This window comes from Gelidibacter gilvus (genome assembly GCF_004115975.1).
GTDB classification, from domain to species: domain Bacteria; phylum Bacteroidota; class Bacteroidia; order Flavobacteriales; family Flavobacteriaceae; genus Gelidibacter; species Gelidibacter gilvus.
Genome location: NZ_SDDZ01000007.1, coordinates 57,672 through 115,342, shown reverse-complemented (window position 1 = coordinate 115,342; position 57,671 = coordinate 57,672). Strand labels below are relative to the sequence as shown.

Annotated in this window: 46 protein-coding genes (2 of these 46 cut by a window edge); 37 read left to right on the top strand and 9 right to left on the bottom strand. The window is 39.0% G+C overall.

Annotated features, from left to right (window positions below; all coding sequences use genetic code 11):
* The 6 genes in view from ESZ48_RS12635 to ESZ48_RS12610 are tightly spaced (at most 32 nt apart) and all read left to right on the top strand, a layout consistent with a single transcriptional unit that may run on beyond the window.
* Positions 1–207, top strand: partial view of a RagB/SusD family nutrient uptake outer membrane protein gene (locus ESZ48_RS12635; RefSeq protein ID WP_129017853.1) — the final stretch only. The gene continues 1,122 nt to the left of window position 1, outside the view; 207 of the gene's 1,329 nt are visible here — the last part of the coding sequence; the start codon falls outside the window, past its left edge; its stop codon occupies positions 205–207.
* Positions 208–239: 32 nt separating this feature from the next.
* Positions 240–1,583, top strand: a complete 1,344-nt coding sequence (locus ESZ48_RS12630) for a PKD domain-containing protein (RefSeq protein WP_129017852.1) — start codon at positions 240–242, stop codon at positions 1,581–1,583.
* A 6-nt stretch (positions 1,584–1,589) separates the two neighbouring features.
* Complete coding sequence (locus ESZ48_RS12625; protein WP_190246258.1) at positions 1,590–2,723, top strand: PKD domain-containing protein; 1,134 nt, start codon at positions 1,590–1,592, stop codon at positions 2,721–2,723.
* Entirely contained in the window at positions 2,723–3,580 is an 858-nt protein-coding gene (locus tag ESZ48_RS12620) for a cyanophycinase (protein ID WP_223266446.1), read from the top strand. Before ESZ48_RS12625 ends, ESZ48_RS12620 begins: the two co-directional genes overlap by 1 nt.
* A 10-nt stretch (positions 3,581–3,590) precedes the next feature.
* Complete coding sequence (locus ESZ48_RS12615) at positions 3,591–4,901, top strand: M20/M25/M40 family metallo-hydrolase (protein ID WP_223266445.1); 1,311 nt, start codon at positions 3,591–3,593, stop codon at positions 4,899–4,901.
* Positions 4,902–4,919: 18 nt separating this feature from the next.
* The gene (locus tag ESZ48_RS12610; RefSeq protein WP_129017851.1) at positions 4,920–6,185 is read left to right on the top strand and encodes a T9SS type A sorting domain-containing protein; all 1,266 of its coding nucleotides are present in this window, start codon (positions 4,920–4,922) and stop codon (positions 6,183–6,185) included.
* A gap of 111 nt (positions 6,186–6,296) precedes the next feature.
* On the opposite strand, the gene ESZ48_RS12605 is transcribed toward ESZ48_RS12610, so the two are convergent.
* Complete coding sequence (locus tag ESZ48_RS12605) at positions 6,297–7,670, bottom strand: MBL fold metallo-hydrolase RNA specificity domain-containing protein (RefSeq protein WP_129017850.1); 1,374 nt, start codon at positions 7,668–7,670, stop codon at positions 6,297–6,299.
* Between the two features lie 4 nt (positions 7,671–7,674).
* Positions 7,675–8,511, bottom strand: a complete 837-nt coding sequence (locus tag ESZ48_RS12600) for an ATP cone domain-containing protein (protein ID WP_129017849.1) — start codon at positions 8,509–8,511, stop codon at positions 7,675–7,677.
* A gap of 305 nt (positions 8,512–8,816) precedes the next feature.
* Between ESZ48_RS12600 and ESZ48_RS12595 the strand changes: the two genes are divergently transcribed.
* The 5 genes from ESZ48_RS12595 (at position 8,817) to ESZ48_RS12575 (ending at position 14,300) form a co-directional block, all read left to right on the top strand.
* Positions 8,817–9,428, top strand: coding sequence for a WG repeat-containing protein (locus tag ESZ48_RS12595; protein WP_190246257.1), 612 nt, complete (start codon positions 8,817–8,819; stop codon positions 9,426–9,428).
* Between the two features lie 62 nt (positions 9,429–9,490).
* Complete coding sequence (locus tag ESZ48_RS12590) at positions 9,491–10,579, top strand: site-2 protease family protein (RefSeq protein WP_129017847.1); 1,089 nt, start codon at positions 9,491–9,493, stop codon at positions 10,577–10,579.
* Between the two features lie 115 nt (positions 10,580–10,694).
* Positions 10,695–11,594: an RsiV family protein gene (locus ESZ48_RS12585; RefSeq protein WP_129017846.1), complete on the top strand. Its 900-nt coding sequence runs from the start codon at positions 10,695–10,697 to the stop codon at positions 11,592–11,594.
* Positions 11,595–11,650: 56 nt separating this feature from the next.
* Entirely contained in the window at positions 11,651–12,418 is a 768-nt protein-coding gene (locus ESZ48_RS12580; protein ID WP_129017845.1) for a patatin-like phospholipase family protein, read from the top strand.
* A 307-nt stretch (positions 12,419–12,725) separates the two neighbouring features.
* Entirely contained in the window at positions 12,726–14,300 is a 1,575-nt protein-coding gene (locus ESZ48_RS12575) for a sulfatase family protein (RefSeq protein WP_223266444.1), read from the top strand.
* 57 nt (positions 14,301–14,357) lie between these two features.
* On the opposite strand, the gene ESZ48_RS12570 is transcribed toward ESZ48_RS12575, so the two are convergent.
* Positions 14,358–14,960 carry a DUF2179 domain-containing protein gene (locus ESZ48_RS12570; protein WP_129017844.1) on the bottom strand — a complete coding sequence of 201 codons (603 nt, stop codon included), beginning with the start codon at positions 14,958–14,960 and terminating at the stop codon, positions 14,358–14,360.
* A gap of 433 nt (positions 14,961–15,393) precedes the next feature.
* Between ESZ48_RS12570 and ESZ48_RS12565 the strand changes: the two genes are divergently transcribed.
* Positions 15,394–16,056: a carbohydrate-binding family 9-like protein gene (locus ESZ48_RS12565; RefSeq protein WP_129017843.1), complete on the top strand. Its 663-nt coding sequence runs from the start codon at positions 15,394–15,396 to the stop codon at positions 16,054–16,056.
* Here ESZ48_RS12565 and ESZ48_RS12560 read toward each other — a convergent pair.
* Positions 16,034–17,074, bottom strand: coding sequence for a LacI family DNA-binding transcriptional regulator (locus ESZ48_RS12560; RefSeq protein ID WP_129017842.1), 1,041 nt, complete (start codon positions 17,072–17,074; stop codon positions 16,034–16,036). The two genes, ESZ48_RS12565 and ESZ48_RS12560, sit on opposite strands and share 23 nt — an antisense overlap.
* A gap of 195 nt (positions 17,075–17,269) precedes the next feature.
* Here ESZ48_RS12560 and ESZ48_RS12555 point away from each other — a divergent pair, with 195 nt between their 5' ends.
* From ESZ48_RS12555 to ESZ48_RS12505, 11 genes are all read left to right on the top strand, one after another.
* Positions 17,270–18,181, top strand: a complete 912-nt coding sequence (locus ESZ48_RS12555) for a nucleotidyltransferase family protein (protein ID WP_129017841.1) — start codon at positions 17,270–17,272, stop codon at positions 18,179–18,181.
* A gap of 1 nt (position 18,182) precedes the next feature.
* Positions 18,183–19,247, top strand: coding sequence for a phosphotransferase enzyme family protein (locus ESZ48_RS12550; RefSeq protein WP_129017840.1), 1,065 nt, complete (start codon positions 18,183–18,185; stop codon positions 19,245–19,247).
* 99 nt (positions 19,248–19,346) lie between these two features.
* Positions 19,347–20,657: a sugar MFS transporter gene (locus tag ESZ48_RS12545; protein ID WP_129017839.1), complete on the top strand. Its 1,311-nt coding sequence runs from the start codon at positions 19,347–19,349 to the stop codon at positions 20,655–20,657.
* Between the two features lie 33 nt (positions 20,658–20,690).
* Positions 20,691–21,689, top strand: coding sequence for a Gfo/Idh/MocA family protein (locus tag ESZ48_RS12540; protein WP_223266443.1), 999 nt, complete (start codon positions 20,691–20,693; stop codon positions 21,687–21,689).
* Between the two features lie 12 nt (positions 21,690–21,701).
* On the top strand, positions 21,702–23,630 hold the full coding sequence (gene nagB, locus ESZ48_RS12535) for a glucosamine-6-phosphate deaminase (protein WP_129017838.1): 1,929 nt from the start codon (positions 21,702–21,704) through the stop codon (positions 23,628–23,630).
* Positions 23,631–23,676: 46 nt separating this feature from the next.
* Entirely contained in the window at positions 23,677–24,264 is a 588-nt protein-coding gene (locus tag ESZ48_RS12530; protein ID WP_129017837.1) for a LacI family DNA-binding transcriptional regulator, read from the top strand.
* Positions 24,265–24,342: 78 nt separating this feature from the next.
* Complete coding sequence (locus ESZ48_RS12525; protein ID WP_129017836.1) at positions 24,343–24,672, top strand: hypothetical protein; 330 nt, start codon at positions 24,343–24,345, stop codon at positions 24,670–24,672.
* A gap of 355 nt (positions 24,673–25,027) precedes the next feature.
* On the top strand, positions 25,028–26,581 hold the full coding sequence (locus ESZ48_RS12520) for a glutamate racemase (protein WP_129017835.1): 1,554 nt from the start codon (positions 25,028–25,030) through the stop codon (positions 26,579–26,581).
* 53 nt (positions 26,582–26,634) lie between these two features.
* Positions 26,635–28,362, top strand: a complete 1,728-nt coding sequence (ggt, locus tag ESZ48_RS12515; protein WP_223266442.1) for a gamma-glutamyltransferase — start codon at positions 26,635–26,637, stop codon at positions 28,360–28,362.
* 54 nt (positions 28,363–28,416) lie between these two features.
* A complete protein-coding gene (locus tag ESZ48_RS12510) occupies positions 28,417–29,169 on the top strand; it encodes an aspartate/glutamate racemase family protein (protein ID WP_129017834.1) in 753 nt (250 codons plus the stop codon).
* Positions 29,170–29,174: 5 nt separating this feature from the next.
* Positions 29,175–30,314: a DmpA family aminopeptidase gene (locus ESZ48_RS12505; protein WP_129017833.1), complete on the top strand. Its 1,140-nt coding sequence runs from the start codon at positions 29,175–29,177 to the stop codon at positions 30,312–30,314.
* A gap of 139 nt (positions 30,315–30,453) precedes the next feature.
* Here ESZ48_RS12505 and ESZ48_RS12500 read toward each other — a convergent pair whose 3' ends face one another.
* Positions 30,454–32,022, bottom strand: coding sequence for a serine hydrolase (locus ESZ48_RS12500; protein ID WP_129017832.1), 1,569 nt, complete (start codon positions 32,020–32,022; stop codon positions 30,454–30,456).
* Positions 32,023–32,249: 227 nt separating this feature from the next.
* Here ESZ48_RS12500 and ESZ48_RS12495 point away from each other — a divergent pair, with 227 nt between their 5' ends.
* The 9 genes from ESZ48_RS12495 to ESZ48_RS12455 all read left to right on the top strand — a co-directional run bounded on the left by ESZ48_RS12495 (position 32,250) and on the right by ESZ48_RS12455 (position 40,911).
* Positions 32,250–33,128: an AraC family transcriptional regulator gene (locus ESZ48_RS12495; RefSeq protein ID WP_129017831.1), complete on the top strand. Its 879-nt coding sequence runs from the start codon at positions 32,250–32,252 to the stop codon at positions 33,126–33,128.
* Between the two features lie 163 nt (positions 33,129–33,291).
* Complete coding sequence (locus tag ESZ48_RS12490; RefSeq protein ID WP_129017830.1) at positions 33,292–34,611, top strand: L-fuconate dehydratase; 1,320 nt, start codon at positions 33,292–33,294, stop codon at positions 34,609–34,611.
* Between the two features lie 2 nt (positions 34,612–34,613).
* Positions 34,614–35,390 carry an SDR family NAD(P)-dependent oxidoreductase gene (locus tag ESZ48_RS12485; RefSeq protein ID WP_190246256.1) on the top strand — a complete coding sequence of 259 codons (777 nt, stop codon included), beginning with the start codon at positions 34,614–34,616 and terminating at the stop codon, positions 35,388–35,390.
* Positions 35,391–35,632: 242 nt separating this feature from the next.
* Positions 35,633–36,484 carry a fumarylacetoacetate hydrolase family protein gene (locus ESZ48_RS12480; protein ID WP_129017828.1) on the top strand — a complete coding sequence of 284 codons (852 nt, stop codon included), beginning with the start codon at positions 35,633–35,635 and terminating at the stop codon, positions 36,482–36,484.
* Positions 36,485–37,315, top strand: coding sequence for an amidohydrolase family protein (locus ESZ48_RS12475; protein WP_129017827.1), 831 nt, complete (start codon positions 36,485–36,487; stop codon positions 37,313–37,315). It begins immediately after the preceding gene.
* A gap of 4 nt (positions 37,316–37,319) precedes the next feature.
* On the top strand, positions 37,320–38,099 hold the full coding sequence (locus ESZ48_RS12470; protein ID WP_129017826.1) for an L-fucose dehydrogenase: 780 nt from the start codon (positions 37,320–37,322) through the stop codon (positions 38,097–38,099).
* Between the two features lie 2 nt (positions 38,100–38,101).
* Positions 38,102–39,430: an L-fucose:H+ symporter permease gene (gene fucP / locus ESZ48_RS12465; protein ID WP_129017925.1), complete on the top strand. Its 1,329-nt coding sequence runs from the start codon at positions 38,102–38,104 to the stop codon at positions 39,428–39,430.
* Positions 39,417–39,758, top strand: a complete 342-nt coding sequence (locus ESZ48_RS12460; RefSeq protein ID WP_129017825.1) for an L-rhamnose mutarotase — start codon at positions 39,417–39,419, stop codon at positions 39,756–39,758. The genes fucP and ESZ48_RS12460 overlap by 14 nt, the downstream gene beginning before the upstream one ends.
* 4 nt (positions 39,759–39,762) lie before the next feature.
* Complete coding sequence (locus tag ESZ48_RS12455; RefSeq protein ID WP_129017824.1) at positions 39,763–40,911, top strand: alpha-hydroxy acid oxidase; 1,149 nt, start codon at positions 39,763–39,765, stop codon at positions 40,909–40,911.
* A 166-nt stretch (positions 40,912–41,077) separates the two neighbouring features.
* Here ESZ48_RS12455 and ESZ48_RS12450 read toward each other — a convergent pair whose 3' ends face one another.
* Both ESZ48_RS12450 and ESZ48_RS12445 read right to left on the bottom strand, forming a co-directional pair.
* A complete protein-coding gene (locus ESZ48_RS12450) occupies positions 41,078–42,022 on the bottom strand; it encodes a 2-hydroxyacid dehydrogenase (RefSeq protein WP_129017823.1) in 945 nt (314 codons plus the stop codon).
* Between the two features lie 125 nt (positions 42,023–42,147).
* Positions 42,148–43,110, bottom strand: coding sequence for an endonuclease/exonuclease/phosphatase family protein (locus ESZ48_RS12445; protein ID WP_129017822.1), 963 nt, complete (start codon positions 43,108–43,110; stop codon positions 42,148–42,150).
* 670 nt (positions 43,111–43,780) lie between these two features.
* Here ESZ48_RS12445 and ESZ48_RS12440 point away from each other — a divergent pair.
* The 4 genes from ESZ48_RS12440 (at position 43,781) to ESZ48_RS12425 (ending at position 54,033) form a co-directional block, all read left to right on the top strand.
* Positions 43,781–47,224, top strand: coding sequence for a SusC/RagA family TonB-linked outer membrane protein (locus tag ESZ48_RS12440; protein WP_223266441.1), 3,444 nt, complete (start codon positions 43,781–43,783; stop codon positions 47,222–47,224).
* A 17-nt stretch (positions 47,225–47,241) separates the two neighbouring features.
* On the top strand, positions 47,242–49,002 hold the full coding sequence (locus tag ESZ48_RS12435) for a RagB/SusD family nutrient uptake outer membrane protein (protein WP_129017821.1): 1,761 nt from the start codon (positions 47,242–47,244) through the stop codon (positions 49,000–49,002).
* Positions 49,003–49,414: 412 nt separating this feature from the next.
* The gene (locus ESZ48_RS12430; RefSeq protein WP_129017820.1) at positions 49,415–51,775 is read left to right on the top strand and encodes a glycoside hydrolase family 95 protein; all 2,361 of its coding nucleotides are present in this window, start codon (positions 49,415–49,417) and stop codon (positions 51,773–51,775) included.
* Between the two features lie 26 nt (positions 51,776–51,801).
* Entirely contained in the window at positions 51,802–54,033 is a 2,232-nt protein-coding gene (locus tag ESZ48_RS12425; protein WP_129017819.1) for an alpha-L-fucosidase, read from the top strand.
* 124 nt (positions 54,034–54,157) lie between these two features.
* Here the strand turns inward: ESZ48_RS12425 and ESZ48_RS12420 are convergent, their stop codons facing one another.
* Complete coding sequence (locus tag ESZ48_RS12420; protein WP_129017818.1) at positions 54,158–55,489, bottom strand: D-serine ammonia-lyase; 1,332 nt, start codon at positions 55,487–55,489, stop codon at positions 54,158–54,160.
* Positions 55,490–55,712: 223 nt separating this feature from the next.
* A complete protein-coding gene (locus ESZ48_RS12415; RefSeq protein WP_129017817.1) occupies positions 55,713–56,585 on the bottom strand; it encodes a helix-turn-helix domain-containing protein in 873 nt (290 codons plus the stop codon).
* A 347-nt stretch (positions 56,586–56,932) separates the two neighbouring features.
* Here ESZ48_RS12415 and ESZ48_RS12410 point away from each other — a divergent pair, with 347 nt between their 5' ends.
* On the top strand, positions 56,933–57,671 hold the 5' portion of the coding sequence (locus ESZ48_RS12410; RefSeq protein ID WP_129017816.1) for a ScyD/ScyE family protein. It continues 341 nt past the right edge of the window; only the first 739 of its 1,080 coding nucleotides appear in the window; its start codon is at positions 56,933–56,935; the stop codon falls past the right edge of the window.

Sequence of the window (57,671 nt, the reverse complement as noted above, 5' to 3'; positions counted from 1 at the left end):
GTAGCTCAATTACAGAGAATCATTGAAAAGGAAAGACGAATAGAATTTGCTTTTGAAGGCCACAGATGGTTTGATCTGGTAAGAACAGGAAGAGCAATTGCTGTTTTGCCAAATGTAAACAATGTTAACCAAACCTTGTTTCCAATTCCATCTGATGAAATCCAAACCAATAAACACCCAGGAATGACACAAAATCCTGGCTACTAAAAACTAATCATCATATTTAAAAAATAGATCTTATGCAAACTAAATTTCTAAATTACATACTAATAAGCGTCTTCTCTTTAGCATTATTTTCATGCCAAAATGATGATGATGCAACGCCACCACAATCACAAGCAGAGTTTACTGCGAGTGCAACAGAAGTCAAAATAGGTGAGGACATTCAATTTACCAACAGCTCACAAAATGCGACGGCATACTTATGGAGCTTTGGAGATGGAACCACCTCCAATCAAGTAGCACCTAAAAAGTCATACCAATCCAGCGATGTGTTTTTGGTGAGTTTGGTATCAACAGGTGCAGGCGGCTCTACTATTTCCAGCATGGAAATCAAGGTTACACCAGCCAGCGGATTTACGGTAGCTGATGAAGACAATTTGAGTGCTAAAATTCCGGTGCAATTCACTAATGCCTCTTTAGGCGCTACAAGTTACAGTTGGTCTTTTGGAGATGCTAATAACTCAACTTCTACTGAAGAAAATCCAACGTTTACGTATGCGGCAGCAGGAACATTTAAAGTAACGCTTACTGCCAATGGCGTAGGAGGTTCCAATACATTTACCAAAGACGTCATTATTGCCATGGCGCCAGAAGCACCGGCAGAATTATATTATTTAGACAATACTGATGACTTTATGAGAAAGTTGACCCTGGACGGTTCCGGGACCATTACTGATGTGTTCGATTTGGTTGGTAAATCTGGGGTTGGAATGGCTTACGATGAGGTCAATGATAAAATTTATTTCTCTGACTTTTATACCACGCCATTTGGGAACATTTGGAAAATGAATCCTGATGGTACTGAAGCAGAAGTTATTGTTGAAAACATTGAAGATCCTTATGCAGTTGCCTTGGATGTTGCTGGTAATAAAGTGTATTGGTCAGATTCAGTAGGTAATATCTCTAGAGCAGATTTAGATGGATCAAATGTCGAAATAGGGATTTTGAACATCCCGGACGTCACTTTGACAGGCTTGGCGCTAGACCTTAAAAACGGAAAATTGTATGCTTATGATCTTGATGTAGAAGATCTTTATATAGCGGATTTGGATGGATCAAATCCTACTAAAATTCTTTCCGGAGTTTATGGCTATTCCGTGGCTGTTGATATGGTCAATGATAAAATCTATTTTGAGGATAAACGATCATTGAAAAGAGCAAATCTTGACGGTTCAAATGTTGAAACCATTGCTGAAAGAGCAACCCGTATTTACGGAATTGAAATAGATAATGAAGCAAATAAATTGTACTGGGGTGGACGTGATACGGGAGAAATCTATCGTTCTGATTTGGATGGATCCAACAAAGAAGTATTGAAATCTGGTTTGGGAAGTGTAAGAGGTATCGCATTAATTAAATAAAAAACTATGAAAAATTCGTTTATTATATTCTTTTTAATGAGTATCGGTATCTGTTTTCAGTCTTGTTCTGATGATGGTTTTCCGGTGCCACCAGCAAGTACGGTGCCTTCATTTACCTATGCCATAAGTAATGATGAGTTTGCCCCGGCAACGGTCACGTTTACCAATACGTCCATAGTGCCAGGAACGGTAGGAAATGCTACTTTCTATTGGAATTTTGGAAATGGGGAGTCATCTTCTGAGGCCAATCCAATCTATGTTTATGATGAGGCTGGCGTGTATGTTGTAAATTTGGTTGTGACCACTTCTGGTTCCTTAGAAATAAAGGAATCTTCACAAACCATTGTGGTCAAAGATCCTAATGCTACCGGAACGCCAATTTATTATACGGATGGCACCAAGGTATATCAGGGACTTATCAATAATCTAGCGCCAATTTTCACACAGATAAATGGCTTAGCAACTGAAACCTCTTACAGTATGGCTATGGATACTTTAAATAATAAATTGTACATAAGTGATTATGCTGCAAATAAAATTTTCAGAGCCGATTTAGATGGTAGTAATTTTGAGGAGTTCAGAACCGGATTGGATAAACCTATTGCGATGGCATTTGATTATCAGGAAAATAAAATTTACTGGAACACAACTTCAGGTGTTCAACGTGCCGATTTGGGCAGTACAGATCTTTCCCAAAAAGAAGATTTCGTAACCGGTCAAGCCAATGATCCTGACGGATTGGCGATTGATTTGGTAAATAGAAAATTGTACTGGATTAATTATGATGGTGGCGTTTGGTCTAAAAATTTAGATGGAACTGGGGAAAAAGAGATTCTTCCGGGCGTTGAAGGCGCTAGTATCATAGTGGTTGGAAATCGAATTTATTATGATGAATATGTTGCTTCTGGAGATATTAGAATCAAGTCGGCCAATTTAGATGGCAATGATGTTTCTACAATTGCTGTGGGCGTTTCACGTGTGGTTTATGGATTGGCTTATGACCCAAATGAAGAAAAAATTTATTGGGGAGACCGGAGAGCCTATACCATGATGAGAGCCAACTTAGATGGTAGTGACGCAGAAATCTATTATCAAACAACAGTTGGTACCAATGGTATCGTCATTGGAAAACGTCAATAATGATGAATTTAAAAGGATTAGTAGCAATTTGTGTATGTATTGGGAGTATGTTCAGCATCACTCCCATAAGTGCACAGGATGCTCCAAGCAAAGGAAAACTCGTGATTATAGGAGGTGGTTCAAGACCATCATCCATGTTGGATCGTATTATTAAAGAATCAGGTATTGATCAATCGGGTTATGGTATTATTCTGCCAATGTCAAGTGCTGAACCAGATTCAGCAATCTATTATTCGGGAAAACAGTTTATCGAGAAAGGTCTTAAAAATATTTATGGACTCGATTTCGTGAAGGGTGAGGTGCTAACAAAATCCAAAGTGGATTCCATCAGAAATGCCAAAATGATTTATATTTCTGGAGGCGACCAAAACCGATTTATGAATATTGTTGCCGGAACGGATATTGAAAAAGCCATTCATCATGCCTATAATAATGGAAATTTAATTGCTGGCACCAGTGCAGGAGCAGCCGTTATGAGTAAGATGATGATTACGGGTGCCGAATTGAAACATCCGGAATATGCATCAACCTTCCGAAATATCGATGCAGATAATATCGAAATTGGAACCGGATTGGGCATGTTGGCCAATGTGATCATCGATCAGCATTTTGTAAAACGCAGTCGTTACAACCGATTGATCAGCGCGGTGATTGAGCATCCTGAGATGCTTGGGATTGGTATTGATGAAGCCACGGCAATTTTGGTCATTGGTACGGATGCTGAAATTATTGGGGATTCTCAGGTCATTGTACTTAAAAATCCGAAGCGCTCAAAAAATGTGCATGGCGATAAATTAGGAGCGCATGATATTCAGCTGAATATCTATTTGCCAGGAGAACATTTTCAATTAAATTAAACCGATTATTTTGAAGAAAACATCACAGAAAACAATCCTGCTTTTAGCCCTGTTCTTGAGCAGTTTGACATTTGCACAAAAAGGGAAAATGGAGAAGAGAATTATTAAAGCCGTTGATCAGCATTCGGAGGCGGCCATTGATCTACTCAAAAAATCGGTCAATATCAATAGTGGAACGATGAATTTTCCAGGGGTGATAAAAGTGGGCGAATTATTTAAGGCAGAATTGGATCAACTCGGATTTCAAACAGAATTGACCAATGGCGAAGCTTATGGACGAGCCGGCCATTTAATCGCTAAAAGGACAGGTAAGAAAGGACCGAAATTCTTATTGATCGGCCATTTGGATACCGTTTTTGAATTGGACAGTCCTTTTCAGGAATACACCATGTTAGACGAGAATATCATGAAAGGTCCTGGTGTTGCCGATATGAAAGGTGGTGATGTCATTATCATATTAGCCATGAAAGCACTTAAAGATGCTGGAGTTTTAGACGATATGTCCATTGAAATAATCATGACTGGTGATGAAGAATTGAGCGGCGAACCGATTGAATTGGCCAAGAAAGATTTGATAGAGGGCGCCAAACGTGCAGATATCGCTTTAGGTTTTGAAAATGGAGACAATAACCCAAAAACCATAGTGGTTGCCCGTAGAGGATCTTCAGATTGGCAATTGAAAGTTACAGGGGTGCCAGCGCATTCATCACAAGTGTTTACTAAGGATATTGGCGTTGGTGCTATTTATGAAACCTCACGGATTCTGAATGAATTTTATTTACAGTTATCCAAAGAAAAGGATTTGACCTTTAATCCGGGGTTTATCATTGGTGGCACCGATTTGAATCTTAATGACGATCTCACGGGTGGTACTGCTTTCGGAAAAGACAATGTCGTGGCACAACAGACAATTGTGCATGGCGATATTCGGGCAACATCTCTAGAGCAACTGGAAAAGGCGCATGGCATCATGAAACAAATTGTTGCCAACAATTATCCCAACACGTCTGCAGAATTGATTTTTAATGATAACGGCTATCCACCTTTGGCGCTTACCGAAGGCAATACAAAACTCTTGAAAGTTTATGATACGGTAAGTCAAGACTTGGGTTTTGGCGCAGTAGAAGCAGTTAATCCCAGAAATGCAGGAGCGGCTGATATCTCCTTTACCTCAGGGTATGTGGATATGGCACTTGATGGATTGGGTTTAACAGGCGGTGGCGGCGACCATACGATTGAAGAAACTGGCGATTTACGAACGGTGGCAACCCAAGCAAAAATTACTGCGGTATTAATGTATCGTTTAATTAATCAGAAATAAAACAAGAATTAAAGGCTTATGAAGAAAATTACACTCTTATTTTTACTGAGCATTCAAATGCTTTTTGCTCAGAATTATACGGAATATCTTACAGGAAATGCTACAGATGTCACGACCAATCATAAAGCAGGAATTTGCTTGATGGGTGGAGCAGCTGATCAAGATGATGCCTTAAAGTGGTTCTTGAGCCAAACCGATGGTGGGGATGTGGTGGTTTTAAGAACCACTGGCGATGACGGTTACAATAATTATTTTTACACGAATTTGGGAGTAACCATAAACTCAGTACGAACATTTGTTATTGAAGATGCTCTAGCCGCCATTGATCCCTATATATTGGAAAAAGTGGCCAATGCAGAAGCTATTTGGTTTGCTGGTGGAGACCAATATGATTATGTCAAATATTTTAAGGATAATGCCATGGAAGATGCCTTAAATACCTTCATTAATACCAAAAAAGGAGTTATTGGCGGTACAAGTGCTGGAATGGCAATTTTGGGAAGTTCCTATTTCACTGCCCAATATGGATCGATTACCAGTCCGGAAGCTTTGAGCAATCCTTATCACGCAAGGGCCACAATTGGCTATGATGACTTTTTGGATATTCCGTTCATGAAAGATGTCATTACCGATTCACATTTCGCAAATCGTGATCGTGAGGGACGAATGAGTGTTTTTATGGGACGTCATACGGCAGATAATGAGAGACGTTCTTTTGGAATTGCTTCTAGTGAACGAACTGCCATTACTGTAGATGTTAATGGGAAAGCTGCTGTTTATGGTTCAGAATCTGCTTATTTCCTGCAATCGAATTGTGTTGCAAATAATACACCAGAGACGATTGAAAAATTCAAACCTTTCACCTGGAACAGAGGAGGAGAAGCCATAAAAGTCTATAAAGTACAGGGAACAGGAGCAGGCACCAATTATTTTGACCTGTCCGATTGGGAAACAGGAAGTGGTGGCACCTGGGAAAATTGGTCGGTTACTGCGGGCGTGTTTGCTGCCGTAGCTGGAACGAATCCTATGTGTGGCACATTATCTACTCCGACATTTGAAAATCTTAATGTTGAAGTTTACCCAAATCCAACATCCGATAGGTTATTCTTAAAATCAAAAACCCCTGTAAAATCGGTTAAAATTTACAATGTTTTAGGAAAAGAATTCTCGGTATCACAATTGAACAATGACATGCTTGATGTGTCTTCATTAAGTTCTGGATTGTACATTTTAAAACTTTATTCAGAAACATCCGAACAAACTTTTAAATTCATTAAAAAATAACCAACCCTTTTTTTAATAGTAAAACCTTGTATGTGTGACCACTGCAAGGTTTTTTTTGTGACGTTAAATGCGGTGTTGAAATCCGATACTAACTTAGAAACAATGCCAATTTTAAATGCGTATTGTTTCTACTTCATTGAGTTTTGGGATATGCACATGCCATTTATAAGTGTTTGTTATTTTTACCCGAAATGCATCTAAAGCGGCGGGTTCGCCATGGATGAGGTATACTTTTTCAGGATTATTTTTAATCGCACCCATCCAATGAAGCAATTCACCTTGATCGGCATGGGCGGATAAACTCTCAATATGCTTAATGGTGGCTTTTACGGGATGGTATTTACCAGAGAATCTGATTTCATGCGCCCCGTCAAACAGTTGTCTGCCTCGAGTGCCTTCTGCCTGATAACCGACCAATAACACAGTGGTTGAAGATTTATCAATCAGTTGTTGCAAATAGGTGAGCACTCTTCCACCAGTCACCATGCCGCTACCGGCAATAACTATTTTAGAGCGTTTGTCGTCAATCGTTTCCCAGGTTTCTTTGTAAGATTGGATGATATTTACATGATTGCACATCGCGTTATAATCTGAATCCGATAGTTTGTGCCATTTTGGAAATTGCCTGAACACATTCAGAACATTGTTCCCCATTGGGCTATCTACAAAAATGGGAATATTGGGGATTTTGTTTTTCTGATATAATTTCCATAGAATATACATCAGTGTTTGGAGTCGTTCTACGGCAAAACTAGGGATGATCAGATTGCCTTTTTTGTGAATGGTTTCAATGATGATGTCTGTAAGCACCTGTTCAACATCTTCTTCTGGATGGAGTTTATTTCCATAAGTACTTTCAATAAACAGGAAATCTGCCCATTCTGGACGCTTAGGATCCTCCAATAAATAATCGTCGTTTCGGCCAATATCCCCAGAAAACACAAAACGCTTGGAATTGACGTCCAACTCTATAAAAGTCGCCCCAAGAATGTGGCCATTGTATTGAAAACGATAGGAGATATGCTCAGATAAAACAATCCATTTATCGGCCATTTCAACCTGAAACAAACGAATGGTTCTCTCTGCCTCCGCAACCGTATAAAAAGGTAGCGCAGGGCTGTGTTTTGTGTATTTTTCATCGTTGGCTTTTGCGGCTTCCTCTTCATGAATTTTAGCACTGTCCTTCAAAATGATTTCCGCAATGGCCAAAGTCGGTCCGGTTCCGATAATTTTCCCTTGATATCCCTGCTTTACCAAGCGCGGCAAATACCCAACGTGATCTAAATGGCCATGGGTAAGCAGCACGACATCTATGGCGCTGACATCTATTGGGAGATCCGTCCAATTAAGTTCACGGAGCTCTTTTAGACCTTGGAACATCCCACAATCTATCAGGATATTTTTTTCTGAGGTTTCAATTAAAAATTTCGAACCCGTCACAACACCGGAAGCGCCCAAAAAAGTTACAATTACATGATTGTCCATAGTTTTAGTGTTTACATAACATTGCAATCTCATTTTGAATTTTCGATTTGCGAGTTTCAGAAATCCCAAGATGATCCAAGAAAAACAGATCGTCTATCAAATCTCTGCACAACACCACATCTCTACTTAATAAAAATTGTTTTTCACGATTGGTCAATAAGGTTGATACTGTTATTGGATATAATCCTAATCTGTCAATCCTATTTCTTAACCCATTATCTTTTGGATAATCCCAACTTAAAAGATACAAACCAATGCAATTCCCGTATTGGATCGCATCTTTAGTAAATCGGGTGTTGGTGACCACCCAGCCTGCCTCTAGTTTTGTTTCATGCTGTTTTGAATCCCAGTGCGCTTTGACATCTTTAAATCTTGAAGCGATATACAATGGGATTTTAACGTTGCAGTTTCTACCTTGTTCGGTATGAAATTTACATTCAATAAGCGTTGTTTCTCCGTTTTTTTCAGCGACGACATCTATTTCATGACGTACACATTCGCCTTGCATAATTTCACCTACTTGCGTGTCATAACCTGAGTATTTTAAAATGGCACTTATAAAGCGTTCAAATGGATAGCCCGTTGGACCCAACTCATAGATCGCTTTTTTAAGTTTGTATTTGGATGCCAGATAACCCCCTTTCTTTTTCAATAATGCGAAGGCTCTATTATAGATTTCCTTTGTTGAAATGCCATTATATAATTCTTCTTTCACTTTCTCAATGATTTCATTTATTGTCTGTTCGTCTGCACCCGATTTTCTCAGTGAAGCACTTAGTTTTTTAAGTGAAAACTTTACTTTTTCACCAGAAGATTTAATGATATCAATATTAGTAGTCATAGCTTTTACAGGAATAATGCGTTAAATAAACTTTTAAAGATGAGGCATTAGACAGGTTAGTAACCTACTGGAATTATAATGCGTTTCCTCATTTCTATTGGTTGATGTGTTAAAGTTAATGAGTAAAAGGGAGAAGACCTATGATAAATATCAGATTATGAAGTGGGCAAGATAGTCATCAAAGTATAAGACTGATATTTTGCCAATCCTTAAAACAAAACCAATATTTCCACTATACTGATGGATATCATTTCATAAGGATTTTATTCTAGTTAATTTTATACCTAACCATAAATGTTATGATCATGAAACGTTCACATTTTTTAAGTTTTTTAATGCTAGTTTTTACATCCGTTCTTTATTCCCAAAGTATGGTTGATGCCGACTTTGTATCGCCAATGAATGATGAGATGGTGGCTGTTAAAAAGGGAAGCCAATGGGGATTTGTCAATTCTGAAGGCAACTTTGTCATCAATTTTAGGGATGATTTGGTGATTACCAAAACAGCCGATGGCAGTTTTCCTATCTTCCATAATGGCAGATCGCTCATCACTCAAAGAAAGGATGGCATTAATTATTATGGATACATTGACCGATCAGGAAAAACGGTAATTGAACCCCAATACTTGAATGCGACAAACTTTAAAGATGATGCCGCCATTGTTTTGGTGCTAAGAAGAAACGAGCTATCACAGAATATCGCATTGAATAAACCGGTTGTAAATTACGACTATTTTGAGGTGGCCATCAACCCAAATGGCGAAGTCATCACCTATTTGACTCAAGAACCTGTGCATATTACCCTATCGGCAGAAAGCCTAAGAAAACCACCAGCAATCTATTCCAAAGCACTTTCTAACACCATGTTTGCAGTGATGAATGCACAGAAGAAATGGTCGATTTTAAAAGTTGAATAAACCGCATCCCTTTTTTATTAGTTTGATAATTTATTAATGCTTACAAATCAAGGAATCATATTATGAGTGCTAATTTAAAGTTAGGTAAATACTACGGAACAGAAATTCAACTTCATTGGACATTTTTCCTACTGACGGTATGGATTGTTTTAAGTGAAGTATTAAGTGGCGCCTCTGTTGACCGTGTTTTATTTAACCTTCAATTTGTCCTTGCGGTCATGATTTGTGTGCTGCTGCACGAAATGGGCCATTTATTGGCAGCGCGGAAATTTGGCATTAAAACAACAAAGATGGTGCTCTTGCCGGTTGGAGGTATTTCAACTGTGGACAAAACAACCGAATCGCCTAAAGAAGAACTTTTGATCACCTTGGCTGGTCCTTTGGTAAATATCATTATAGCGGGCATCCTCTTTTTTGCAATCCCAGTGAGCGATTATATCGGGTATAATTTCTTGGAATATTTTACCCTTCTCAATGAGTTTTCTTTTAAAAACTTTCTTTTCTTTCTTTTTATTGTGAATATAACCTTGGCTGTATTCAATTTGATACCCGCTTTTCCTTTGGATGGTGGCCGAATCTTGAGAGCAGTATTGGATTTCAAGTTCAGTCGTGTTACAGCAACACGTATAGCCACCACAATAAGTCATGTTATTGCCATTTTCTTATTGCTGACGGGCTTATTATTTAACCCAATCTTATTGTTCTTGTCTTTATTTCTTTTGATCGGGAGTTTTAGCGAAAACCAAGTGGTCCATCAAATCGATTTGCTCAAAGGCTATTTGGTGAGGGACGCTATGTTAAAAAACATCACGGTTTTTGATCCTAAAGAGACTATGGAAGATGTGATCCGAGTGATTCTAAGAGGATCTGAAACTAATTTTGTCGTCGTTAAAAATAAGAAAATTGTAGGGCTTTTGTATCATAAGGACATTATTGAAAACTCCAATAAAAGAAGTCTTTTGGTCCAAGAGGTCATGACTACCAATTTTAAAACCATGGAAACCAAAGAAGAACTTTCCGTCGCTTATCGACTCATGCAGGAGGAAACGCATCCCTTTTTTCCTGTTACAGAGAAGAACGAATTGGTTGGTGCTATTGATTTTGACAATCTGCACGAGTTTTTACTGATGGAAGACCGATTGAAATACTAAAATTTTTAGGTGAATGATGGTTGCATTGTATAAATTGCAGTGCTAATGATTTATTCTTAAAATCTATGGGATTACAGAATGAAACGAAACCAAACCAAATTTTAATTAAGCGTACATGAAATATTTAAACCTAATCTTAGTGGTTCTTTTGCTTGCAAGTTGTAAAAATGATAAGCGTGAGGACAGTAATCTTGATATTGAGGACACTGAACAAACTGTGCCACTTGCTACAGATACGCTTCAAATTGGAGAAGGAGGTATCAATTCTTTGAATAGGTCCGTTTCCATCGAATTTAAACAGAAGGAATTAATTGAAAAAAGGGACCAAAGATCAGAATTTCAGAAGTTGATCATCGACAAAACCTATCAAATACAGCAACCGGACTACACGATCAATTTCAAATATCCACAACTTGATGAAACGCTAAAGGCTTCAAACCGGAATTTCAACGAATTTATCAATGATTACTATGTGAATATCAAACAGACGGTTTCAGACATAGAAGCCAGTAAAATGTTATGTGATAGTATAGAAGCTATAAATTTTAGAGAGGACCGATTTATAGATTACAAAATATACATTGTTAATGATCAATTGGTAAGTGTCCTATTTTATAAGGAGGATTTTTATTCGGGCGCCATGCATCCCAGCTATTCTTTTGACTGCTTCAATTTCGATTTGAATAAAGGTGTTTTTATGACATATGAAGACTTTTTTAATCCAGGTTCTGAAGACGAGTTATTAAGGATTATGAATGATAAAATTATTGAAAAAATTCAAAATTCTGAACTGTATTATGACTGTTGGGAATTATCGCCATCCGATTTTTTTGAAAGTAAAAACAACTTTGTGATCAATGATAATCAAGTTGAGTTTTATTTTGATGACTGCGTCATGTGCCCTTCTTACACAGGCTCTTACTCTATCGAACTTCCGCTTGTAGAATTGCTATCGGTTCTAAAGAAGTCCAATGCTAACCTTTTGACTTTGGATAAAAATCAGCCCAGTAGATAGAAAATCATTTCACATGTTTTTTAAAATAGAACCATCCATCTAGTTAAAGAGATCTTATGAATATTGGTTTAGTTTTATCTGGTGGCGGGATGCGAGGAGCCGCCCATATTGGCGTCATCCGAGCGCTTGAAGAACATCAAATTTATCCCACTCATATTGCAGGTTCAAGTGCGGGAGCTATTGTAGGTTCACTGTATGCATACGGCTATGGTTGGGAAGAGATTTTGGCGTTTTTTAAGGAAGTGCAACTCATGAACATTAGAAAATATGCCATCAATAAACCTGGATTTATTGATGCCGAAAAATTTCATGAGGATTTTAAAGTCTATCTAAAAGATGACGATTTTTCGTTTTTAAAAAAGAAACTCTTTATTACGGCGACCAATATCTTGAGTGGAAAACTTAAAATATTTGAAAAAGGTGAACTCATTAAACCTGTTTTGGCATCTGCTGCCTTTCCTGGTTTATTTGCGCCGGTAAAAATTAAAAGTTCTTATTATATCGATGGGGGAGCGCTTAACAACTTTCCTTTGGAACCTCTAAAGAAAAAATGTGATCGGATTATTGGCGTTTATGTGGATGGATTTGATGTGCTGACCATAAAAGATTTGAAGCATTCCCACAATGTAGTGGAACGCGTGTTTAGGGTGAAATCGGTTTTAGAAAATCAGCATAAATTTGCTGAATGTGACCTTATGATTGCTCCTTCTGAATTGAACGCATTCGGAACTTTTGATAAGAAAAACATCGATGCGATTGTTGAAATTGGATATAACGCGGCCAAAACTGCGCTTCTGAATTATGACTTGGATAAATTTAAATAATCTCCAATTCTTCTGAATAAAGCCTCAAAAAGGTTTCTTTTATTTTGACAATTCCATGCTTTAGATGAATGCTTCTCTTGAGTTTTTTTAATCCATCTCATTTATAACATCTTCATTTTTAGATAAGGATTCAAATGGATTCCCAGCCACGTCTATGAAATCTAAATACAATAAGGTTTGAGCCCATGAAAAATTAATATCTTGGTGTTTTAAAACCAACAACAACGAATTTTTTGAACTGCGATTTTACCTTCTTCCAGCTCAAGATCTTCAAGTGAAAGGTTTAAAACTCTTTTAAATATTAATTATGACCTTAAAAAACCAGTCTTATTTAATTTTCATATGTCTTGCTTTTATGATCTTTGGTTGTAAGGATAAATCCGAAGGAAATAAATCGGATGCAGCACCTACCATTAAGGATCAACAAAAGCCCAATATAGTTTTCATTTACACTGACGATTTAGGTTATGGTGACCTCAGTAGTTATGGCGCGACAGAAGTTTCTACGCCCGCTATAGATGCATTGGCTGATGAGGGCATCTTATTTACCAATGCCTATGCCACAGCCGCAACCTGTACGCCATCAAGATATTCATTATTAACAGGAGATTATGCCTGGCGTAAAAAAGGAACTGAGGTGGCAAGAGGAGATGAATCCCTTTTAATAGATACCAAAAGGACTACTTTACCGGGTGTTTTAAAAAGTGCTGGTTATAAAACGGGAGTTGTTGGGAAATGGCATTTAGGTTTGGGCGATGAAAACGGACCAGATTGGAATGGGAAAATCAGTCCTGGACCCTTGGAAATTGGTTTTGATTATTCGTATTTGATTCCTGCAACTGGCGATAGAGTTCCGTGCGTGTTTGTTGAAAACCATCATGTGGTCAACTTGGATCCTAATGATCCCATTTCAGTGAGTTATAAAGAAAAGATTGGAAATTGGCCTACAGGCAAGGAAAATCCAGAGTTGTTAACCATGAAACCTTCTCACGGCCATAACCATACCATCGTTAATGGCATTAGCAGAATTGGATTTATGCAAGGTGGAAAGGCCGCTTTGTGGGATGACGAGACCATTCCTATGGAATTGGTTGATAAATCCAAGAAATTTATCAATTCAAGTAAAGAGCAACCTTTCTTTTTATTTCTTTCCACTCACGACATTCACGTACCAAGAGTGGCCAACGCCATGTTTCAAGGAAAAAGTGGAATGGGACCAAGAGGTGATGTTATTTTGCAATTGGATTGGACCGTCAATGAAATTGTCAATACACTTAAGGAACAAAATTTATTGGACAACACGATCATCATTTTCTCTAGTGATAATGGTCCCGTTATAGATGATGGATACCAGGATCAAGCCAGAGAATTGTTGGGGAACCATAAACCTACGGGAGGTTTGCGTGGTGGTAAATACAGCGCCTACGATGGCGGCACAAAAGTACCGTTAATCATTCGTTGGCCAGATGGTAATAGAAAAGGAACGGTTTCTAGGGCTCTTGTGAGTCAGGTAGATTTTTTAAGGACGTTCGCAGCTTTGGCGGGTGTGGATAAAGTGTATGAGGATGTCATTGATAGTCAAAATGCCTTAGATGTTCTTTTAGGCGAAAATACCATTGGAAGAACCGCACTGATACAAGAAAGTATTCGAGGCCCTTTATCTTATATTGAAGGCGAATGGAAATATATTGAGCCTATAGATGGTCCAAAATTAGTGCCATGGGGACCTATCATTGAAACCGGTTTTCAAATGGAACCACAATTGTTTCATCTGAAAAATGACCCGAATGAACAAGAAAACCTCGCATCAAAATTTCCTTATCGCGTCATTGATTTTAAGGAAAAGCTCACAAAACTGAAAAAATCTGGTATTGCGAACTGATTTTCGCTCAAGTTTTTTAAATAAGAAGACCGAATCGGATGCGTTCTTATCCTTGTATTACTTCCTCTTTAGTTGTAAACCCCAAAAGCCAATTTGTCTCGGGCTATCATCAATGAGATTGACTTCGTTTACCATTTTCACGCCTTCTATAGTATAGAATGCACTTGGATGATATCTGTTGATGGCTTCAGTTAAATGCTTTAAGTTTTCTCTTTTTAAAACCAAGAATACCACGTTGACTTTTCCAGTTTTCCCTTCAGCATCCAAAATGGAATAACGATAATTATTATCGCTCAAAAAAGTCAACAGTTCGTGCACTGGTTCTTTGGTGATCAATCTTAAAACGACCCGGCCAATGGCAAGTTTTTCCTCAATGTACATGCCTACAAAAGTTCCCACTGCAAAGCCGCTGGCATAGGCAACATAGGATAAGGCGTTATCTATATTGCTAATGATCTGCCCGATGGCCAATAGCCAAATCAACGCTTCAAAGAACCCTAAGAATGGCGCAATATTCCTTTTGCCGCTCATCACAAACAGGATTCGAATGGTAGATATGGAGACGTCCCCAATCCTTGCGATAAATATTAATAACGGAATAATCACGTAGTTGAGCGTGTTCTCACTGACGCCGAAATTATCATAAAAAAATTGTTCCATACTTCTGAAATACTAAAGAATTGAAATTCCTGACACTTATGAACTAGGTGCCAAAATTCGGTGCAAATGTATTGAATTATATTTTTATTGATATCAATTTGTCATCCCTATTCTTAGGATGATCTCATCTTTTATTGGTCAGATTGTGGAGTGATAAGTAACCTGTTTTTTAGAAGTTGACTAGCAATTAAATGATGCCGTTATAGCTGATTTGAATGTTGACAGGATAGAGAAATAATGGTCTAAAAATGATTTTAATTTTTTAGTGATGAAAGATATTGGCCATCACTTGAACGCTTTATTAAATCGGAGTTATATAGGTTGGGAGTGATTTTATGCATTTATTTGTGACAATAATTGTAACTTTAATCTTGGTATTCTCATAATCCCGAATTGTGTTTATGGGCATCACGTTTATTCGGATTTTAATATTATGAAAACATATAAAGTTAAGGTGATTGATGTCAATCATATGGAAATCAACGGCAAGGCGAATCATCCGTTATGGGAGAAAGCAATGGTTTTAAATGATTTTTCATCACCATGGCATTTTGAAGATGTAGAAGATATCGAGTTTAGAGCCTTGCACGACGGCACGAATTTATTTGTATCCTATAAAGTGAATGACAGTTCATTGCACATTGATAGTACGGACGATACAAAGAAAAGTGTGGACAATTCCGATCGTGTGGAGCTGTTTCTAAGATCTGATAAACACTTAGATCCTTATTACTGTCTTGAAATAGATCCGTTGGCAAGGCTGCAGGATTTTATAGCACGCCCAAATAGAGTGTTTGATTATCTGTGGGATTGGCCAAAGCAGGATATTTCCATAAAATCCGACATGACGTCTTCTTCTTTCAGTGTGGAACTATCGATTTCTATGGAGGCCTTAAAAAGATTCAAGCTCATCCAAAATGACGGTCATATTGAAGCGGGAATTTTTCGAGCAAAATACAATCAAAAGCAAAATGGTCAGTTTGAGCCAACTTGGATTACCTGGGTAGATCCGCAAACGGAAACTCCAGACTTTCATACGGCATCAGCTTTTGGGAAACTAAAACTCGAGAATTTTAAGCTCTCAAAAAAGGCGTGACATTTTCTGAATTAATAATGTCTATTGGGAGAAGATGCTTGCCCGGAATATCTTTTTCAAACACTAAGTTTTCGATTAAAAATTTTAAACCCAAATAAGCTTGCTGCCTGGGATTTTGATGGATCAAGAAATCGATCACCCCATCTTTTAAGTAATGGACGTTCTCCGATAATAAGTCATAGCCTACCAACTTGATATGGCCTTTGTTTTCAGATTCCAGTAATCGTGCCACGTGAAAAGCTTTTGAATTGGTCACAAAAATACCGGTCAAATTAGGATGGTCTTTCAAAAAGTCGCGCAGTTTATCTTCAGTTTCAGTATATCTAATCTTGCACTTTAAAATATCATCGGTAAAACCATCAAGATCGTCAAAATAACTTTTGAAACCTTTTTCCTTTTCCTGCATGTGCACTGCATTTTTATATTTTTCATCAATATGGATGATGGCCATATCGCCTTTGTCTATAATACTATGCATGAGTTTGGCGGCCACCCGTCCGCTTTGGTACAAATCCTGACCTATAAAACTGGCTATTGAAGCATCAATCTGATTGTTAAAGGTGCACACCTGAATATTCAACGCTTTATAGTGTTCCAAGACAGTTTTGGCTTCTTTATAAAATAGAGGAACCATTAAGATCATATCGGGAGCGGAATCTAACAGAAGTTCATGATGTTCCATGAACGACTTCGTATCGGTGGGATCAAATAAAAAGGTATTTAATCGAATATCAAAAGCGCTGAATTCGGACAGGGCTTGTTGAATACCATCAGAACACACCTCCCAATACGCATCTTTTTTTGGATCGGGTAGTAAAGCCCCAATTTGATAGATCCGATTGTTTTTTAAGTTTCTAGCGATGAGGTTGGGTTGGTAATCAATATCCGCAAGCAATTGTTTGACCTTGTCCTCAACATCCTTTGCCACGTTGCCGCGGTTATGGATGACGCGATCAATAGTCCCTTTAGAAACTCCCGCCAATTGAGCGATATCTTTTATGGTGTATTTTTTCATCATTCACATTTGTATAGTACACAAGAGATGTGTATATTCGCATTACTGTGTTCGAGCACAATTTATGAAAAATTATGTTGCAATTCAAAATTATAAAGTAGGATTGTCATATTTCAATCGGTTGTCTCGGTCCAAATTACATTAATTTCCATTCGAACCTCAATCGATTGAGGTGATTTAAGAATTAAAATAAAACACATGGTAGTAACAAATAAACCGACATTAGTCATTTTAGCAGCAGGGATGGGGAGCAGATATGGCGGTTTAAAGCAAATGGACCCATTTACCCCAGAAGGTGACACCATCATCGATTTTTCGCTATATGATGCTCTTCAGGCAGGATTTGGCAAGTTTGTTTTTATTATTCGAAAGAGTTTTGAGGCCGAGTTTAAAGAGATCTTCAGCAAAAAACTACAAGGGAAAGCTGAGGTGGATTATGTGTTTCAAGAATTTGATAGCGTTCCAAAAAAATATAGAGATCCTAAGCGAACAAAACCTTGGGGTACAGGTCATGCTCTATTAATGGCGAAAGATGCTGTGCAAGAAAATTTTGCCATCATTAATGCGGATGATTTTTATGGAAGGGAAGCGTTCATGACCATGGCCAAGACCTTATCGGAAACCGATAAAGATTCCTATGAATTCAATATGATGGCTTATCTGCTTAAAAATACAGTTTCAGATCATGGTTATGTGGCCAGAGGGGAATGTGAAGTGGATGAACATGGTTATTTGAAAGATGTGACAGAACGCACACATATTGAAAAAACTGACGGGCAACTTATGCGCAAGGACGCCAATGGGAAATTCATTCCTATAGATGGCGATACAATAGTATCTATGAACTTTTGGGGTTTTACACCAAGATGCTTTGAGTTTGGAGGAGAGTTGTTTGACGCGTTTTTAGAGGTCAACAAGAATAATCCTAAAGCAGAATTCTTTATTCCTTACGTGGTCAATGAAATTCTGAGATCAAAAAAAGCGAGTGTAAAGGTTTTAAAATCTGACGCGCAATGGTTTGGAGTGACTTATTTAGAAGATAAGGAAAGAGTTGAAGCTGCTATCGCGAAATTAAAGGAACAGGGCGTGTATCCAACTAATCTATGGTAAAATGATAGCAGAAAGACTAAAATATATTTTTGGGCAGTTTGAGCACGACGCTGAATTTGATTCCTATAAAGAATTGGCTTCGGGCCATATCAATGATACCTATTTGATCAAGACTAAGGAGAAGCCTTATTTTGTTTTGCAACGAATCAATCATGGGGTGTTTAAAGACGTCCCTGGACTTATTGAAAATAAAATGTTGATCAGTAATCATATCAAGGATAAACTTGGTCATTTGTCTCCAAAAAAACAGAACCGGCGCATCCTGAGATTTTATATGACAAAATCTGGGGATTCTTTTTATAGAGGTGATGAAGGAAATTACTGGAATCTCATGCATTTTATTGATAAAAGCGTCACTCATTTAAGTGTCTCCAATGAAACTATCGCCTATGAGGGCGGTCGATTGTTGGGCCAGTTTTTGACCTTGACCAACGATTTTGACGCGTCCAAATTAACTGAAGTCATTCCTAAATTCCACGATATGCCTTTCAGGTATTGGGAATTTGAAGAAGCAAAACGAAAGGCAGCGCCAGAACGACTTGAAAAAGCGAAAGCTCAGATAGAACTGGTGGCGAATGCCAAAGAGGAAATGCATATTCTACAGCATCTTAAAGAATCTGGAGACATCAAATTACGTGTCACCCATAACGACACCAAGATCTCCAATGTGTTGTTCAACAAGCGCGATAAGGGACTTTGTTTGATAGATTTAGACACTGTAATGCCAGGAATTGTACATTATGATTTTGGTGATGCCATCCGTACCATTTGTAATACGGCTGCAGAAGATGAAGCCAACTTGGATCTTGTAGAATTTAACGTCGATTATTACAACGCCTATACCAAAGGATTTTTAAAGAAAATGGGGAAATACCTAACGCCAATCGAATTAAAATATTTACCGTTAGGCGCCAAAACGATGATTTTTATTATAGGATTGCGATTTTTGACCGATTATCTGAATGGTGATATCTATTTTAAAACAAAATATGCCGATCATAATTTAGATCGTGCAAAAAATCAATTTAAGCTATTGCAGAGTCTCTCTGAAAAGTTGGGCGTTTAAAACGCAATGGCAATTACTGAGATTATAAAATCAATCAATTCATGTTATAACAACGAATTAACCAATAACTAATAAGTCGCTAACCGATAACCTGTCTTTATGAATACTACACAAAAAAACAATCTCGTTCCAATTCTGATTATTGGAGGACTCTTCGCTATTTTCGGATTTGTAACCTGGATTAATGGCGCGCTCATTCCTTTCATGAGAACGCTTAACGAGTTAACTGAAGCGCAATCTTATTTGGTGGCAACAGCCTCTTATATTTCGTTCGTGGTTATGGCCTTGCCGGCATCCTATGTTATTAATAAAATTGGGTATCGCAACGGGATCTCTTTAGGATTGGCAATTATGGCCGTTGGTGCTTTAGTGTTTATTCCAGCAGCTGATGCGCGAACCTATTGGGTGTTTTTATTGGCCATTTTTATTCAAGGTATCGGGATGACCATCTGTCAAACTGCAGCTAATCCATACATTACTATTTTGGGACCAATTGAAAGTGGTGCGAAACGTATGGCGATGATGGGCATTGCCAACAAGGTTGCCGGAGCTCTTGGCTCAGTAATTTTTGGAGCCTTATTATTATCAGGAATCGATGAGGTAAATGAGAAATTAAAAACTGTTTCAGACGACGAGAAGAATGTATTGTTAGATACCATGGCGGACAGTGTGCACACACCTTATATTGTGATGGCTGCGGTCTTGTTCATCTTTGCATTTTTTATTAGAAAAGCAAATCTACCACACGTAGAAGCTGAGGAAGAAGAAGTTGTAGTAGACGGAGTTAAGACCAGCAAAACCATCTTCCAATATCCACATTTATGGTTGGGTGTTCTAGCTCTGTTTGTTTATGTTGGTGCAGAAGTGATTGCTGGAGATACGATTATCGCCTATGGAATTTCACTGGGAATTTCGGCTGACGATGCGAAATGGTTTACAACTTACACCTTGATGGCTATGGTAGGAACCTATGCTTTAGGCGTGTTTTTAATTCCGAAATACATCAAACAAAAAACGGCCTTGATCATCAGTGCCATCTTAGGGATTGTTTTCAGTCTCTGTATTTTGTCTACCTCCGGATTTACATCGGTTTTATTTGTTGCAGCATTAGGAATTGCAAACGCCTTGGTTTGGCCAGCAATTTGGCCGTTGACTTTAGATGGTTTAGGAAGACATACCAAAACAGCCTCGGCATTATTGATCATGGCAATTTCCGGTGGCGCTATTATACCGCCATTATATGGCCGTATGGTTGATTCCGGAAAACATGAGATGATGGCTAATGGTGTTACAGATGTTGCAGAATTATCAGCGGCATCAACCAGTAGTTATTGGATTTTGATTCCGTGTTATTTTATCGTTTTGTTTTTTGCGGTCTGGGGACACAAAATCAAAAGTTGGAAAAAATAGATACATACAATTTAGGCAGATGACGTGTTTTAAATGAAAGCGAATAAAACATATAAATGGGGAATGATTGGTTGCGGAAGCGTGACCGAACTGAAGAGTGGGCCTGCGTATCAAAAAACAGAAGGTTTTGAACTTTTTGCAGTGATGCGACGAGATCTTAAGAAAGCAGAAGATTACGCCAAAAGGCATCAAGTGCCTCATTTTTATGATGATGCAGATGCGCTTATCAATCACCCAGAAATTGACGCCATTTATATCGCTACGCCACCAGATTCGCACGAATACTATGCTTTAAAAGTTGCGGAATCTGGTAAAATATGTTGCATTGAAAAGCCCATGGCACCAAGTTATGAGGCCTGCTTAAGGATTAATGCGGCATTTGAAGATAGAGATCTGCCATTGTTTGTGGCTTATTACAGACGATCACTGCCACGGTTTTTACAAGTAAAGGAGTGGCTTGATCAAAATAAAATTGGAACTATTAGACACATACATTGGCATTTTACCAAACCAGCCAATGAGATTGACAAGTCGAAAACATATAATTGGCGCACCGATGCTACCATTGCTCCAGGTGGCTATTTTGACGACTTGGCATCGCATGGATTGGATTTGTTTGTGCATCTGTTAGGAAATATCACATCTGCAAAAGGAACGGCTGAAAATAGGCAAGGACTTTATACCGCCAAAGATCTGATTAAAGGGCAATGGGTCCATGATTCGGGTGTTACCGGATTTGGAAGTTGGGATTTTGGAGCAGAGAAACGAGAGGATGTCGTTAAAATATATGGAAATGAAGGAAATATTAGCTTTTCAGTATTTGGAGACGTTCCGATAGTTTTAGAACGTGATGAAAAAACTGAACGTTTAGATATTGCCAATCCTGAGCACGTGCAATGGTACCACGTCCAGAATATAAAGGCGCATTTATCAGGAGCATCAGTGCATCCCTCATCAGGAGAAACCGCATCCCACACCGCATGGGTTATGGATCGGATATTAGAAAATAAAATTGAAGTCATTAATAATTAAATAAGTTAGGACATGTTAAAAAGCACAATCGATAAAGCAACAGATTTCGAAAAAAGATTCGAAAACATCAATACGGTTATGTTTGAGGATTCTCAAGTAGCCTCTAAAGCCGTTGCAAAGGAAATAGCAGATCTTATTAAGGTAAAGCAATCTCAAAAACAACCCTGTATTTTAGGCTTGGCAACGGGGTCCTCACCAAAAGGTTTGTACGCTGAATTGGTGAGATTGCACAAAGAAAAAGGTTTGAGTTTTAAAAACGTCGTGACCTTCAACTTGGACGAATATTATCCAATGGAACCAGATGCTGTGAATAGTTATGTGCGTTTTATGAAGAAGATGTTGTTTGATCAAGTAGACATTCTTCCTGAAAATTGCTATATCCCAGATGGAACGCTTCCTAAAGATAAAATTGCCAGTTATTGCAGTGACTACGAAAAGAAAATTGAGGCACTAGGTGGCATAGATTTACAAATTTTAGGGATTGGTGGTAATGGCCATATCGGATTTAACGAATCAGGATCTTTACAGAACTCCAAAACACGGTTAGTGGCTTTAGATCATATTACTAGAGTTGCTGCCAGTAAGGATTTTGCAGGTTTGTCCAATACACCTAGAACAGCGATTACTCTAGGCGTTAAAAAAATTATGGAGGCTAAACGAGTCATCCTTTTGGCTTGGGGTGAAAGTAAAGCTAACATTATCAAAATATCGTCAGAAGGACAGGTCACCAATCAGGTACCAGCTTCCTTTTTGCAAGAGCATAATAATGTCACTTTCGTACTGGATAAAGAAGCTGCATCAAAGCTCACCCGTATAAATGCGCCATGGTTGGTTGAAAAAGTAACCTGGACAGATCGTCTCATCAGAAAAGCCGTTTTAGGATTGGCCATGCATCTCAATAAACCGATCTTAATGCTTACCGATGCCGATTATATAGAGAATGGAATGAGTGATCTCTTGGCAGAACTCGGTCAGGCTTATGACATCAACATCAAGATTTTCAACAAATTACAACATACCATTACAGGATGGCCAGGAGGTAAGCCAAATGCTGACGATTCCCATAGACCGGAACGTGCAGAACCAGGTAAAAAACGCGTCTTGATTTTTAGTCCGCATCCTGATGATGACATTATCAGTATGGGAGGAACTTTTAAAAGGCTCCATGAGCAAGGTCACGAAGTACACGTAGCCTATCAAACCTCAGGAAACATTGCTGTTGCGGATGAAGAGGCTTTGCGTTTTGCGAATTTCGTGATTGATTACAACGCCAAATTTGATATTAAAAGTGAAGCCACCGAAAAGATCTATAAAAAGGTCGTAAAATCACTTACGGACAAAAAACCAAGTGAGATTGACATCCCGGAGGCACGCTATATCAAAGGATTGATTAGAAAAGGAGAAGCAAGAGCCACCAGTCATTTTGTTGGTTTGAACGATGATCATATTCATTTTATGGAAATGCCGTTTTATGAAACCGGAACTATTGATAAACATCCGTTAGGAGAAGAAGATATCCAAATGACCGTGGATATTATTGAGAGTATCAAACCACATCAAATTTATGCTGCAGGAGATTTAGCAGATCCGCACGGAACACATAAAGTTTGTTTGGATGCCGTATTTGAGGCCGTTAGAAGATTGAAAGAAAAACCATTTATGAAAGATTGTTGGGTGTGGCTTTACAGAGGCGCATGGCAAGAATGGGGTATCGACGAAATTGAAATGGCTGTACCAATGAGTCCAGACCAGGTATTGGAAAAAAGACATGGCATATTTAAACACCAATCACAAAAAGATGGTGTGGTATTTCAAGGATCAGATGCAAGGGAGTTTTGGCAACGTGCAGAAGACAGAAACAAAGAAACTGCCGGACTTTATGACCAACTGGGCTTAGCGCACTATGCAGCAATGGAAGCTTTTGTAAGATGGCATTTTTAGTCTGAAGAAATTATCGCATCATGCTGCGGTAGACACCTTCTAAAACATGGCATGGATTAATTATAAGAAAAGAAATATGATGGAAGTAACCATGAAAACCTTGTCGCAAATGAGTGGCTATTCTGTGTCCACAGTATCTAAGGCATTGCGTGACAAAAAAGATATTAGTATCAAAACGAGACAGATTATTAAAGAGTTGGCAGAGAGTTATGACTTTGTGCCTAACAATTCAGCTATTGCCTTACGCTCACAAAAAAGCAATACCATTGCGGTTATCGTGCCTCAAATTGACTCGATGATCTATGGGAGTATGTTGAACACCATTCAAATGGAGGCCTATAAACAAGGCTACCGTGTGGTGGTGCAGCAATATTTGAATTTTGAAAATGGCGAAATTGAATGTTTGAAAAGTTTACGCAATGGCGGCATTGACGGTGTCATTGTCATTGGTACGTCCACCGCATTGGAGGAGCTACAACAAAATTCTAAAGATCAATTTTTTCCTACTATTATAAAAAGAGTTGAGGATTTAACCCTGAAAGCTCAAGATTATAAGCATTTTGGAAATAAAATGATCACTTCTTTATTTTCAAAAATAAATGTAAATGACAGCATGCGCGTGAATGTTGTTTAGATAAGACAAGTGATGATGCTTAGGTAAAAAAGCTGAAGCGGTCATGGTGTTTTTCATAAGTATAAAAGGATATTGAAGATGGCAGACAAGACAGATTTAAAGGAGATAAACCAGCACCATTGGTTTTTGGAGATGGACTTTCCATGTTCTAATAAGTACGATCAATTCATCAATTGGTTACGAAAGGAATTTTGCTTTTTTCAACAAGAGAACGGATCCTACCTAACGATTTATTTTCCTAACGGACATGTGAAAATCGAAAAGAAAGCCAAAGAAGAGAACACATTTGCCTCTGAAATTACTGTTGAAAGTAAGTGCAGGATATTCGGTTTGAAAATGCGAAAGAACCTTTCCGCATTCCTTGATTATATTGAAAGCTATCATCGGCTTAGCCAGATAAAATACTAAGTATTCCCTTTTGAAATAGTTATTAGAACCTGTGAATGATATGATTTACAGGTTTTTTTATAGGCTATAAACAGATTGCGACATCTCTCCTCAAAGCCTTCCTTTCCAAAGTAGCTAAATAAGTAGACAATTTATCCGTAACGCACATGTGTTTGGGAAGTGTTGCGATATTTAATTTCTCAACGGCGAATTCTCAATTAAACAGTTAAATAACTAAATATTTTTGTGCTACAATAGGTATATATAGAAACACTTGTTAATTTTATAACCTTATGTTCAATAGAGAGCTAAATAAACAGAAATAATTAAGGCTGAGTCAGGCTTAATGAATCATTACCTAATAAATTGAAACTAAATGAAACACTTTAAACGTCAGTATTTGTGGGCTTTGTTGGTCCTAATTGGGTTGTCCTGTAAAGATTCAGGGAAAAAGGAGGTCGTAGAAAATAAACCCACTGCCCAAGCCGATCGTGCCATTGAAACAACTATCCTAGAGGATAAGGATTCGTTTTACTATGTCAATTTTGAGAATTATCCTCAAATGGACAGGAGCCTCCCAATAGGGGTTTTTGATTCTGGGACAGGTGGGCTGACCGTATTGGATGCCTTGATCAATTTTGACGGCCACAATAATAACAATAAAGAAAAAGGGGGCGATGCGGTGCCTGATTTTATTTCAGAAAAATTCATCTACTTAGCCGATCAAGCCAACATGCCCTATGGCAACTATTCTAGCGAAGACAAAACCGATTTGCTTATCGAACACATTCTTAAGGACATGCAGTTCTTGCTTTCCAATAAGTATTATAGAGAAGCGGGCGATGCCCAATATCAGCAGGATAAACAACCTGTAAAATCGATTGTGATTGCCTGTAACACGGCCACAGCTTATGGCAGCGAGTTTATCAAAGGTTTTATAGATAAAACAGGAATAGAATTAAAGGTAATTGGCGTGATTGACGCCGGGGCTCGTGGTACCTTATCTACTTTTAAGAAAGATGAAAGTGGCTCTATTGCCGTGATGGCAACCGTTGGGACCATTCTGTCTAAAGGCTATGAGAATACACTTTTAAGAGTTAAGGACGAATTGGGTTATACCGGAAATATTCAAATCTTTAACCAAGGCGGCCACGGAATTGCGGAAGCTGTTGATGAAGAGCCCGACTTCGTAAATAAAGAATCTAAAAAACCTCGTGAAGATTACAGAGGGCCTTCCTTAAATGATCCTAATTTCTCCATTGACAAGACGTTAATGGATATTTATAATTTCGATTTTGATCATGGCAAAATGCTTTGTGATAATCAGGACACCGACGATTGCCAGATCCTTCAAATCAACGATTCTGAAAACTATGTGCGCTATCATGTGGTCAGTTTGTTGGAAAAAATCAGGACTGCCAAAAATCCACAACCTTTAAAAGCCATTGTTTTAGGATGTACGCATTATCCATACTTAACCTCGGAAATCAAAGCCGTTTTGGATGAGCTTTATAATTACAAAAAAGAGGGCAAATATATTTATCGCGACTTCATGGTAAAAGACATCGCCATTGTGGATCCTGCTGTCAATGTTGCCGAAGAATTATATGTGTATATGAAAGAGAAAAATCTCTTTAACCCTTCCGGGGATATGAACACTAGTGAATTCTATATCAGTGTGCCAAATTCTGAAAATCCGAATGTTAAGATCGACGACAACGGCCGTTTCCCATACGATTATAAATACGGAAGAACCGAAAACGAAATTCAGGAGTATGTTAAAATGGTGCCATTCAGTAAAAGTAATATCTCAGAAGAGACCTTGGATCGATTTAAATCCTCAATTCCTGAAACTTACAAGCTGATTGAAGCATTTAACCGTTCCAATTCAAAAACCCAACATCTCGAAGAATCCTTAAAAATAAAATAAATTAAAGAAAAATAACCTGAGTTAGTTTTCGTATAAAATTTAAAAGTAAAAACATGAAACATAGTTTAAGATTATTGAGTTTAACATTTATTTCCGTGCTTTTTTTAACCTGCGGCGGAGTAAAGACCGATGCGGTAACAGCATCCCTTTCGGGGAAAACGGCCATCGCTAAAAGCGGAATGGTGGTTGCTGCCCATCCTGAAGCTACCAGAGTTGGCATGGAAATCCTGAAGCAGGGTGGAAATGCGGTTGATGCTATGGTAGGCGTGCATTTTGCCTTAGCTGTGGTCTATCCTAATGCCGGTAACCTTGGTGGTGGCGGTTTTATGATGTATAGACAACATGACGGCGAGGTGTTCTCATTGGATTTTAGAGAGAAAGCTCCGGGCAATGCTTTTGAAGATATGTATTTGGATGAGAATGGAGATGTCATAGAAGGAGAGAGCTTATATGGTCAAAAAGCATCTGGTGTTCCCGGTTCTGTGGATGGCATGTTAAAAGCCCATGAGAAGTTTGGTACTTTGCCACTTGCCACATTGATTGAGCCAGCTATTCAATTGGCGGAAAAGGGATTTCTTATTTCAGCACAACAAGCTCGGAACTATAATTATCATAAGAAAGACTTTGTAAAATACAATCGAAATCCAGAAACAGTCACTTTAATTAAGGAAAGTAAATGGGAGGAGGGCGATTTATTGGTTCAAAAAGATTTGGCTGAAACATTAACCCGTATCAAACAAAACGGCAGAGCTGGATTTTATGAAGGAAAAACTGCCGAGCTTTTGGTTGCTGAAATGAAGGCAGGGAATGGTATTATTACCTTAGAAGATTTAAAGAATTATGACTCAGCCTGGCGCAATCCTATCACAGGAAGTTTTAGAGGCTATAAAGTTTATAGCATGGCACCTTCAAGTAGCGGAGGGATTGCCTTAGTACAGCTTCTAAAAATGTCTGAACATTTTCCATTATCCGACTATGGATCAAAATCGGCAAAAACCATTCACCTAATGACAGAAATGGAGAGACGCGTTTATGCAGATAGAGCGACTCATTTGGGCGATTCTGATTTCTGGGAAGTTCCTGTGAAGGCCTTATTGGATGATGCTTATATTGCTAAAAGAGTAGGTCAAATTAGTGCAACACAAGCAACAAACAGTGATGAGGTGCAGGCAATGGAACTCCAAAATGGTGTCCAAAGTGAAGAAACGACGCATTATTCCATCGTTGATAAACATGGAAATGCCATTTCATTGACCACGACTATCAACGATTCCTATGGATCAAAAGTTTTCGTAGAAGGTGCGGGGTTTTTATTGAACAATGAGATGGACGACTTTAGTGTTAAAGCTGGAGTACCAAATATGTATGGATTATTGGGAGGAGCGGCGAATTCCATTCAACCGGAAAAACGTATGTTAAGTGCCATGACCCCAACAATCGTTGAGAAAGATGGTAAATTATTTATGGTAGTTGGAACGCCTGGAGGCTCCACCATCATCACTTCTGTTTATCAGGTTATCCTTAATGTGATCGATCATGGGATGACCATGAGTGATGCAGTCTCAGAAAAAAGAGTCCATTCCCAATGGCAACCTGATATGATTTATATTGAGAAAGGAGCAGTGAGTAGTACTGTACAAAAGGAATTAGAAGTCATGGGCCATGTCTTAAAAGAGCGTGGTGCCATTGGCAGGGTAGATGCTATTTTGGTAAGACCTGATGGTTCTTTTGAAGGTGCCGCAGACCCAAGAGGTGACGATTGGGCAATGGGATTGGATTAGTTCAAATATTGAATGATGAAGGAGCGTATCGCTTTATAAGTTAAATTAAAAGTTATGATTGGAATTGTTGGAGGTGTAGGACCTTATGCAGGAATTGACCTATTAAAAAATATTTTTGATAACACCTTGGCTAAAAAGGATCAGGATCATCTTGATACCTTGCTGTTTTCTTTACCGTCCAAAATTATGGATCGGACAGAATATCTCATAGGGAACATCACCGAAAACCCAGGACATGCCATCGCTAAAATAATTTTGGACTTGGAGAAATCGGGGGCAACGGTGGTGGGAATACCTTGTAATACCGCACATTCCCCTGAAATATTCGCTTTGATTTTAAAAGAATTGAATGCGAATGACAGTCAGATAAAGTTACTTCATATGATTAATGAAACGATCGATTTTATCAAAGTTCATTACCCGCAGTTTTCTAAAATAGGCGTGCTTTCAACCACAGGGACCTATAAACAGAAAATTTATTCGAGTGCCTTGGAAAGTCATGGGTTTATAACGGTTAAGCCAACATTAGAGATGCAGGAAGAACTTGTGCATCCCGCAATTTATCACCCAGAATACGGTATCAAATCACAATCGAATCCTTTTCATTCCACAGCTAAGGAAAACCTAGACCAAGCCATGATCTACCTTAAAGATAATGGTGCCGAAGCCGTGATTTTAGGATGCACTGAAATTCCATTGGTCATTACCACAGCAGAAGTTAGCGGCATGGTGGCCATCAATCCTACCAACGTTTTGGCGAGAAAACTCATTGAAAGTATAGATCCAAAGAAACTAAAACCCTTATAAAACAAATGACAAAATCAATTTTGATAGTAGCGCTGTTGCTGAGTTTACCCTTTCGGAATAGCGCACAAGAACGAAATAGAGCACGTGAACTAGGCGTGAAACCTGGAATTTTAACGCCTGGTAAATACAATGCCATTACCGATGTAGCTGGTGTTTCCGTGGGTCAAAAAACCTTGAATATTGGCGATTCCATCCGAACCGGAGTCACCGTCATCCTGCCACATCAAGGCAATTTATTTAAAGAGAAAGTCCCTGCTGGTATTTTTGTTGGCAACGGATTTGGGAAGTCGATTGGCACCACACAAATTGAGGAGTTGGGAAATATTGAATCGCCGATAGCCTTGACGAATACCCTAAATGCCTTTTTGGTGGCCAATGCCTTAGTGGATTATACCTTGAGCATTCCCGAAAACTCGGGTATTAGATCGGTCAATCCTATTGTTGGTGAAACCAATGATGGTTGGTTAAATGATATTAGAGGTCGTCATGTGAAAGCTGCCGATGTTTTCGAGGCCATCAACACAGCTTCGACTCAAGAAGTACTTGAAGGGAATGTGGGTGCCGGTACCGGTACAAATACCCTCGGTTTTAAAGGGGGGATTGGAACTTCTTCCCGTGTGCTTCCCAAAAATAAGGGAGGTTATACTGTGGGTGTTTTGGTTCAGACAAACTTTGGCGGGATCCTAAGAATAAACGGAGCTCCCGTAGGCAAAGAATTGAATACCTACTATATGGCCAACGATGTGCCTTATCAAGTGGATGGCTCGTGTATGATTATTATCGCCACGGATGCACCACTTTCCAGTAGAAATCTACAACGTTTGGCAAGACGTTCGTTCTTGGCTTTTGGTGCGGTAGGCTCATTCTCTTCCAACGGAAGCGGCGATTACAGCATTGCGTTCAGTACACATAAAGACTCGCGAATTCCTCATGATCCTGAGGCTATTGAAAAAACCAGTACTGAAGTTTTAAATGATTTTATGTCGCCATTGTTTTTGGCAGTCTTCGAGGCTACTGAAGAGGCCATCTATAATTCCATGTTCATGGCTGAAGACATTATAGGTCAAAAAGGAAGACAGATGAAAGCGCTTCCGATTGATGAAACTTTAAAAATATTGGATAAATATAAGGCGCGCAATAACTAAACCCCAACATTAAAACCTTTGTAAAAAGTAATTGATGAAATAGATTTTAAAATCCATTTCACCAATTTTTGTATGTTAGGAAACCGTGTTTCGTGAAAATCCACTCTGTACAGGAAGTTGGAACTAAATTACGACTAAGTTATTTTTCTCTTCTAAACTCTAAATCCTGAAAATCATAACTAAAATCGGTTAATGGCGAAATTGGACTCATGGTAAACCCTTGCGCTTTGCCTTCGGTATCTAAACTGAAATTGACAAAGGCATCCGCTTTTAACGAGGCGTCATTCCATCGCACCACATAGGTCGTGCCTTTATAGAAGGTCATCGTTCCCGTTAAATCCGACGATTTTTCAGCTTTAAAATGAAGACTGCCGTTTTGGTTGGTGATGGCAACGTTTCCAAACCAGTTGTCTTCATATGTTCCAATATAATCTGCTGGATTAGGTTTTGGGGTTTTGCTTTTTAACTGCGCCGCAATGCTGCTTTCCAATGCCGAAACAATGCTGTCTTCTTCTTTTTCGCCCGCCAATCGGCGCTCGTTATATTCTTTGATTCGGTTTTTACCTTTGATACCAAAATAGCCATCTTTAATTGAATTGGTGATCGCACTGAACGCCGCACCACTTTGCTGATTGGTCAGGACTATAATACCCAGATCCATTTCTGGAAGAAGAGTTACCTGACTCACAATCCCAATTAATCCTCCTGTATGGGTCACTTGGAAATACCCGTTCACGTCGCTCAAAAACCAACCCAAGCCATAGGCTGAAAAATGAGTATTGTATGGTCCTTTCCCACTTTTTATAAGGGTTTGTGGAGACCACATTTCATGAAGCGTTTTAGTGCTGAAAAGGCTGTCTTGAAGTTTCTCGCCATATTTCCCACCGTTCAATAATGCTTGAACCCATGTGGACATATCATTGATTGATGCAAAAATCCCAGCTGCAGGTGTGGATATTTGGGTAAAGGTATCGGCCGTTAATCCAAGTTTGCCATTCACTGGTGCGTGGCCGTCAATTCTGTTACCGTCTTCTTTAATTTCTGGAAGAGAAAGAAGCGAGCGGTTCATTTTTAAAGGTTTAAAGAAGTTTTCTGTGATATAATCGTCAAAAGATTGTCCTGAAACTCGTGCGACAGCTTCACCTGCTACAATATATAGTAAGTTGTCATAATCAAATTTACTTCGGAAGGAGGACACCGGTTTTAAATATCTCAGATTGTGGATCATTTCAGCCTTGGTGGTTGTGTTTGAGGCAGGAAATACCATCAAATCGCCAGCACCCAAACCTAAACCACTACGATGGGTGACCAAATCGCGCAAGGTGAATTCACGCGTCACGTAAGCATCATAAAGTTGAAACTCGGGGATGATGTCTATGACTTTCGTGTCCCACGTCAGTTTTCCTTGGTCAACAAGCTGCCCCATTGCTGCGGTGGTAAACGCTTTGGTGTTTGAAGCCACACCAAAAAGAGTGTTGTCGTTTACTTTGGCATTGGTTTTTAATGAACTGACACCATAGGTGTTTTTGTGATAAATTTTGCCATCCTTTAAAACTGCTACAGCTATGCCAGGAACATCAAAAGTGGCCATTGTTTTTTGGACCAAACTGTCAATCTGTGTGGCGCTCAAAGCTTGGGCATTTATAGAGAAATTGACGGAAAGGAATAGCGCCGCAAGAAACAGCCTTTTGTAGATAAGTGATTTCATAATTGATTTTTAATAAACAGACTTTAAAGGTATAAATTATTTTCAGTTTGAAGATTTAAAAGTGGGGTGTGGTATTAGACTTTCTACTTGGTTGTTGTGGATATAAAAGATTTCCCGCTGATCACCTGTTATCAATAAAAGATTAAGAATTCATAGAATACGGTCTAATCAATACTTTTTTTGCACATTTCACCAATCATTGGCTCAAAAGTGTTATTTTCATTGCGATGAAATTACATTTATTAGATCGGAGCCATACCACTTCAGCAATTTCTGTGAGAAAAAACAGCTATGCTAATTTTCTTAAAATTTGGCATTACCATCCAGAATTAGAATTGGTGATTGTCCTTAAAAGTAAGGGCACGCGTTTTATTGGAGATAGCATTAAAAAATTTCAGTCCAAAGATGTCGTGCTTATTGGTAAAAATTTGCCACACATGTGGTTAAATGATCCAAAATATTTTCAGGAAGATAAAAGTTTATCGGCTGAGGCTGTCGCCATTCACTTCAAGGAGGATTTTTTAGGAAACACGTTTCTGCAATTACCTGAAATAAAACCTATTGTCGCACTTTTTAAAAAGGCAGAGCAAGGCATTCAATTTAGGAATGTTCCAGATGCGTTAATCCAAGCCATTATAAAACTAAATGATGAAACGGATTTCAATAAAACCCATCAGTTTATTGGCATTCTCCATGAATTAGCTGTTCATGATGACTATAATCTACTGGCCAGTTCTGGCTACGTAGCGTCGTTAAGATTGGAAAAATCAGACCTGTCAAACAAAGTTATTGCGTTTATTTTTAATAATTTTAACAAGGATATTGATCTTAATTCGGTCGCTGATCTTGTGAATATGAATTCATCTGCATTCAGCCGTTCTTTTAAACGCGTGCATCGGAAAACATTTTCAAAATATGTCAATGAAATTAGAATCGGTTATGCCTGCAAACTGCTTATTGAAAACGAATTGAATGTGGCAGCAATCGCTTATGAATCAGGATTTAATAATCTTTCAAATTTCAACCGTCAGTTTAAAATGATCAAGAATATGTCACCATCCGCTTATTTAAAGAAGCATAGTAAATATACCACAGAGGCCATATAGTTCCCTCTAATGCAAAAATAGTATTAGTAGCGGTGGAATTATTAGTGGATTTAATGGGATTCATAGTATAGCTTTGGAAGATTATCAAGAAGGTCTAATCGATTGGATAGATTCAAATCGGACAAAATTGCAACCGACCACCTAAAACAATACGTATTAAGAGATGAAAAAACCTATTACCATAACCGAAGTCTTAACCAAAGACGTTCGTTTTCCCACAAGTGATGATTTGGATGGGTCTGATGCCATGAATCCAGATCCGGATTATTCCGCAGCTTATGTCATTTTAAAAACCGACCATCCAGAATTTGAAGGTCACGGCTTAACGTTTACGATTGGTCGTGGCAATGAATTGTGTGTTGCGGCTATTGAATCGCTTTCCCATTTGATCATTGGAAAGACTTTAGAGTCTTTTACTGAGAATATGGGCGATTTTTGGAAGATGATCACTGGCGACAGTCAATTGCGTTGGTTGGGTCCAGAAAAAGGAGTCATCCATTTGGCCACTGGCGCTATCGTAAATGCCGTTTGGGATTTATACGCGAAAGTTGAAGGCAAGCCACTCTGGAAATTAATTTCAGATATGACCCCTGAAGAATTTGTGAAATGTGTCGATTTCACCTATATCACTGACGCTATTACCCCAGAGGAAGCTTTGGAACTTCTTAAAAATAACGAGGCCACCAAGCAAGAACGGATTGACGTGCTGTTGAAGAACGGCTATCCTGCCTACACGACCTCTGCAGGTTGGTTGGGTTATAGTGATGATAAAATGCGCCGATTATGCCAGGAAGCAAAAGCGGACGGGTTTAAACACATGAAAATAAAAGTGGGTTCTGATTTGCAGGATGATATGCGCCGGGCACAGATTATCCGTGAAGAAATAGGAGACGATCTGCAATTGATGATGGATGCCAATCAAAAATGGGATGTGGATGAGGCGATAGAAAACATGGCCTCGCTAAAGAAATTTAATCCGTATTGGATTGAAGAGCCTACCAGTCCAGACGATATTTTAGGTCACGCCAAAATTGCCCGAGCGGTAGCGCCAATAAAAGTTGCCACCGGAGAACATTGCCAAAACCGAGTCATGTTCAAGCAATTGATTATGGCCGATGCCTTGCAGATTTGCCAAATTGATAGCTGCCGTGTTGGTGGCGTCAATGAGATTTTGGCCATTTTGTTGATGGCGGCAAAATATAAAGTTCCTGTGTGTCCGCATGCGGGCGGGGTCGGTTTGTGCGAATATGTGCAGCATTTATCCATGATCGATTATATTTGTGTCAGTGCCACTATGGAAGACCGCATCATTGAATATGTAGATCATTTACATGAGCATTTCTTTGATCCCGTAGTCATCAAAAACGGCGCCTATATGCCACCACAACTCCCGGGATATAGCATCACCATGAAACCAGAATCATTAGAAACCTATAGTTTTCCTAACGGAGCAGTTTGGACTAAAAAATTACAAAAAGCATAATTATGGTATTCAGTTTAAAAGGAAAAACAGCCATCATCACAGGTGGCGGTAGCGGAATAGGAAAAGCCATTGCCACTACATTTGCAAAACAAGGTGCACATGTTTGTATTTTAGATTTCAATGTAGAAAACGGCAATACAACGGTATCGGAAATTGAAAGCGATAAGGGTTCGGCAAATTTTTATCAATGTGATGTGTCCAATCAAGAACAAGTGGAAGATATTTTTAGCGCTATTGCTAAAAACAATGCCATCGATATTTTGGTGAACAATGCAGGAATTGCACATGTCGGAAATATTGAAAATACAAATTCTGATGACTTAGATCGCTTGTACAACGTCAATATCAAAGGTGTTTACAACGGTATGAAGGCGGCCATCCCACATTTTAAAAAGCAGAAAAAAGGAGTGATCGTCAATATGGCGTCCATTGCTTCTTCAGTCGGAATTTCTGATCGATTTGCCTATTCCATGACTAAAGGCGCGGTTTTGACCATGACCTATTCGGTGGCAAAAGATTATGTTGCAGAAGGGATCCGATGCAATTGCATTTCGCCGGCACGTGTGCACACGCCTTTCGTTGACGGATTTATAGCCAAAAATTACCCCGACAATCAAGCGGAAATGTTTGAAAACCTCTCAAAAACACAACCCATCGGACGTATGGGCAAACCTGAAGAGATTGCCCATTTGGCATTGTATTTATGTAGTGATGAAGCGTCGTTTATTACGGGAACCGATTTTCCAATAGATGGCGGATTTATAAAATTGAATGGCTGATTCCCATCCTACTCTTCCCGAAGGGAAGGAGCTCAGACGGGAGTGAAAATGAAATATCGTTTGTAAATATTTAAATTTAAACAAATATTAAATGGTATTGTGAAATGGTTTCCTCCCCTTATTCCAAGGGGAGGTGCCGAAGGCGGAGGGGTTTCTTCGGAAAAACAATCTTTTAGATCTTCTGCCCAATAAAAAATAATAATAAAAAATTAAATAATAGTAATAATAATAATACATCAAAAATGAAACTCATAAGATTTGGGTCGGAAGGCCAAGAAAAACCAGGACTTCAACTAGAAGACAAACGTATCGATGTTAGTGCTTTTGGCGAAGATTTTAACGAAAAATTCTTTGAAACCAATGGTTTGGAGCGTTTGGAAGACTGGTTGAAAACGAACCAATCCAATTGTCCAAACGTTGATGATGCCGTACGATTGGGATCGCCAATTGGCAGACCTTCAAAATTGGTCTGTGTTGGATTAAATTATGCGAAACATGCCGAAGAAACAAATGCCAAAATACCTTCAGAACCGGTATTGTTTTTTAAATCGACAACCGCTATTGTAGGTCCAAATGACAATGTCATCATTCCGAAAAACAGTGTAAAAACCGATTGGGAAGTGGAGTTGGCCATTGTTATTGGTAAGAAAGCATCTTACATATCTGTAGAAGAAGCTGACGATCATATTGCAGGTTATGTCTTGCATAATGACGTGTCTGAACGCGCTTTTCAAATTGAGAGAGAAGGCCAATGGTGTAAAGGAAAAGGTTGTGATACTTTTGCGCCTTTGGGACCGTTTATGGCCACAAAGGATGAAATAAAAGATGCCAACAATCTCAATCTGTGGTTGGATGTCAATGGCGAACGTTTGCAAGATTCATCGACTTCAGATTTTATTTTTAATATCCAACATTGTGTGTCCTATATCAGCCAGTTTATGACCTTATTGCCAGGCGATGTAATTTCAACGGGAACGCCATTTGGTGTAGGATTAGGGTTTCAACCTCCACGCTATTTAAAACCAGGAGACGTCATGCGTTTAGGAATTGAAGGTTTAGGCGTCCAAGAACAAACAGCAGTAGCCTACAAATAAATGCGGATAGATACACATCAACATTTTTGGGGATTTGATCCGCAAAGAGATGCTTGGATTACGGATGACATGTCCGTAATCCAACGCGATTTCTTGCCCGAAGACCTACAGCCTTTATTGCAACAGCAACAACTGGATGGTTGTATTGCCGTTCAAGCGGACACTTCAGAAAAGGAAACCACATTCTTATTGGAATTAGCAGATCAACATGATTTTATTAAAGGAGTTGTCGGTTGGGTGGATTTGTGTAGTGACACTATCGAAGCGCGGATAAACTATTTTTCAAAATACAAAAAGCTAAAAGGGCTTCGGCATATTGTTCAAGCAGAACCCGATGGCTTTATGCTTCGCAAGGATTTTCAACGGGGTATTTCAGCATTGGAAAAATACAATCTCACTTATGACATCTTAATTTTTCCACATCAATTGGAAGACGCCATTAAATTGGTAGAGGCATTTCCGAGGCAAAAATTTATAGTGGACCATGGCGCAAAGCCCTATATCAAAGACGGGAAAATAAAGACGTGGAAAAGTCAGATGGAAACACTGGCAGGTTTTGAAAATGTAGCCTGTAAAGTATCAGGATTAACTACAGAAGCAAATTGGAAGGATTGGGATAACACTACCATGCAACCGTATCTTGATGTGATTTTTAATGCCTTCGGAACCAAAAGAACACTTTTTGGAAGCGACTGGCCCGTGAGTTTATTGGCGGGAACTTATGCCGAAACAATCGCGCTTGTTGAAGATTATATTTCGAAATTTTCAGAAACCGAACAACAGCAAATTATGGGCTTGAATGCCAAAACTTGGTACCATTTAGAAGATTAAACTTATGGATTTAAAACTAAAAGATAAAGTGATTGTTGTTACTGGCGGCTCAAAAGGTATTGGCAATGGCATTTGCAAAGTATTGGTCCAAGAGGGCGCCATTCCTGTAATTATAGGTCGAAATGAGCAGGATGTTATAAAGGCTGTGAACACTATAAAAGACAATGGCGGACAAGCATTTTACGCGTTGGCAGAATTAACAGATCAAGTCGCCTGTAAAAACGCAATGGATAGTGTGATCAAGGAATTCGGTCGTATTGATGGTTTGGTAAACAACGCCGGCGTTAACGACAATATAGGTCTTGAAAACGGGAATTATGACGATTTTATAATGTCCATTCAACGCAATGTCGCCCATTATTATGCCATGGCGCATCACGCGTTGCCCGAGCTCAAAAAGAGTAAAGGCGCAATTGTTAATATTGGATCCAAAACATCGGTTACCGGTCAAGGTGGCACTTCAGGTTATGCTGCTGCAAATGGTGCAAGAAATGCATTGACCCGAGAGTGGGCGGTGGAATTACTGCCCTACAATATTCGTGTAAATGCCGTTATTGTTGCCGAATGTTACACACCATTATATAAGAAATGGTTGGATACCTTCCCAAATCCGGAAGAAAAATTAGCAAGTATTACCAAACATATCCCTTTAGGAAACAGAATGACGACCGACATCGAAATTGCAAATACCGTTGCGTTTTTGTTATCTGAAGTCTCAAGCCATACCACCGGACAGCTCTTGTTTGTAGATGGAGGTTACACACATTTAGACCGCTCTTTATAATGATGAAAAACGCCATAAAACAACCGCTCGTTTCCAGAAACATCTTATTGCCATTTATATTGATTACTTCCCTCTTTGCACTTTGGGGAATTGCCAACGATCTTACAAATCCGATGGTTTCGGCATTTAAAAAGGTAATGCCAGAACTTTCGAATACGCAAGCGTCGTTGGTGCAGTTTGCTTTTTATTTTGGCTACTTCTTTATGGCCTTGCCAGCAGCATTATTCATTAGAAAATACAGTTATAAATCGGGAATTCTTGTAGGCCTATCGCTTTATGCCATAGGTGCATTTTTGTTTTTTCCTGCTGCGAAGTTTGAGACTTTCAATTACTTCTTAATTTCCCTTTGGGTGATGACCTGCGGTTTGGCATTTTTAGAAACCACTTCAAATCCGTTGATTTTAGCATTGGGGCCCAAAGAAACCGCAACCCAACGCCTCAATTTGGCACAGGCATTTAATCCGATAGGTTCTTTAACGGGAATGATCATCGCACAGGTATTTATCATTGATGCCTTGCGTTCGGTTGACTTTACAGAGGAAGCTTACCAAGCCTTATCCAGTTCAGAAATGGCTGCCATTCGGGAAAACGATTTGGGTGTGATCAGTGTGCCGTATATTGCTTTGGGAGTTTTGGTTTTGATCATCATGGTAGCGATTATGATGGTGAAATTTCCAAAAGTGGAAGAGCATTCAAAACTCTCGCTTTCAAAAACCTTTAAAATCTTAATAAAAAATAAAACCTACGTTACAGGCGTGGTGGCGCAAATGTTTTATGTAGGCGCACAGATTATGTGTTGGACCTTTATTTTTCAATATGTTGATAATTTGAATGCGTCATTACCAATCAATGAACAACTCACGGCCACTTGGTATAATGTTGGCGCGATGCTGTTGTTTCTTTCAGGAAGATGGCTTGGTACGCTCTCGATGAAGCGAATTGGTCCTTCAAGATTATTGTTTGTTTTTGGAGTGGGAGGCGTCATAACCACCCTAATTACTGTTTTTGTGGGCGGACATATAGGTTTGTATAGCTTGGTAGCAACATCGCTTTTTATGAGTATTATGTTCCCAACCATTTATGGGATTGCTTTAAATAATATGGGGGATGAAGCTAAAATTGGTTCTGCCGGATTGGTGATGGCCATTGTAGGTGGTGCTTTATTGCCGGTATTGCAAGGCAGTATTTTAGATATAGGCGGTCCGGGTTTTGCCGATGCGAAAATCCTTGGCTACATTCCTGAAGTTAATTTTTCGTTTATCCTCCCACTGATCTGTTTGGCGGTGGTGGCACTTTTCGGATATAAAACCATGACCAATGAAAACGCATAGACACTGTTTTGCACTCGATTTAATAAATGACCCCGAACTGATTCTGGCCTATAAAAAGCATCATGAAAACGTGTGGCCAGAAATTGTCAAAAGCATTAAGGATAGTGGGATTTTGGCTCTAGAGATATATTTGGTTGAAAATCGACTGTTTATGATCATGGAGGTTAACGAGGCCTTTTCTTTTGAAAAGAAGGATGAAATGGATGCCAACAACCTAAAAGTTCATGAATGGGAAGCCCTCATGTGGAAATACCAACAAGCACTTCCAACGGCAAAAGTTGGAGAAAAGTGGTTGTTGATGGATCAGATATATCAATTAAAAGCTTAATCGCATGGAAATAACAATAAACCCAAAATATCCTTCTGTAACCGATTTAAGAAACCGAGCCATGTTAAAAATGCCAAAGTTTGCTTTTGAGTATTTGGATGGCGGTTGCAATGAAGATATCAATTTAGATAAAAATCGCACCGATCTTCAGAAAGTGGAATTAATGCCGCACTACTTATCAAAGTTTGATAGGTCGGATACCAGGACCGAACTGTTTGGGCATACCTACGATGCGCCTTTTGGAATTGCACCCGTCGGACTTCAGGGTCTCATGTGGCCTAATTCTCCAGAGATTTTGGCCAAAGCTGCTTTTGCGCATAACATCCCTTTTATCCTCAGTACGGTGACCACTTCCAGCATTGAACGGATTGCGGAAATTACCGAAGGGCAATCATGGTTTCAGTTATACCATCCTGCGGATGAAAAAATCAAGAGGGATCTGTTGGATAGAGCGGCCAACGCCGGCACTAATGTTTTGGTGATCTTAGCCGATGTGCCTACTTTTGGATTTCGCCCTCGTGACATCAGAAACGGTTTGGCGATGCCGCCTAAAATGAGTTTAAAAAATATTCTTGAAGTGTTTACCAAACCTGATTGGGCCCTTCAAACCTTAATCCATGGCAAACCTGCTTTTAAAACTATGGAGCCGTATATGCCCAAAGACTTGAATATGACGAAGCTGGGAGAGTTGATGGATGTTACTTTTTCTGGTCGCTTAAATACAGATCGGATTGCCTCGATAAGAGAGCAATGGAAAGGTAAATTGGTGATTAAGGGCGTGGTGAGTGAAGAGGATGCAGAAAAAGCTATTGGTCTTGGTGTCGATGGCTTAATCGTTTCCAATCACGGCGGCCGTCAATTGGACGCTGGGCAATCGTCAATTGTACCCATGACCCATTTGGCTGAAAAATTCAAGAATCAAATAAAAATCATGGTCGACTCAGGTTTACGTGGCGGACCGGATATTGCAAGAGCCATGGCAAGTGGCGCCGAATTTACCTTTATGGGCCGCAGTTTTATGTATGGCGTTGGTGCTTTAGGGAAAGAAGGTGGCAACCATACCATTTCACTCATGAAGAGAGAATTCCAGCAAGTCATGGAACAGGTCTGTTGTGAAAAAGTAGAAGATTTACCTCGATTTTTGGTGAAGTAATTAAAGTTGCTAGATTGAAACTATGAGATTCTCAAATTCTGGTGTTGGCGACGTCAGCGATAACTATTGTTGTTTTTTGGCACTAACTTATCTTAAGTCCTTCCCACTATAGAAACTGTTCGGTATTCTAAGTGATAATCGATCTCAATAAAAATATGGGCTTAAATCAATACCCTTTTCCAATATCAACAACATCTACAAGTTGTTCACCGTTTTTCATGGCCTTATAATTAGCTATTATTTTTTTGACTGCCGATTCGGGACTGACACTCCCAGCGGTATGTGGCGTGATCAAGATGCTTTTGTGGCTCCAAAAAGGATGCTGCTTGGGCAAGGGTTCCTCATGAAACACGTCTAAGGCTGCTCCAGCAAGTTGACCGTTGTCAATAGCTTCCAATAAATCGGCTTCCACAAGTTGTTTGCCCCGTCCAATATTGATAAGATAGGCGCCTTTGGGTAATTTATTAAACACCTCGCTGTTTAAAATGCTTTCTGTGTCTTTAGTAAGTGGCAAGGTGCAGACTAAAATATCAGCAGTTTGCAGAAACTCGTTTCTTTGATCTTTTCCGTGGAAGGTTTTAATCTGATCAATATCTTTTTTCGATCGGGACCACCCCGTTACTTTAAAATCGTTTTTTAACATCAGGTTCCCAACAGCCTTTCCGATGGCGCCAATTCCCATAATGCCAATTGTGGTTTCTTCAGGACGTTGGTAGGCATGCGTCTTCCACAAGGCTTGAGTTTTTTGATGAAAATACAATGGCAAGCGTCTCAAATAACTTAAAGATAGAGCCAAAACGAAATCTGCCATATCATCGTGATGCATGGGGTCGTTGACTTTGGTAACGCTTATGTTTTTAGGGACTTTGTTATGCTTGGTAATATGATTGATCCCCGCAGCCATTGAGGCAATAACTTTGAGATTCGGAAATTTTCGAAACGTGTTTTCAGGAGGATGGAATACTAAGACAAATTGTGTTTTTTCTCTTTCAGTGTCGTTGGGATAAGCTTCTACCATAATGTTTGGTGCGTGATGGGTTATGGCTTTTCTCCAATCCTCGATGGTCTCTTCATGGTCGCAAATAATGACTATTTTATCGGTGGTATCCATATCAATACATTTTAGTGTAATTACAAATTTCGACAATATTCCATAGATATTGCTCCTGTTTTTAGAGGAGTGGTTTAAAACGTTAGCCTTTTAATCGATAAAGGACGGATTTTTGAAACGAGAAATCACACTTTAAATTCCACCCACAACTTATAGTGGTCGGAAATCAGCCAGGACAGACTTTGCTTGGTTAATTGACGGTTTGCAAGGGCATAAGGAACAAAGTCATAATTGCCACCGCTTAAAAATTCCATGGATAGTTTTGGTCCCTTGCCTTGGCTGTTGAACCAGGCAATCTGATCGTAGAATTTTGTAGTATTAAAGATAGATCGAGTCACGTCCTTATTTTGGAGTTGGGGAGGAATGTACAGAGCTTCGGAAAGAAATGTTTCTTCCAATAGATCACCACGTGCATCTATATTAAAATCACCCAAGGCGATAAAATCTTGATGGTAGGCATTGAGACTTCCTGCCCAACTATAGAGCCATTTAGCAATCCCTCTCAGTTCTTCAATACGACTTTGCGGATTTTTGCCGTATAGAATGTGTAGGGTCACTAAGATGAAAGTGTGTTGGTTGGATCTAAAGCTTACCGCATAAGGAGATCTCACAAATTGTTTGGACAAGGCGTGTTCTCCAATATTTTCGCCCCATTCTTCGGGCACAACCAATTCGCCCGCCAATCCTGACAAATGTACTCTTCTTGTATCAAATAAGTAGGCCATACGTTCGCCATTGCCGACTTTCCCTTTGTTGACATCCGTCAGAATAAAAGACCAGTTCTTTCCCAATACTTTTAAAGTATCTCTGAGGGCTCTAATATTATCCTTCACTTCCTGAAGGGCAATCACGTCAAAACGACTAATGATTTCAGCAATGCATAAAACGGAATGCAGATCACGTTTAGGTGAATCGTCATCATCCGAATTCCATTTGCGCGTTAAATTTCCAAACGCTCGAATATTCCATGTGGCAATCAAAAGATTCTTATCTAATTTTTTAGATGGGATTTTTGAGTCTAAATCAGCTTTTAACACATTTAAATTGTCCTGGACATCAGAAGGTGGTATGTCGTGTATGGAATTCATAGATTAAATATAATGAAATTAACCACGCTTTAATCACCCTAATTGCGCAGTAGATTTATAATGACCCGATTGAGCATATAGAGAAGGCACTTTTTTAATGATAAAAACCTTCCAAATCAACTTAAAATGAAATCGAAACCGTTTTTAAAATTAAATTAATTTATTAAATAAAACATATTATACATATGGGTTATGCTCGGCAAGCTTTATGATTGGGACTGATATTAATAGAAAATTCATCTACGATAAATCGGTAATTGTAAAAGTTTTTATTCTTCCAACATTGATTTTTAACAATCAAGTGGCCGTGGAAAGCAGGAATTTACTTATATTAGTTAAAATTTTGATAATTTAACATAATATAAGGTTAATTAATGATGGTAATTCAATCCGCTTATTTCAAATAAGTTTCATTAAAATTCCAATGAATTATAAGACGAGAGAAAACCTCATGTGCTTCATTCTTTTTATATGCACATTCTTCAATACTATAAAAATTCTATTGTGTCCCTCAGGTCTGAAGTACCTACGAAAGAAAAGAAAATACTAACAATTAAAAAAAATATGATCATGGTCAAAAATCGAAACTAAAATAAAATGGAACCACATTTTTTATTCTCGACATTACATTAACTATGTACAGCAACTATAACCATAGAAAACGAAAATTATGAATAAATATAAGAATCCGATCCCAGTTTATGATACAAAAATCCTTACGCCCCATTTCTTGCCAATCCTTTTTCTTTTAATTTTTGGAATTCACGCCATGAATGCATCGTCAGTGCATACCAAAGATGAAAAAGATCTGACTATTAAGGCGCTAACCTTAAATGCTTCAGAAAGTTTTCAAAAAAGCAAACCGCTTGCTTGGACGTCAAACCTTACTAAGGTTCTTTTTGAAAATCACTTAACAGACAGAAATCTTCCGAAAAAATTTGAAGTTTCGGAGATTAAAAACGCCCAGGACCTCATTACGGTCACAGGTACAATAACTGAAGCGGATACTGGAATGCCGGTATCTGGAGCGAATATTTTAGAGAAAAACACAACCAATGGTACAATGACTGATTTTAATGGAAACTATTCTATCACTCTTCCTAAGAATGCCATTTTAATAGTGAGTTATATTGGGTTTGCCACTAAAGAAATTAATGTGAATAATTTAAGTAAAATTGATATTGTCTTGGAAACGGATGCTGCCCATTTGGATGAAGTCGTTGTGGTAGGTTATGGAACGCAACGCAAACAAGATTTAACAGGAGCGGTTTCCGTAGTGAAAACGGACGAAATGTTACAACAACCTACTGCTGAAGTCACCAGTCAATTGCAGGGCAGGGTTTCTGGTGTGAGCATTACCGGCGGTGGTCAGCCGGGCCAAGCTCCCCAAGTCAAAATCAGGGGTTCCAATACTTTTGGGAATAATTCCCCTTTATATGTAGTGGACGGGATTCCGACCCAGAGTATAGAAAACATCAACCCTAACGATATTGCTTCTATGCAAGTGTTAAAGGATGCTGCCTCTGCCTCTATTTATGGCTCGCGCGCCGCCAACGGTGTGATTATAATTTCTACCAAAACAGGGAAGGGTAAACTTACCGTAAATTACGATGCTTATTCAGGAAGTCAATTGATCCAACATGGAAATCCATGGGAGATCCTATCCTCCCAAGAAATGGCCGATTTGACGTTTATGGCCATTAGAAATACCAACCCTAATGCTCCAATTAACCATCCCCAGTATGGAAACGGTCCCAATCCAGTTTTACCAAATTATATTGCGCCAGTGGGGGTCAATGAGGTGGATGAATCTCTATACAACGTAGATCCCTATTATACCGATCCAGCACAGCTCAATAGTTTTTATCGTATTGTTGAAGCCAATAAGGCAGGTACCAACTGGTTTCAGGAAATTTTTAATACAGCGCCCATTAACAGCCACAACTTAACGGTGAGTAATGGGGGTGAAAAAGGAAGTGCATTATTTTCATTGAATTATTTTGATCAGAAGGGAACGTTGGAAAACACCTATTTAAAACGCTATACAATGCGTTTAAATACGATTTTCAATATTACCGATCACATAAGGATTGGAGAAAATCTTAGTTTTGCCATTCGTGAAAATCCGCAACTTGGAGCACTGACGGAGGGAAGTGCCGTAGGGATGGCCTTTAGGGAACAACCTATTATTCCGGTGCGCGATATTCGTGGCAATTTTGCCGGATCTTTTGGACAAGGACTTGGAAACGCAAGAAACCCTGTAGCTATTTTAGAGCGGTTAAAAAATAACCGGGGCGTATCAAATAAATTATTTGGAAATATTTTCGCTGAAATTGATTTAGGGGAAAATTTCACTGTTCGGACTACCTTCGGAGGGCAATATTATTCAAATACCTTTAATTCCTTCGCATTTCCAGAATATGAAAACGCTGAAAACAATTCCGTAAATTCTTATACTGAAGGCGCCCAGACCAATTTTAATTGGACTTGGACCAATACCGTAACTTATAAGAACACCTTTGCCGATATTCATAATCTGACTGTGGTGCTGGGTACTGAAGCCTATCAAAATAAAGGACGTGAAGTTGGCGGTTCAACCCAGTCCTATTTTTCTTTTGATCCGGATTATGTAACCTTAGACACCGGCTCAGGCACCCAAACCAATTATAGTTTTAAATATGCGGACGCTCTTTCGTCTATTTTTGGTCGGGTTGATTATAATTTTAACGACCGTTATTTACTTGGAGCTACCATTAGACGGGATGGTTCTTCACGCTTTGCCAATGAACAATACGGTTGGTTTCCAGCAGGAAGTGTGGGATGGGTAATCAGCAATGAGTCTTTTTTCAACTCTAATTGGATAGATGATTTAAAGGTAAGAGCTGGATATGGGGTGATGGGAAACCAAATTAACGTTGATCCCGCGAACTCTTTCACCACATTTGGAGGTAATAATCAAACTTCCTTCTATGCTATTACAGGAAGTAATTCTTCTACCAGTGAAGGTTTTCAGCAAGCGCGTATTGGAAATGTCGATGCGAAATGGGAAAAGAATATCAATGCCAACTTTGGTATAGATGCCGCATTTTTTAATAATAGCCTTCAAATTACTGCCGATTATTATCGAAAAGACGTGAATGATCTTTTATACAATCCTAATTTACCTGCTACGGCCGGATCGGCTAGAGCACCATATGTTAACGTGGGTAAAATGACAAATAGTGGAATTGATATTGACGTATCCACCTATTTAACATTGGCCAAGGATTTGCAGTTTAACACCACTCTTACTTTTACAAGTTATAACAATGAAATAGTGCAAATTGCCGAGGGCTTAAATTATTTCGATCTGGAAGGACGACGGTTTAATGGTAGTTCTATAATCCGTAACGCCAAAGGCGGTTCCGTAAGTCAGTTTTTTGGTTATAAAGTAGAAGGTTTTTGGAATTCGCAAGCAGAAATCGATCAAGCCAATCAGGAAGCCATAGCAAGTACGGGCGACCAGAATACAAGGTACCAATCGGATGTTACGGTAGGCCGTTTTCGTTATGCCGATATCAATGGCGACAATAGGATTACCTCCGATGACCGTACCTTTATTGGTGATCCCAACCCTGATTTTACCTATGGAATCAATTTGGAATTGAAGTACAAGAATTGGGATTTCAGTATGTTCTTATATGGCTCGCAAGGCAATGATATTTGGAATAATGTGAAATGGTACACTGATTTTTACAGCTCTTTTAACGGAGCGAAGAGCCGTACCGCATTATATGATTCATGGACGCCACAAAATACCAACGCTAGCGCACCAATTCAACAAACTGTGGGTTCTTTTAGTTTGGCAGATGTTCCCAACTCCTATTTTGTTGAAGATGGTTCTTATCTCAGAGCAAAACAAATTCAAGTGGGGTACAGTTTGCCTGCATCGGTATTGGATGCCATCAAGATCACACGGTTAAGGTTGTATGTTCAAATGGCCAATGCTTTTACCTTTACCTCATATTCAGGAATTGATCCAGAAATTTCTGGGGGATCAGTAAATTTCGGAATTGATGAAGGCGCATATCCAAACCAGAAACAACTGATTATTGGACTTAACGCAAGCTTATAATTATAAAAATAAGGATTATGAAAAAATATAGAATATTAGTGATAATGACGATTATTTCACTGAGTTTGGGATCTTGTAGTGATGACTTCTTACTTCAACCAGCTTTGGGCTCTTTAAGTGAAGATGTTGTGGCCAGTAAAGCTGGTGTTGAAAAACTACTTATAGGCGCCTACGCTGCTCTGGATGGGCAAGGACTTGGTGGCGGAAACTCGTGGGAATCCGCATCAAGTAATTGGATCTACGGCGCAGTTGCGGGCGGAACGGCCAGCAAGGGCAGTTTTGGCGGTGACCAACCAGCCATTGACCAAATTGTGAAATTCATTTCGAATCCTTCAAATGGGTTTTATAATACCAAATGGATTGCTGCTTATGAAGGGATATCCCGTGCCAACAAAGTATTAAAGGTTCTTCCAAATGTCACGGATTTAAGTGATCAAGAAAGAAATAATATTGAGGGACAGGCTAAGTTTTTAAGAGGACATTATTATTTTGAATTGAAAAAGATGTTTAATATGGTGCCTTGGATTGATGAAAACACTGAAGATCCTAAACAACCAAATAATGTTGATATCTGGCCAAACATTGAGGCAGATTTTCAGTTTGCCTTTGATAACTTACCAGGTAGCCAAGCTGATTTTGGCCGAGCAAATAAATGGGCGGCAGGTGCATATCTTGGGAAAGCATACTTATACCAACATAAATATGCCGAGGCCTCGTCCATATTTACAGAAGTTATAGGGTCAGGGACAAATTCTGCTGGCGAACCTTATAAACTTGTAGCAAAATTTAGGGATAACTTTGATGCTGCCACCGAGAATAATTCAGAGACAGTTTTTGATGTGCAAATGGTAGCCAATGATGGTACCAGTAGCATTGCAAATTCAAATCAGGGTGGAATGCTTAATTTTCCATATAACAGTCCCTTTAGATGTTGTGGTTTCTTCCAGCCAACTCAAGATCTGGTAAATTCATTCAAAACCAAACCAAATGGATTGCCCTATTTGGACAATTATAATCTAGATCCAGTCAAAAGTGACATGGGAGTAAATGCTGATGCCCCCTTTACGCCTTTTACCGGCGCCGTTGACCCTAGATTGGATTGGACTGTGGGCCGCCGAGGCATACCTTTTCACGATTGGGGGAACCACCCTGGGGTGACTTGGATTAGAGAACAGTCTTACGGTGGTCCTTACGCACCTAAAAAGAATATTTATTGGCAAGAGACCCAAGATCTCTATAGCGATCAAAGTTCGTGGGCTCCTGGTACCGCACTCAATGATCATATCATCCGTTTTGCAGATGTGCTTTTAATGGCTGCGGAAGCCGAAGCTCAAAATGGCAATTTAGGTCTGGCTATGGAATATGTCAATCGAGTTAGAGAGAGAGCATCAAACCCTGATGGTTTCTTGAAAAAATACAATGATGATAACAATCCAATGGATGGTTTTGACAATTCTAAAAATGCAGCCAATTATACGATTGGGTTGTATACCTCCGCAGAATTTTCTTCAAAAGAAAGTGCTCTGGAAGCTATTTATTTTGAGCGCAAACTTGAATTGGCTTTAGAAGGACATCGATTTTTTGATTTAGTGCGCTGGGGGATTGCTGAAAAAACCTTAAACGCATACTTCCAATATCAAGGCGAGTTGACCACCGATGTAAGGGGAGGACGATTCATTTCTGGAAAGAGTGAATATTATCCTATTCCGCAAGCTCAAATAGATTTAAGCTTAAACAACGCTGGAGAACCTACTTTAACTCAAAATCCTGGATATTAGGTTGAGGATTTAAATAACACCTAATTTTCCCTTGCATATAGCCAATAACTTTATAAGTTATTGGCTATATTTTTTCATTTCATTAAAGAAGTAGTCGGGTTTGTTTATGCTTAAAACAACGTTAGGTTAGTTTTATTAAGTTTTTTCCTACCAGGTCTTTCACGAAATAATAAAACTTAAAATCTCATAAGACGATTGCATTTCTGCCTGAAGTGCAAAATTAGTATTAGTTTTGGTATAATAAACAGTGGACTTTGTAAATTTCATAATTTAGATTTGTTAGTTATGTACGGCATTAATTAAAATCTATATAGGACACGATATTTTAATGTATGTCATATAATATAATCATGGTTAACCCCACGATTTTTACTATCTTAAAAAGATACACACCTGAAAACTTACACCATAAATGAAATATTCAAAATTACACTTAGCAGTCAGTTCCTATATTCTTTTCTTGTCGCTGGTGACTTTTGCCCAAGAAGAAAACACCTTAGACCTTTGGTATAACCAACCCGCTACCGAGTGGATGACCCAGGCCTTACCAATAGGGAATGGTTACGTAGGCGCGATGTTTTTTGGAGGGATTCAAGAAGAACATATTCAGTTTTCAGAAGGCACCCTTTGGTCTGGCGGTCCTGATTCAAATCCCGATTATAATTTTGGAATCCGGAAAGATGCCCATAAATCTTTACCAAAGGTCAGAGCTTTGCTGAAAGAAGGAAAAAAAGCAGAGGCACATAAGATTGCCCAATCGCAATTTACTGGAATTATTGACACGGGCAAACAGTACAATGCAGATTTTGGCGATTATGGTGCTCAACAAACCATGGGCGATCTCTACATAAAAGTGGGACATTCTGGAGACGTGAACAATTATAAACGCGGTCTTGACATCAGCAAGGCTTTGGGCAAGGTAGAATATAATATTGGTAAGGATACCTACAAACGAACCTATTTTGGCAATTATCCGAGTAGTACTATGGTCTATCGTCTTGAAAGTTCTAAAAAAACCGATTATGAAATCCGATTTGAAACGCCTCATGTTATGGTTTCTCAGAATTTTAATGATGGCATTTACAGCTTTGATGGGAAAGTATCCGATAACGGAATGCCCTTTGAAACAAAAATATCCTTGAAATTATCGGATGGTAAAATAACTTATAAGGAAGGCATCATTTATATAAAGGGTGCAAAAGATGTCGTCATTTTAAATACTTCTGCTACAGGATATACACTTAAGTATCCGTCCTATAGTGGCAATGATTATAAAGCCGCCAATAATGCAGTAGTGCAAAAATGGAAAAGCATTACTTTTGAAAATCTAAAAAAAGAACATATCGCGGATTACTCGAATTTGTTTGATCGTGTGAGTCTGAATTTAGGAGAACGTCCGAAAGTCGACATCCCTACTAACGAACGTTTAATTGCCTACGCCAATGGATCTAAGGATAATGCCTTAGAAAGTCTGTACTTCCAATATGCACGTTACCTCATGATTTCTGCAAGTCGTCCAAAAACCATGTCTATGAACTTACAGGGCAAATGGAACCATTCCACCAATCCGCCTTGGGCTGCCGATTACCATAGCAATATCAATTTGGAAATGATCTATTGGCCAGCGGAATTGACCAATCTTTCGGAATGTCATGAACCTTTTTTAGATTATATAGAAAGTTTAGTAGAGCCAGGAAAACTGGCAGCAAAAGAATTTTTTGATACCCGTGGCTGGATGGTCAATACCATGACCAATGCTTTTGGTTACACTTCACCGGGTTGGGGTGTTGATTGGGGATTCTTTCCTACAGGCGCGGCTTGGTTTTCGCAACATTTGTGGGATCACTACGATTTCACCCAAGATGAGACCTATCTAAAAGAAAAAGCCTATCCCATAATGAAAGAAGCGGCTCTTTTTTGGATCGATTATTTGACGAAGGATGACCATGGGAATTTGGTTTCGACCCCTTCATATTCGCCGGAACACGGTGGAATATCAGAAGGTGCGTCCATGGACCATCAAATTGCTTGGGATATTTTGAACAATAGCCTAAAGGCGGCTGCCGTTTTAGGGATTGAGGATGAATTCACCACCACCGCAAAAGTGACCAGAGATGCTATTTTAAAACCTAAGATTGGTTCTTGGGGACAATTACAGGAATGGACCGAAGATGTGGATGATCCAAAGAGTGATCATCGCCATGTTTCCCACTTGTTCGCACTACATCCTGGAAATCAAATTTCCACTGCTCAAACCCCAGAATTGGCTGAAGCGGCAAGAGTCACATTGAATGCACGTGGCGACAGCGGTACAGGTTGGTCACGAGCCTGGAAGATGAACTTTTGGGCACGTTTAAATGATGGTAATCGTTCGCATAAAATGCTAAAAAACTTATTAAAACCCGTTGCCGATACAAGCATTGAGATGTCAACTGCCGGTGGCACTTATGCTAATTTGCTATGTGCCCATCCACCTTTTCAATTGGATGGCAATATGGGAGGCGCTTCCGGAATGGTGGAAATGCTTCTTCAATCGCAGTCGGGAATTATTGAGTTGTTGCCTTCATTGCCCGATGCCTGGCCAACTGGAGAAGTGAAAGGCTTAAAAGCGCGAGGTGGTTTTGAATTGGATATACAGTGGGAAAATGCACTTGTTAAGGAAGCTACGATTAAAGGAAAACCAAACCAATCTGGTGAAATCAAAGTCAATAATACTCTGATATCATTTCAATTGAATGGGGATGGCGTTTATAGGTATTCAGATAAGCATTGAAGTAATAAAAAATAAGGATGATAATCATGAGAAAAATAGTTCTTTATACCTTTTTGGTGCTCACAATAGCATCATGTTCTAATCCTAACAAAACCAAAGTAAGTGTTAGTTCAACCGTTGAAATAGACTCAGATGACACGAAAGATTCTATAATATTCAAGGCAGCTCACATTGTGCCAACGAAAAACCAATACGAAGCTTTAAAAAACGAGTTCATTGCGTTTATCCATTTCGGTCCCAATACTTTTACAAGAATGGAATGGGGAAATGGTTTTGAAAATCCTGAGATTTTCGATCTCCAAAATCTGGACACCGACCAATGGTGTAAGGCGATGAAGGATGCTGAAATGAAGATGGTGATCCTGACCGTGAAACATCATGAGGGTTTTGTGCTTTGGCAAAGCCGCTATACAAAACACGGTATCATGTCCACTGGTTTCGAAGATGGTAATGGCGATATTTTAAAGGATTTAGCAGCATCTTGTGAAAAATATGGGTTAAAATTAGGGGTGTATTTATCTCCGGCAGATCTCTATCAAATTGAAAACGAAGAAGGATTATACGGCAATTTAAGTGAGTATTCAGACCGGGTTATTCCAACACCTGTTGAGGGCCGTCCGTTTAAGAATAAAACGACCTTCACGTTTAATGTTGATGATTATAATGAATATTTTTTAAATCAACTTTTCGAATTATTAACCGAATACGGACCTATTCACGAGGTGTGGTTTGATGGCGCACACCCAAAACGTAAAGGCGGTCAAGAGTATAATTACATCGCATGGAAAGAGTTGATTTCGACATTGGCTCCAGAAGCGGTCGTATTTGGAAAGCAAGACATCCGATGGGGAGGTAATGAAGCTGGCGCCACAAGGGATACCGAATGGAATGTTATTCCCTATTCAGGAAACCCTCTGCAAATGAATAGTTTTGCAGATATTACAGGAGAGGATATCGGAAGTAGGGAAAAGCTTTATGAGGCCAAGTATTTGCATTATCAGCAGGCAGAAATCAATACGTCAATTCGTGAAGGCTGGTTCTATAGAGATGATGACAAGCAAAAGGTACGCAGTGCCGACGATGTTTTTGATATCTATGAGCGTTCAGTAGGAGGGAACACCACTTTTTTATTAAATATTCCTCCAAATAGAGACGGGAAGTTTTCATCAGAAGATGTACAAGTTTTAGAAGAGGTTGGGCGTCGTATTCGTGAGACTTATGGCACTAATTTATTTGCTGATGCTTCTGGAATTAAAAATGTTTTGGATGCCAATATCGATACTTTTGAATTATTGGATAAGGATCCGAAGGAAATCATTATTGAAACAAAAAAACCAGTAACCATCAACCGATTGGTCCTTCAAGAAGCCATTGCCACACACAGCGAAAGGGTTGAAAAGCATGCATTGGATGCTTGGCTAGACGGAGCTTGGAAAGAAATTGTTTCCGCCACAAATATTGGATATAAGCGAATTTTGCGTTTTCCTGAAACGACTTCAAATAAATTTAGAGTCCGGATTTTAGAATCACGATTAGCTCCTGCAATTTCAAATATCAGCGCACATTATTATCAACCACCTCCGCCACAACTAAGTGTGACACGGTCTTTAGATGGTTTGGTCAGCATACAACCGCAAAAGCACGAATTTGGTTGGAAACCTCATGGCGAGGATAGTTCAGGCAATATCAATTCAGGAATAGAAATCCGCTACACAAAAGATGGTAGTGAACCAACCAAAACATCGCCACTCTTTGAGGTGCCATTTCTTGCAACTGGACTGATTAAAGCGGCAGCTTTTTCCAATGAAGAAAAGGGAAGTACTGTTTCTTTGAATTTAGGAATTCTCAAGAAAGATTGGAAAATCGTCGGAGAAAACGGTTCTGAATCAGACCACCCGGCTCATTTGGCAATAGATGAAGATCCACATACCCATTGGATGTCTGCAAAAAAGAACGTGCCGCATTTTATAGAAATAGACTTGGGAGCTGTGCAAACCTTAAAAGCATTTGCTTATACGCCACCTACGGAAACTTCAGACGGAATGATAGAACAAGGCGTTTTCAAAGTGAGTGACGATGGAAAAACATGGAAAGAAGTTGAGCGTTTTGAATTTGGAAATCTCATTAATGATCCAACGCCTAGAACGCACTATTTTCAAGAAACGGTAAATGCACGTTTTGTTCGTATAGAATCTATAACCATTGCAGGAGGGAAAAAACAGGCAGCAATAGCAGAAATTGATTTTTTGAGTAACTAATTTTTAGTGAAAACACTTTATTTGAAAATGGGTAGCCTTGACTTTATTTACCTTGCTTTCAATGTTGATGAATATAAGCAGTAAAGTTCAGCTTTTTAAATTGTTATCTTTTATTCTGTGTGTTTTAGACTTTCAAGAGATGTTTCGATCCTCTTTCATAAAACTTTTTTCTTTGATGTTCTGGAACGAGAAGACCTCCCGTCGCCCATGCGATATGCGTGGCATTTTTTAGGTTGAGGTGATGTGTTGTGGCGTATTCTGTTTTTTGGATCCGTTGTGGACCGATCAATCCGGCAGTAGCAGAAGGTTCGAGAAAAATGTTTTCAGAATCTTTTAGTTGTGCCAATAGTTTAAACAGTTGGTCGTCTTCAATAGTAAAAATGCCACTGACTAAATGTTTGCTGATTTTGGTCGCGAAATGTGAAGGTCGGCCCACAGCCAGACCATCCGCTTCAGTAATGTTGTCAAGCCCGATATCATGAACGCTGATATGGCTCATTTCGCCAGTAACCAATCCGGTCAACACCGCGGGACAATGCGTAGGTTCCACAAAGAAGCAGTGCACATGGTCTCCGTAAATCTGCTTTAAACCAAAAGCCGTTCCACCTGGAGATCCACCAACGCCACAAGGGGAATAAACGAATAAAGGATGGTCTGCATCCACCTTAATGTTTTCCGATTTTAATTGTTCAGCAATTCGAAGTGCGCCAACGGTATACCCTAAAAATAAATCATGCGAATCTTCATCATCCACAAAATAGGCATTGGGATCTTTTCTTGTGAGTTCACGTCCAACAGAAATGGCCTCGCTGAAATCGCCATCAAACTCCATAACTATCGCGCCTTTTTCACGCAACAAATCTTTTTTCCATTGTTTGGCATCAGCGGACATATAAACCGTCACTTCAAAACCTAATTTCGCGCTGATCATACCAATACTAAGTCCGAGGTTTCCGGTAGATGCCACACCTATCTTATATTTGCGAAAAAACTCTTGAAATTTAGGTGAGGTGAATATCCTGTAATTGTCCTCTTTTTTTAATAGTCCCGATTCAAGAACCAATTTTTCGGCATAGGTCATGATTTCAAAAAATCCACCACGAGCTTTAATGGACCCACAAATAGGAAGTTCATTATCACACTTTAAGAATAATCGGCCTTCTATGTCTCCATTATCGGCGTTTAAAAGAGATTTCATCTTCGGAATTTCACGAAGAGGCGATTCTAAAATACCGTGGTTGTCCTTTGTTTCAGGAAACGCTTTTACAAAAAAAGGTGCAAAACGTGTCCATAAGTGTGCCGCTTTTTTCATGTCTTCTAAGTCTATGGAAAATTTAGGAGCATTTTTTACAGAAGTTAATTCCGGATTCAACCACGAGACTTGGTTTGTCTTCATGATGTCTTTAAGGATTGGTGCAGCTTTTATAAAGGCATCTAAGTTGTTTTTTGAATACATAATTTCGGGATTATATTTTTAAAAAAATTCTCGTTATTCAGAAGGAATAAAATTAGGATATATTTTCGATTTGCTCTTGAATTGAAAGGATATTTAGTTTTTAATGATGAAGGAGGGCACAAGTGGAATGGTCAAGTTTGAACTTGGCACATTATGTTTTAGTAGCTGCAGCTTTTAAACTCTGGCAATTGGACGTCTACATTGAAATTAAATTCAAACCAACTCATGAAATACAAAAATCGACAAGATCTGATGACGTTGATAAATGGGATGACTTATCAGAGCCAGTAACCAACGGTATTTTAATAAGATCAGAAGGTGTGTTTCCCGATAAATGTTTAAACTCCCTGATCATATGCATTTGATCAAAGTAGCCGCATTCTGCCGCAATTGACGTCCAATTAAGTGTTGGATTTCGTCTTTTATAAGATAAAGCAAGATTAAATCTTACCATGCAAATAAGATGTTTAGGGGATACACCCACTTTGTCGATAAACTGACGTTCTAAATTGCGGTTACTCATATTGGCCTGAAAAGTCAGCTGATCTAAAGTTGGTTTTCCGAAGCTATTAATAATAGTGCTTACTATTTTTAAGAAATTCTTATTGTCGCACAATTGATTTCTTTTCAAAAGATAATTTAATAAATAGGTGTCGGCAAGCAGTCCCATTTCTCTTATATTCTTTGCCTCGCACAATCGCTCATAAAGGACCTGTATGTTAATATCCAAGAGATCTCTACCATCAACAATGTGATTTAGGGTTGTTGCTGCAGGAATTCCAAAGATATCATGTAATCCTGTGGGTCTAAATGCCATTTCAAAGAACAGATAAGAACCGTTAAAAGTCATTTCACCATTATATTCTGAATTTAAGCCTAAAATATTTATGCAATCACCTTTTTTTATGACTTTTCCATGTATAGGATCTCGTAAATTGATGGGCTTGTCCTTGAAGAAGAAGGTTATTGAAGTTTGATAGGAGGCAAACCATGGTCGTTTGATATCTAAACCGTCCGTTTCAAACTGTCTTAGGGTATAGTTCACAACGTATGCCGATAGGATTGGGTTTGGAGCTATGTGAGAACTTGTTACCATAACTTTTCAAACGGATTAAGTTTAAAGAGATCCTTGAATAATTCTTTCATAAAGGTACAAGTTTTGATTCCAACGTCAATAAAAAACAGTGTTAAATATCTGTGAATCATGCGTTTGAAAATTGATTATCAACGAATTGATAACATCCCTTGGAGGTTCCTTGTTTGTTATCTCAGCTGGCGCATTGGATTGAAGATGATGCCAATTCTCGTCTTACTGATCGGTAATACCTGTCGGTTTTTTACTATTTTTTTAAAAAATAGCCTTTTAACTTTGGGAGATCTTTAAGCCTATTGTACTGGCTTGAGATTTTAATGTTATTCTCCAATTAATAAGCCACTAAAAAGATGAAAAATTCAAAGACGTATTCTGTCCCTTCCAAAATGATCATGTTAATTTCCTTTATGGTTCTGTTCTTTTTATATGTCGGATGTGATGAGGACGATGATATAGTAACTACCCCAGAGCTGGAGATCAAAGAAGTAGCCTCCGGACTGGTGGGGCCTATGGGAATTGAAACGGATGCGAAAGGAAATATTTGGGTAACAGAAAGTGGTACCGCTGTTCCTGATGCCGATAATGATACGCACAATAACAATGGCAAAGTCATTTTGATTACCCCCGATGGGCAAAAATATGATGCCATCGTTAATTTGGAATCCTATGCCAATGTGCATTCCGACGAATTGCAAGGCACCGTTCATATTTTACGGGATGGTGAAATGCTGTACGTTTTGTCTGGCAATCATCTCTACCAGGCCAACATATCTAACTTTAAACCTGGCGATACCCCTTTGGATGCGGGAAGTTTGCCATCTGAAGACGTTTTTGCGATAGTTTCTAAGTTACCATTAGCGAGCAATCCGGACCATGATTCCCACTCCTACAATCTTACCAAAGGACCAGATGGGGATCTTTACATTGCAGATGCGGGTGCAAACGCCATTGTACACCGTAAGGGCGCGAACGATTATACAATCCTAGCGGAGATTCCCGCTATCCCAAATCCTTTATTTCCTGGAATGGGAGGACCGACTGTTCAATCTGTTCCAACGTCGATCCTGTATGATGGTAATGCTTTTTTAG

Bases quoted from the DNA above. Each gene is read 5' to 3' on its own strand.
- ESZ48_RS12630 (WP_129017852.1), top strand. From the start codon at position 240: ATGCAAACTAAATTTCTAAATTACATACTAATAAGCGTCTTCTCTTTA.
- ESZ48_RS12625 (WP_190246258.1), top strand. From the start codon at position 1,590: ATGAAAAATTCGTTTATTATATTCTTTTTAATGAGTATCGGTATCTGT.
- ESZ48_RS12620 (WP_223266446.1), top strand. From the start codon at position 2,723: ATGATGAATTTAAAAGGATTAGTAGCAATTTGTGTATGTATTGGGAGT.
- ESZ48_RS12610 (WP_129017851.1), top strand. From the start codon at position 4,920: ATGAAGAAAATTACACTCTTATTTTTACTGAGCATTCAAATGCTTTTT.
- ESZ48_RS12605 (WP_129017850.1), bottom strand. From the start codon at position 7,670: ATGGACAATCATGTAATTGTAACTTTTTTGGGCGCTTCCGGTGTTGTG.
- ESZ48_RS12600 (WP_129017849.1), bottom strand. From the start codon at position 8,511: ATGACTACTAATATTGATATCATTAAATCTTCTGGTGAAAAAGTAAAG.
- ESZ48_RS12595 (WP_190246257.1), top strand. From the start codon at position 8,817: ATGAAACGTTCACATTTTTTAAGTTTTTTAATGCTAGTTTTTACATCC.
- ESZ48_RS12590 (WP_129017847.1), top strand. From the start codon at position 9,491: ATGAGTGCTAATTTAAAGTTAGGTAAATACTACGGAACAGAAATTCAA.
- ESZ48_RS12585 (WP_129017846.1), top strand. From the start codon at position 10,695: ATGAAATATTTAAACCTAATCTTAGTGGTTCTTTTGCTTGCAAGTTGT.
- ESZ48_RS12580 (WP_129017845.1), top strand. From the start codon at position 11,651: ATGAATATTGGTTTAGTTTTATCTGGTGGCGGGATGCGAGGAGCCGCC.
- ESZ48_RS12575 (WP_223266444.1), top strand. From the start codon at position 12,726: ATGACCTTAAAAAACCAGTCTTATTTAATTTTCATATGTCTTGCTTTT.
- ESZ48_RS12570 (WP_129017844.1), bottom strand. From the start codon at position 14,960: ATGGAACAATTTTTTTATGATAATTTCGGCGTCAGTGAGAACACGCTC.
- ESZ48_RS12565 (WP_129017843.1), top strand. From the start codon at position 15,394: ATGAAAACATATAAAGTTAAGGTGATTGATGTCAATCATATGGAAATC.
- ESZ48_RS12560 (WP_129017842.1), bottom strand. From the start codon at position 17,074: ATGATGAAAAAATACACCATAAAAGATATCGCTCAATTGGCGGGAGTT.
- ESZ48_RS12555 (WP_129017841.1), top strand. From the start codon at position 17,270: ATGGTAGTAACAAATAAACCGACATTAGTCATTTTAGCAGCAGGGATG.
- ESZ48_RS12550 (WP_129017840.1), top strand. From the start codon at position 18,183: ATGATAGCAGAAAGACTAAAATATATTTTTGGGCAGTTTGAGCACGAC.
- ESZ48_RS12545 (WP_129017839.1), top strand. From the start codon at position 19,347: ATGAATACTACACAAAAAAACAATCTCGTTCCAATTCTGATTATTGGA.
- ESZ48_RS12540 (WP_223266443.1), top strand. From the start codon at position 20,691: ATGAAAGCGAATAAAACATATAAATGGGGAATGATTGGTTGCGGAAGC.
- nagB (WP_129017838.1), top strand. From the start codon at position 21,702: ATGTTAAAAAGCACAATCGATAAAGCAACAGATTTCGAAAAAAGATTC.
- ESZ48_RS12530 (WP_129017837.1), top strand. From the start codon at position 23,677: ATGGCATGGATTAATTATAAGAAAAGAAATATGATGGAAGTAACCATG.
- ESZ48_RS12525 (WP_129017836.1), top strand. From the start codon at position 24,343: ATGGCAGACAAGACAGATTTAAAGGAGATAAACCAGCACCATTGGTTT.
- ESZ48_RS12520 (WP_129017835.1), top strand. From the start codon at position 25,028: ATGAAACACTTTAAACGTCAGTATTTGTGGGCTTTGTTGGTCCTAATT.
- ggt (WP_223266442.1), top strand. From the start codon at position 26,635: ATGAAACATAGTTTAAGATTATTGAGTTTAACATTTATTTCCGTGCTT.
- ESZ48_RS12510 (WP_129017834.1), top strand. From the start codon at position 28,417: ATGATTGGAATTGTTGGAGGTGTAGGACCTTATGCAGGAATTGACCTA.
- ESZ48_RS12505 (WP_129017833.1), top strand. From the start codon at position 29,175: ATGACAAAATCAATTTTGATAGTAGCGCTGTTGCTGAGTTTACCCTTT.
- ESZ48_RS12500 (WP_129017832.1), bottom strand. From the start codon at position 32,022: ATGAAATCACTTATCTACAAAAGGCTGTTTCTTGCGGCGCTATTCCTT.
- ESZ48_RS12495 (WP_129017831.1), top strand. From the start codon at position 32,250: ATGAAATTACATTTATTAGATCGGAGCCATACCACTTCAGCAATTTCT.
- ESZ48_RS12490 (WP_129017830.1), top strand. From the start codon at position 33,292: ATGAAAAAACCTATTACCATAACCGAAGTCTTAACCAAAGACGTTCGT.
- ESZ48_RS12485 (WP_190246256.1), top strand. From the start codon at position 34,614: ATGGTATTCAGTTTAAAAGGAAAAACAGCCATCATCACAGGTGGCGGT.
- ESZ48_RS12480 (WP_129017828.1), top strand. From the start codon at position 35,633: ATGAAACTCATAAGATTTGGGTCGGAAGGCCAAGAAAAACCAGGACTT.
- ESZ48_RS12475 (WP_129017827.1), top strand. From the start codon at position 36,485: ATGCGGATAGATACACATCAACATTTTTGGGGATTTGATCCGCAAAGA.
- ESZ48_RS12470 (WP_129017826.1), top strand. From the start codon at position 37,320: ATGGATTTAAAACTAAAAGATAAAGTGATTGTTGTTACTGGCGGCTCA.
- fucP (WP_129017925.1), top strand. From the start codon at position 38,102: ATGAAAAACGCCATAAAACAACCGCTCGTTTCCAGAAACATCTTATTG.
- ESZ48_RS12460 (WP_129017825.1), top strand. From the start codon at position 39,417: ATGAAAACGCATAGACACTGTTTTGCACTCGATTTAATAAATGACCCC.
- ESZ48_RS12455 (WP_129017824.1), top strand. From the start codon at position 39,763: ATGGAAATAACAATAAACCCAAAATATCCTTCTGTAACCGATTTAAGA.
- ESZ48_RS12450 (WP_129017823.1), bottom strand. From the start codon at position 42,022: ATGGATACCACCGATAAAATAGTCATTATTTGCGACCATGAAGAGACC.
- ESZ48_RS12445 (WP_129017822.1), bottom strand. From the start codon at position 43,110: ATGAATTCCATACACGACATACCACCTTCTGATGTCCAGGACAATTTA.
- ESZ48_RS12440 (WP_223266441.1), top strand. From the start codon at position 43,781: ATGAATAAATATAAGAATCCGATCCCAGTTTATGATACAAAAATCCTT.
- ESZ48_RS12435 (WP_129017821.1), top strand. From the start codon at position 47,242: ATGAAAAAATATAGAATATTAGTGATAATGACGATTATTTCACTGAGT.
- ESZ48_RS12430 (WP_129017820.1), top strand. From the start codon at position 49,415: ATGAAATATTCAAAATTACACTTAGCAGTCAGTTCCTATATTCTTTTC.
- ESZ48_RS12425 (WP_129017819.1), top strand. From the start codon at position 51,802: ATGAGAAAAATAGTTCTTTATACCTTTTTGGTGCTCACAATAGCATCA.
- ESZ48_RS12420 (WP_129017818.1), bottom strand. From the start codon at position 55,489: ATGTATTCAAAAAACAACTTAGATGCCTTTATAAAAGCTGCACCAATC.
- ESZ48_RS12415 (WP_129017817.1), bottom strand. From the start codon at position 56,585: ATGGTAACAAGTTCTCACATAGCTCCAAACCCAATCCTATCGGCATAC.